The following is a 47,702-nucleotide window of genomic DNA, read 5'->3' as shown; positions in this document are numbered from 1 at the left end:
GAGAGCTACCTCGCTGGCCTCCGCCTTCGCGGCGCGATGATCTGGCTCAAAGACCTCACCAAGCCCGCCCCTTGATCACGACCGAATACGCTCCCTAGTGCCGACGGCGACGTCGCCGGGTGAGGGCGCCGGTCGCCGCGGCGAGCAGCCCGCCCGCCGCCAGGGCGCCGACCGCGACCAGGGCCACCCCGACCACGAACAGCCCGTCGCCCTCCCCGGACCAGTCCGCCCAGGCGGCGCCCGTCAGGCCCGCCGTGCTGCCCGCGACCGCGGCGCGCGCCCGGCCCCGGTGCGCCGACCAGCACACCGCCGCGCCGACCGTCAGCACCAGGCCGAGCACCTGCCACCCCTCGTACGGGCCGGACACCGTGCCGTCCGGGGCGACGTCCCGCTCCCCGTCCCACCCCAGCCAGGCGGCCCAGGCCAGGACGGCGGTCAGCAGGGGCAGCAGCAGGGGTACGCGGTCCGCGGTCGTCGCTCTCACCGGCCGAGCGTCCCGCACCCGGGGCGCGGCCCGACAGCGCGCGGGTACTCAGCCGCCGGCTGAGTACCGGCCGCACCGCCCCGGGGCCTCAGAGGCTGACGCCCACCATCACCGGCTCGTTGACCAGTTCCACCCCGAACGCCGCCCGGACGCCGTCGCGGACCTCGCGGGCCAGGGCGAGCAGGTCCTCGGTGGTCGCCGAGCCCCGGTTGGTCAGGGCGAGGGTGTGCTTGGTGGAGAGCGTCGCCGGACCGCTGCCGTGGCCCTTGCGGAAGCCCGCGTTGTCGATCAGCCAGGCCGCGGAGGTCTTGGTGAGCCCCTCCCCCGCCGGGTAGGCCGGCGCCCGCAGGTCGCCCAACCGGGCGGTGAAAGCGGCGAACTGGGCGTCCGTCAGGACCGGGTTGGTGAAGAACGAGCCGGCCGACCAGGTGTCGTGGTCGGCGGCGTCCAGCACCATGCCCTTGCCCGCGCGCAGCCGCAGCACCTCGGCGTGCGCGTCGCCGAGCTTGACCCGCTGCTCCGGCTCGACGCCCATCGCCCGGGCCACCTCGGCGTACTTCACCGGCGAGGACAGGCCGCCCTCGTCCGCGAGCCGGAACCGCACCCGCAGCACCACGTACCGGTCCGGGTCGGCCTTGAAGCGGCTGTGCCGGTAGGAGAAGGCGCAGTCGGCGTTGGCCAGGGTGACGCTCTCGCCGAGCAGGCGGTCGTACGCGACCACCTCGGTGATGCTCTCGGCGACCTCCTGCCCGTACGCCCCGACGTTCTGCACCGGGGTGGCGCCCGCCGAGCCGGGGATGCCGGCCAGGAACTCGAGGCCGGCCAGTCCGGCGGCGACGGTGCGGGCCACCGCGTCCGACCAGACCTCGCCGGCCGCCAGTTCCAGCAGCGTCCCGTCCAGGGCGAAGCCCTCGGTGGCGATCCGCAGCACCGTGCCGGGGAAGCCGGCGTCCCCGATCACCAGGTTCGACCCGCCGCCGAGCACCAGCAGCGGTTCCCCGGCCGCGTCGGCGGCCCGCACCGCGGCCACCACCTCGGCGTCCGTCCCGGCGGTCACCAGCCGGCGGGCGGGGCCGCCCAGGCGCAGCGTCGTCAACGGGGCCAGCGGCGCATCCATCTGCTCGATCACCGCCCCAGCGTAAGCGAGATCCGGCCCGCCCCCGGCCACCGGGCCGGTGCGCGGGGCCGGATCGCGCGGGCCCCGGAGCGGGCACTACCCGGCTTCGGCGAGCCGGCGGCGGGCCTCGGTCCAGCCGGGTTCGGCCGCGCTCTGCGCCTCCCAAGTGGCGAACGCGGAGCGGGCCATCACGGGGCGGAGCGCGGTCATCGCCTGCCGGTGCGTCCCGGAGCGGACGAACGCGGCGAGCGCCTCCTCGTCGCTCCAACTGGAGAGCACCCAGAAGGTGCGGCGCAGCGGTGCGGCGCGCAGGGTGACGCCGAGCGCGCCGGGGGCGCGGCAGGCCCGGTCGCGGACCTTCAGCGACTGCCGCAGGAAGCCGGGGACGTGGCGCAGTCCGCGGACCTGGAGTTCGGCGGCCATCACCACGGGCCGGGCCGGTGGCCGCTGCGCGGCGGGCCCCGGGGTCCAGGGGAGTGTCATGGCGAGCACGGTCGGTTCCTCCTCGTGCGGTGGCGGGTGCCGGGCCGGTCAGGACCGGCCGGCCAGGACGGGTTCGGGGTCGGCTCCGGCGGCGGTCCGCATGCCGTGCCGCCGGGGGACGAGCGCGGCGGCGACCGCGCCGGCCCCGATCGCGGCGGCGCCGACCAGCAGCGCGGCGGTGAGCCCGTCGGTGAAGGCCGCGGTGCTGCCGTAGCCGCCGCGGGCGGAGAACACGGCGGAGAGCACGGCCACTCCGAGCGCGCCGCCGACCTCGCGCATCGCGTTGTTCGCGCCGGAGGCGATGCCCTGTTCGGCGGGGCGGACGCTGGCCATCACCAGGTTGGCGGTGGGGGCGAAGTAGAGGGACATGCCGATGCCGCAGACCATCAGGACCGGGACCTGCTGCCCGTACCCGGCGGAGTGCTGGGCGAGCAGGGCGATCCCGAGCAGGCCGAGGGCCTGCAGGACCAGTCCGGTGACCACGATGGGGCGGCCGCCGATCCGGTCGGTGAGCAGCCCGGCGACCGGGGCGACCAGCAACGGCATGGCCGTCCAGGGGAGCATCCGGACGCCGGCCTGCTCGGAGCTGTAGCCGTTGACGCCCTGGAAGTACTGGCTGATCAGGAAGATCGAGCCGAACATGCCCAGGTACATCAGCAGGCTGGCGGCGTTGACGGCGCTGAACGCCCGGCTGCGGAACAGCCGCATCGGGAGCATCGGCCGCTGCGCCCCGCGGATCTCGTACCCGACGAAGGCGGCCAGCAGCAGGGCGCCGCCGGTCAGCGAGCCGAGCACCAGCGGGTCGGTCCAGCCGTCGGGGTTGCCGCGGACCAGGCCGAGGACGAGGCCGAACAGTCCGGCGCTGACCAGTGCGGTGCCGGGGAGGTCGAGGCGGGGGTGCTCGCCGCGGCTCTCGCCGAGCACGGCGCGGGACAGCGGCAGCAGCACCAGGCCGACCGGGACGTTCACCCAGAAGATCCACTGCCAGGAGAAGTGCTCGGTGAGGCTGCCGCCGATCAGCGGGCCGGTGGCGACGGCCAGCCCGGCGACGCCGGACCAGATGCCGAAGGCCATGCCGCGCCGGGCGGCGGGGACCGCGACGGTGAGCAGGGTGAGGGTGAGCGGCACCATCACCGCCGCGCCGGCGCCCTGGACGGCGCGGGCGGCGATCAGCGTCCCCATGTCGGGGGCGAGCGCGGCGGAGGCCGAGCCGAGGGTGAAGACGGCGAGTCCGGCGACGAACATCCGGCGGCGGCCGAAGCGGTCGCCGAGGGCCGCGCCGAACATCAGCAGGACGGCGAAGGTCAGGGTGTACGCGCTGACCGTCCACTCCAGGTCGGCGAGCGCCCCGCCGAGGTCGGTGCGGATCGCGGGGAGCGCGGTGGTGACCACCAGGTTGTCGAGTCCGGCCATGAAGCTGGCGACGCTGACGACCACCAGGGTCCAGACGGCTTGCCTGTTCATCTCTCTTTCCCCCAAAGGTTGTGATTGATCAATAACTTTCGTGGGCCGAAAAAAGGGCGCGCCGCCGTCGTCGGCGGAGCGCCTCAGCCTTCCCCGGCCTCCTGCGTGCGGGGCCCCTCGAGCCCGGACCAGATCCGGTGGTCCGCCGGGTACCCGAGCGCCACCAGGGTGTTGATCAGCATGCCGTGCGCCATGAACCCGGTCGCCGCCTCCTGGTCGCCGCCGATCCGCTCCCGGACCCGCTCGAACAGCCGCATCCAGCCCTCCCGGGCCGCCTCCCCGATGCCGTGCTCGCCGGCCGACTCCGCCGCGAACACCGAGACGTAGATCTGCATCTGCATCATGACCTGCTCGCGGTCCGCGATCAGGTCCAGGTACGCGGCGCCCATCGCCTCGCACGCCGCCTCCCCGGTCAGGCCCTCCGACGCCCGGTCGAAGACCCGCCAGGTCTCCTCGATGCAGTGCTCGGCGGCCGCCTCGAAGATCGCCTGCTTGTTGGGGAAGAGCCGGAACAGGTACGGCTGCGAGACGCCCACCCGGCGGGCGATCGCCTCGGTGGACGTCCCCCGGTACCCGCCCCGGGCGAACTCCACCATGGCCGCCCGGACGACGCTCTCGCGCCGCTCCTCGGCGGACATCCGCATGCTGTTCCTGGCCATGCCCCCCAGGTTAGTGATTGGCCAATAACTTTGGCAAGCGGACCGGTGGGGCGCGTTCCGGAGGCCGGGCCCCCGGAAACCGCACCCCGCGGGCGCTCAGCCCAGCCGGACGACCGCCCGGGCCATCCCGAGCACCTTCTGCCCGCCGCTGGTCGCCACCAGGTCGACCCGGACCCGGTTGTCCTCCAGCAGCGCGGCGACCTTCCCGGTCACCTCGACGGTGGCGCCGATGCCGTCGTTGGGGACGACCACCGGCTTGGTGAAGCGGACGCCGTACTCGACCACCGCGCCCGGGTCGCCGACCCAGTCGGTGACCACCCGGGCGGCCTCGGCCATGGTGAACATGCCGTGCGCGATCACGTCCGGGAGGCCGACCTCCAGGGCGAACTTCTCGTTCCAGTGGATCGGGTTGAAGTCCCCGGAGGCACCGGCGTACTGCACCAGCGTCGCCCGGGTGACCGGGAACGACTGCGCCGGCAGCTCGGTGCCGACCTGGACCTCGTCAAAGCGGACCGTCACGGTCACTCCTCCCCGGCTTCGGCGGCGCGCGCCACCAGCGTCATGATCGACGTCACCACGTGCTCGCCGCCGGCGTCGTCGACCTCGCCGCGGACGGTCAGCACGTCGTTGCCCGCCAGCGACTTGATCGCGTCGATGCTGATGGTGACCGAGAGCCGGTCACCGGCCCGCACCGGGCGGGCGTAGACGAACTTCTGGTCGCCGTGCACCACCCGGCTGTAGTCCAGCCCGAGTTCGGGGTCGTTCACGACCTGCGCCGCGGCCCGGAAGCTCAGCATGAAGGGGAAGGTCGGCGGAGCGATGACGTCCGGGTGCCCGAACGCCTTGGCGGCCTCGGTGTCGGTGTACGCCGGGTTCGCGTCACCGATCGCCGCGGCGAACTCGCGGATCTTCTCCCGGCCCACCTCGTACGGTTCGGTGGGCGGGTAGGTCCGCCCGATGAACGAGGGGTCGAGCGGCATGGGGGCAACTCCTCTGGTCGTGCGTCCGGCCCGGCGTCCGGCCCGTCATGCAGAAATGACTCCAGGCCGCTCCCCGTGGTGGGGTGCGGCCTGGAGTCGAGGCAAAGTCAGCGGGTTTCGCGGTGCGCCGTGTGAGAGTTGCAACGCGGGCAGTGCTTCTTCATCTCAAGACGGTCCGGGTCGTTACGCCGGTTCTTCTTGGTGATGTAGTTCCGCTCCTTGCACTCCACGCAGGCCAGCGTGATCTTCGGGCGGACATCGGTGGCAGCCACGGGAGTGCCTTCCTTGGACAACGAATAAGAACACAGACAAGAGTAGCCGATCGGGAGTGATCCCCCGATCGACTACGCGGGGTAGCGGTGACCGGACTTGAACCGGTGACACAGCGATTATGAGCCGCTTGCTCTACCAACTGAGCTACACCGCTTTGATGATCGGAACCCCGCCGAGGCGAGGAACTCTTCACCAGAGCCCCCATGCGGAATCGAACCGCAGACCTTCTCCTTACCATGGAGACGCTCTACCGACTGAGCTATAGGGGCGAACGAGGAAGAGATTACACGGTTCCGGGCCAGAGGTGAAATCCGTATCCGCGCCGGATCTCCGCAGGTCGGCGGGCCCGTACTGACGGGCCGTCACCCGACACCCGTTCGACCCCCGCCGCAACCCGGGCCCGCCCGACACGTCCCGACACGTCCTGGCGGCCCGCATCCACCGGTCCCCGCCGAGCGCGGCCTAGGCTCGACCGTCAGTGATCCCCCGCGCGGCCGCCCACGGCCGCACGGGCGCGCCGCCGGCCGGCCGCCCGCACCGGGCCCCGGAGCCGCCGGGCGGTCAACGGGACTGGAGGAGCGGGCCGATGAGCGAACCCACCGAGGGCGCCCAGCCACCGCCCGCCAACCCGCTCGGGCACGGGCCGGTGCTGCTGCTCACCGGCGCCCGGCTGCTGGACGGCCGGGTGGTGGACGTCCGGATCAGCGGGGACCGGATCCAGGCCGTCGGCACCGTCGGCAGCCTCGGGCCGCTGCCCGCCCTGCCCGGGCAGCCCACCGTCACCACCGGCGCCCGGATCGACCTCTCCGGCTACCTGCTGCTGCCCGCCCCCGCCGAACCGCACGGGCACCACGACAGCGCGTTCGCCGCCGCCCTGCCCGAACCCGCCCCGGACGGCCCGGCCGAACTGGTCCGCCGGGCCACCGAGTCCGCGCTCACCTCGCTCGGCTACGGGGCCACCGCCCAGCGCACCCACGTCCGGATCGGCGACGCGCACGGGCTGCGCCGGCTGGAGGCCGTCCTCACCGCCCGCCAGGCGCTGCGCGGGCTGGCCGAACTGCAGGCGGTGGCGATGCCCCGGCTGCTCACCGGCCGCGCCGGGGCCGACGGCCGGGCCCTGCTGCGGGACGCCCTCAAACTCGGCGCGGACGCGGCGGGCGGCTGCCCCGACCTCGACCCGGACCCGGTCGGCTACGCGCAGGCCGTCCTGGACGCCGCGGCCGAGGCGGACTGCCCGGTCGACCTGCACACCAACGCCGCCGACCAGGCCCAACTCGCCCGACTGGTCGCCGCGCTGGCCCCGCACCGGCCCCGGGTCACGCTCGGCCCGTGCAGCGCGCTGCCGCCCGGCGGCGCGGGCGTGCTGGCCGGCGCCGGCATCCGGGTCGCCTGCCTGCCGCAGAACGGCGGCTGCACCGGCCTCGAAGGCCCCCCGATCGGCCTGCGCCCGTCCCTGGTGCGGGAGTTCGCCCGCGCCCGGGTCGCCCTCACGGCCGGCGCCGGAGCCCTCCGCGACCCCTCCAACCCGGTCGGCCGGGCCGACCCGCTGGACGCCGCCCGCCTGCTCGCCGCGAGCGGCGCCCTCTCCCCCGAAGCCGCCTACGACGCCGTCTCCGCCCAGGCCCGCACCACCCTCGGCCTGCCCCCCGTCCGGGTCGACGCCGGCTTCCCCGCCGAACTCCTCGCCGTCCGCGGCGACACCCTGGACGGCGCCCTCTCCGGCGGCCAGTCCCGCCTGGTCGTCCACTGCGGCCGCATCGTCTCCCGCACCAGCGCCGTCCGCGAATTCGCCGACACCGTCACCCTGGCCCTCCCCCGCCAGAACCACCCGGGCTGAGCCACCCGGCCCGCGGCAACGAAAGAAGCCCCTGAGCTGCGTTTCCGCAGCCCAGGGGCTTCTTCACTATCCGGTGGCTGGTGCAGGGTTCGAACCTGCGTAGCTTGCGCGACAGATTTACAGTCTGCTCCCTTTGGCCGCTCGGGCAACCAGCCAGGGATGGTGTCTCACGGGGTGGTGCCCCGTTCGACGTCGTAAACGATACCTGATGTTGGGGGGTGGTCTGCCACTCGGTTACGTCACGTCGTGATCAAGGTCGGCGCGCGGCTGTTGCGGGCGGGGGCGCGGGGTGCTGGATAGGCTGGGGCGTCGCCCGCCGGTGGCGGGCGGCGCGACCGTGCAGCCTGTAGTGCAAGGAGACCAACACCCATGGCCGACTCCAGTTTCGACATCGTCTCGAAGGTCGAGTGGCAGGAGGTCGACAACGCGATCAACCAGACCTCCCGCGAGATCGCCACCCGCTTCGACTTCAAGAACGTGGGCGCCGAGATCAAGCGGTCCGGCGAGAAGATCGAGATGAAGGCCAACGGCGAGGAGCGGGTCCGGGCGATCCTGGACGTGCTGCAGACCAAGTTCGTGAAGCGCGGGCTGTCGCTGAAGGCGCTGGACGCGGCGGAGCCGCAGCTGTCCGGCAAGGAGTACAAGATCTTCGCCGACATCAAGGAAGGCATCACCACCGAGGATGCCAAGAAGGTCGCGAAGATCATCCGCGACGAGGGCCCGAAGGGCGTCAAGGCGCAGGTCCAGGGCGACGAGCTGCGGGTCAGCTCGAAGTCGCGCGACGACCTGCAGGCCGTGCAGACGCTGCTCAAGGGCAAGGACCTGGACTTCGCCGTCCAGTTCGTCAACTACCGCTGAGCAGCGGCACGAACCGCCCCGGGAGGGCGCACCGGCGACGGTGCGCCCTCCCGGCGTTTCGACGGGGGGTCGGGGGTCGGGGAGCGCTGGGCGGGGTGGTCGGGAGGGCGCCGAGCAGGCCGGCGGTGTCGGGGGCGGCGGCCGGGTCAGTCCTCGGTCGGCCGGCGGCGGTACGCGTCGAGGGCGGTGGCGACGGCGGGGGCGGCGGGGCCGGTGGCGCCGAGGGCGTGCAGGACGCGGTCGAGCGGGGTGCCGTCGGCGGGGGTGAGCGGGCCGAGGGTGATCCGGCCGTCGTACCAGAGCGCGGTGCGGCGTCCGCCGGGGTGGCCCTCGTCGGTCTCGGCGTAGGCGATCGGGGCGGCCTTGGACCAGCCGGCGATCCGCAGGGCGAATCCGGAGGGGAACCGCTTGAAGCCGAAGTCCGGGGTGTTGGAGGGGTGTTGGAGCGCGTCGTGGAGTTCGTCGGTCATCGGCACCAGTGCGAGACCGTGCGGCAGGGGCGCGGGACGGGCGAGCGGGACTTCGGCCGCCACCACCGCGATCAGTTCCGACGCGGCGATCAACGCGTTCAGTTCGTATGACACCGCCCCATTCTCCGTCAGAGAAGTCATCAGGTCAGGAAAACAATCGAACTGACTATCCATCCGATATGCCGGACATCGACCGCACCCGTTCCGACCTGCCGGAACACCCTTCCCGGAAGGCGGTTCCGAAAACTGTTCGCAGGCGCTCGACGGCGTGCGCGCGCCCACTGGTACAGCGCCGGTACGGCGCCGGTACGGCAGAGTGGGCGGGGTGACCCGTACTCCGCCGCAACAGCGCCCGGCCGCCGGTGCCAGGCCCACGCCCGAACAGCTCGCCGCCGCCCAGGACAGCACCATCGAGGACGTGGCCGCGCCCGGCCTGCGGGTGCTGTTCTGCGGGATCAATCCGGGCCTGTGGTCGGGCGCCACCGGGCAGCACTTCGCCCGGCCGGGCAACCGGTTCTGGCCCGCCCTGCACCGCTCCGGCTTCACGCCCCGGCAGCTGCGGCCGGACGAGCAGCGGGAGCTGCTCGGGTTCGGGCTCGGGATCACCAACGTGGTGGCCCGGACCACCGCGAAGGCGTCCGAGCTGACCGCCGAGGAGTACCGGGAGGGCGGCCTGGCGCTGGAGGCCCGGGTGCGGCGGCTGCGGCCGCGCACGCTGGCGGTGCTCGGGATCGGGGCGTACCGGGCGGCGTTCGGCCGGCCGCGGGCGGCGGTCGGGCCGCAGCCGGAGCCGATCGGCGGCACCGAGGTCTGGCTGCTGCCGAACCCGAGCGGCCTGAACGCGCACTACACGCTGGACGGGCTCGCGGCCGAGTTCCGGACCCTGCGCGAGCACCTGGAGCGGTCGGCGGAGTAGCGCCGCGGCCGTACCGGCACGGGAAGGGTCGGCCCCCGTCAGTCCGCCAGGAGGCGGGCCTCGAACCGGTCCCGCTCGCGCACCACGTACGCGGCGTCGGCGAGGTACTGCAGGTGGTGCCCGTCGGCCAGGTGCGAGGCGAACGCGGCGCTGCCGGCGGCGGCTTCGGCCCTCATGTGGGCGACCAGGGCGTGCAGTTGGGCCTCGATCGCGTCCACCAGGCCCGCCCGGTCGGCCCGGCCGAGCCCGTACGCGTCGCAGAACTCCCGCACCCGGGCGGCCTGTTCGTCGGGGGTGCCGAAGCCGTCGGCGTTGCCGGGCGCGGTGGTGGGCGCCCAGCGGTAGACGGCGTGGGCGACGTCCCAGATCCGGGGGCCGGGGTGGGCGGTGTCGAAGTCGATGACGCCGACCACCCGTTCGCCGTCCAGCACGCAGTTGTGCGGGGCGTAGTCGCCGTGGCAGATCACCTCGACGGGCTCCCGGGCGGGCAGCATCCAGCCCTCGGCCGTGCAGCCCGCCGTGGCGTCGTGGTACCGGCGCAGCAACCGGGCGGCGTCGAGCAGGGCGGTGCGGGAGGCGGAGGCCGGGGTGGCCGGGTAGTTCGGGACGTCGCCGGGCAGGAAGTCCAGGACCTCCCGCCCGTCCTCGGCCAGGCCGTGGAACCGCGGGGCGGCCGTGAACCCGGCCGCCCGCAGGTGCGCCAGCAGCCGGTGCACGGCCGGCGACCACGGCCCGGTCGGCCGCAGCACCCGGTCGCCGCGCCGCTCCACCTGGTTGACCCCTCCGGCCATGAGCTCGCCGTCCGCCACCTGACATCCCTTCGACGACCTGCCGCGACCGGACGGTTCTACCCCGGGCGCCGCCGGGGCGCGAACGGTTTTCCGGTCGGCGGGCGCCGGGGCGCCGGTCGTCAGCGGGTGCCGAAGCCCCGGTCGGTGGAGACCACGTCGCGGCCGAGCGGGGTGAGCGAGATCGGGACCATCTTGAGGTTGGCCCAGCCGAACGGGATCCCGATGATCGACAGGAACAGCGGGATGCTGGTGACGATGTGCCCGAGGGCCAGCCACCAGCCGGCCAGCACCAGCCAGATCACGTTGCCCACGCAGGAGGGCGCGCCCGCGTCGTCCCGGACCACGGTGGTGCGCCCGAACGGCCAGAGCATGAAGCCCGCCAGGCGGAAGGCCGCGACGCCGAACGGGATCGTGACGATCAGCAGGAAGCAGACGATCCCGGCGACCGCGTAGCCGATCGCCATCCACAGGCCGCAGAACAGCAGCCAGATCACGTTGAGCAGGAAGTTGACCAGCTTCATGCCTCCAGGCTCGCACACCGGGGCCGGGACGGGCAGTCGGCGGCGCGGCTCCGTGGCGGCGGCGTGGCGGGACGGGAGCTGACGCCCTGTCACCTCCGGCCGTTCACCGGGTGTTCAGCCGGTGCGCGGCGCGCGGGGGGTCGGAGTTCGCCGGGGGCTGCGAGCGTCCCGGGCGGTCCTCGACTGTCTACAACGGAGGCGACAGTGGCTCACCCCCCGGCCCACCCCTCGCGCAGAACGGTGCTCCGCACCACCACCACGGCGGGCCTGCTGGCCGCCGTCCCCGGCTCGGCGGTGCTCTGGTCGCAGCCGGCCGTGGCCGGGGTGCCCGGCCCGGAGCAGGTGCACCTGCAGTGGGGCGAGGAGCCGTCCAGCCAGATGACCGTCTCCTGGGCGACGGCCGGCTCGGTGCGCCGGCCCAGGCTGCGCCTGGGCACCGCCGACGGCGGCTTCGGCCGCACCGAGCAGGCCCGCAGCCGCTCGTACGTGGACGGGCTGAACAAGGTGGAGACGTACACCCACCACGTCCGGCTGGACGGGCTGCGCCCGGACACCGTGTACGTCTACGAGGTGTCGCACGACGGCGCGGCCCCGGTCCGCGGCACCTTCCGGACCGCACCGCGGCCCGGGCGGGCGAAGTTCCGGTTCACCAGCTTCGGCGACCTGGGCGCGGGCGACCCGAAGTGGTCGAAGTCCTCGGTGCACGCGGCGGCGGCGGTCCGCCAGGTCGAGCGCTTCGACCCGCTGTTCCACCTGCTCAACGGGGACCTCGCGTACGCCAACAACAACCCGCAGCTCCAGCCGCAGTGCTGGGACGCGTTCATGAACAACCTCCAGCAGTCCGCGGCCAACCGCCCGTGGATGCCCGCGCCCGGCAACCACGAGGTGGAGGCGGGCGGCGGCGAGCTCGGCTACGCCTCGTACCACGCCCGGTTCGACCTGCCGGACAACCGGACCCGCGACTACTGCGGCAACTGGTACTCCTTCCAGGTCGGTTCGGTGCTGTTCCTGAGCCTGGACGGCAACGACCTCGCGGTCGAGGACGACGCCTCGATCGACCCGGCCACCGGGCAGTCGGTGTACGTGCACGGCTACAGCCAGGGCGCCCAGCTGCGCTGGCTGGAGCGCACCCTGGCGAAGGCCCGCGGCGGCAGCGAGGTGGACTGGGTGGTGGTCTCGATGCACCAGTTCGCCATGTCCTCCTCGGCGGGCAGCCACGGCGGCGACATGGGCCTGCGCGAGGACCTGCTGCCGCTCCTGGACCGCTACTCGGTGGACCTGGTGCTGGCCGGCCACGACCACGACTACGAGCGCACCCACCCGGTCCGCGGCACCGACCCGGGCACCCTGCTGCGCCCGGCCGTGGTGGACGACGAACTGCGGCGGATCGACAGCTCCAAGGGCACCGTGCACCTGATCCTGGGCGGCGGCGGCACCGCCTCGCACGACGACACCTTCCTGACCGACCCGGCCGGCGGCGTCCCCGACGCGTACGTCCGCACCCAGCGGCTGACCTTCAAGGCCGACCCGGACGCCAAGGAGAAGGCCACCTGGTCGGCGGTGCGCGACCCCGACACCGCGTACCCGTACGGCATGGCGGTGTTCGACGTGGACCCGGGCCTGGCGCCGGGCGGGCGGACCAGCATCACCGTCGGCTACTACCACTCGGTGCCGGCCACCGCCGCGAACCCCGACCCGGTGCCGGTGCTGTTCGACCGGTTCACCCTGGTCCGCGACCGCAGCGACGGCCGCCCGCACCGCGGCGGCCGGGACGCGCGGGACGACCGGCCGTAGCCGGGGGCGGGAACGACGGAAGGCCCGCCACCGGGGCGGGCCTTCCGTCGTTGCGCCGGACGGGTGTCAGGCGAGCAGCTTGTCCTTGGCCCGCTGGTACTCCTCCTCGCTCAGCGCGCCGCTGTTCCTGAGCTCGGACAGCTTCGCCAGGTCCTCCACGTGGCCGCCGCCCGCGGGGGCCGGGCCGCCCCCCGTGCCGGCCGCCTTGCGGACGTACTCCTGGAAGGCGGCGTCGGCCTGCTGGGCCTGGGCGACGTCCCGTTCGTGCATGGACCCGCCGCGGACGATCAGGTAGACCAGCACGCCCAGGAAGGGCAGCAGGATCACCAGGATCGTCCAGCCGGCCTTGGCGCCGCCGCCCATGTCGTGGCTGCGGAAGATGTCGGTGATGATCTTGAAGAGCAGGAAGAACCAGAGGATCCAGAGGAACAGCTCCAGCATCGTCCAGAAGATGTTGAGCAGCGGATAGTTGTCCATGACGCTCCGATCCCGCGTGCAGTCGGACGGCACGTCCCCGCATCCGGGACGGCACAGGGACGAAACGATTCGTACCATCACGAAACGGGCACCGCACTCCGGGCGGTGCGGGCGTCGGCGCGGGCGTCAGTGCGGGTCGTTCTGCAGCCGGTCGAACTCGGCGATCTCCGGGTGGTGGAGGTCGAAGGCCGGGGACTCGGAGCGGATCCGCGGCAGGGTGGTGAAGTTGTGCCGCGGCGGCGGGCAGGAGGTCGCCCACTCCAGCGAGCGGCCGTAGCCCCACGGGTCGTCCTCGGCCACCCCGGGGTGAAGCCGTCGCTCGCCAGGTAGTCGGCGTAGCGGCGCGGCATGCCCTCGGCGCCCAGCCAGTGCTGGACCAGGAAGGTGGTGTGGAAGCCGATGAACAGCGTCCAGAAGTGGATCTTCCCGAGCCGCTCGTCCAGCATCCGCCCGGTCATCTTCGGCCACCAGAAGTAGAAGCCGGCGAACATGGCGAAGACCACCGTCCCGAACACCACGTAGTGGAAGTGCGCGACGACGAAGTACGAGTCGGAGACGTGGAAGTCGATCGGCGGCGAGGCGAGCAGGACGCCCGTCAGACCCCCGAACAGGAAGGTCACCAGGAAGCCGACCGACCAGAGCATCGGGGTCTCGAAGGAGAGCGAGCCGCGCCACATGGTGCCGACCCAGTTGAAGAACTTCACGCCCGTCGGCACCGCGATCAGGAAGGTCATGAACGAGAAGAAGGGCAGCAGGACCTGCCCCGTGACGAACATGTGGTGCGCCCAGACGGTGACCGACAGGCCCGCGATGGCGATGGTGGCGCCGATCAGGCCGGTGTAGCCGAACACCGGCTTGCGGGAGAACACCGGGAAGATCTCGGTCACGATGCCGAAGAACGGCAGCGCGATGATGTACACCTCGGGGTGGCCGAAGAACCAGAACAGGTGCTGCCACAGGATCGGGCCGCCGTTGGCCGGGTCGAAGACGTGCGCGCCGAACTTGCGGTCCGCCTCCAGGCAGAGCAGCGCCCCGGCCAGCACCGGGAAGGCCATCAGCACCAGGATCGAGGTCAGCACCACGTTCCAGACGAAGATCGGCATCCGGAACAGCGTCATGCCGGGCGCCCGCAGGCAGACCACGGTGGTGATGAAGTTGACCGAGCCGAGGATGGTGCCGAAGCCGGAGAAGGCCAGGCCCATGATCCACATGTCGGCGCCGACGCCCGGCGAGTGCACCGCGCTGTTCAGCGGCGCGTAGGCGAACCAGCCGAAGTCGGCCGCGCCGTTCGGGGTCAGGAAGCCGCCGACCGCGATCAGCGAGCCGAACAGGTACATCCAGTACGCGAAGGCGTTCAGCCGGGGGAAGGCCACGTCCGGGGCGCCGATCTGGAGCGGCATGAACCAGTTGGTGAAGCCCGCGAACAGCGGGGTGGCGAACATCAGCAGCATGATCGTGCCATGCATGGTGAACGCCTGGTTGAACTGCTCGTTCGACAGGATCTGCGTCCCCGGCCGGGCCAGCTCGGCCCGCATCACCAGCGCCAGCACCCCGCCGAACAGGAAGAAGGCGAACGAGGTGACCAGGTAGAGGGTGCCGATCTGCTTGTGGTCGGTGGTGGTCAGCCACGTCACCAGCGCCCGGCCGCGGCGCGGGCGGGAGGCCCGGCCGAAGCGGCGGCGCGGGGGCGGCTGCGGGACCGGCGGGCCGGTCGGGCCGCCCAGTTCGGCATCGCTCGGCAGCATCGTCACCGCACCGCACCTCCGGCCTCGGACTGGTCAGTGCGTTCAGCCCTACCAGCGGGGCGGGAGCGGGCGGCGGACGCTCGCCGCAGGCTCGCCCGAAGGGGTCAGCGCCCGGCCATCCGCTCCAGCCGGGCGATCCGCTCGCGCATCGGCGGGTGGGTGGAGAACAGCTTCGCGCCGCGCTCGCCGGGCCGGAACGGGTTGGCGATCATCATGTGGCTGGCGGTCTGCAGCTGCGGCTCGGGCGGCAGCGGGAGGCGCTGGGTGCCGGCGTCCAGCTTGCGCAGGGCACTGGCCAGGGCGAGCGGGTCGCCGGTGATCCGGGCGCCGTCGGCGTCCGCCTGGTACTCGCGGGAGCGGCTGACGGCCAGCTGGATCAGACCCGCGGCGATCGGCCCCAGGATCATGATCGCCAGCATGCCGACCAGGCCCGGGCCGTCGTCGTCGTCCGAGCGGCCGACCGGGATCAGCCAGGCGAAGTTGACCAGGAACATCACCACCGAGGCGAGCGCCCCGGCCACCGAGGAGATCAGGATGTCCCGGTTGTAGACGTGGCTCAGCTCGTGGCCCAGGACGCCGCGCAGCTCGCGCTCGTCCAGCAGCTGCAGGATGCCGTCGGTGCAGCAGACCGCCGCGTTGCGCGGGTTGCGGCCGGTGGCGAAGGCGTTCGGCGCGGGGGTGGGCGAGATGTACAGCCGGGGCATCGGCTGGCGGGCCGAGGTGGAGAGCTCGCGGACGATCCGGTACAGCTGCGGGGCCTCGATCTCGCTGACCGGACGGGCCCGCATCGCGCGCAGCGCCAGCTTGTCGCTGTTCCAGTACGTGTAGGCGTTGGTGCCGACCGCGACCAGCAGGGCCACCAGCAGGCCGGTGCGGCCGAAGAAGCCGCCGATCACCAGGATCAGTGCGGACAGACCGCCCAGCAGGACGGCCGTCCGCAATCCGTTGTGGTGGCTGTGCACTGCGGGCCCTCCTGTGGTGCCGGTGGAAGCCGTGGAGCCGCTTCCCTCTGCCGGGATCAACGCGCCGAACTGGCCGGTTCGTTCCCCTCGGCATTCGACCACAGGTCAGAACAGGCTGCCCGACACCACCTGGAGCACCAGCTGGGGAGCCACCGAGAGCACCACCGCGCCGCAGGCCGCCAGGCCCAGGGCGGCGGTCAGGGAGGCCGGGACGCGGCGCGGGCCGGCCGCCTCCGGGGCGGGCGCGGGCTCGGACTTGGACTCGGACTCGGCGGGCGCGAACAGCAGGGCGGTCCACTTCAGGTAGTAGGCGAGCGCGACCACCACGTTCACCGCCATCACCACGGCCAGCCAGCCCAGGCCCGCGTCGACCGCCGCGCGGAACACCACGACCTTGCCGAACAGGCCGACCACGCCCGGCGGCAGGCCGGCCAGGCAGAGCAGGAAGAACGCCAGCGCGAACGCCGCCCACCGGTTGCGCCCGGCCAGGCCGCGGAAGCCGTCCAGCCGGCCGGAGCCGCCGACCAGCGCGACCGCGCCGAACGCGCCCAGGTTCACCAGGCCGTAGATCAGCGCGTACGCCACGGTCGCGCCCAGCGGCCCGTCCGAGCCCGCGTACCCGGCGGCGGCCAGCGGCACCAGCAGGTAGCCGGCCTGGCCGATCGAGGACCAGGCCAGCAGCCGGACCGCCCCGTGCGGGGTGTCGGTGCGCTGGCGCAGCGCGGCCGCGTTGCCGACCGTCATGGTGAGCGCGGCGAGGACCGCCAGCACCAGGCCCCAGGTGTGGCCGTACGGGCGGAAGGCGACGGTGGTGACCAGCGCGAGGCCGGACAGGCCGGCCGCCTTGCCGACCACCGAGAGGTAGCCGGCCACCGGGAGCGGCGCGCCGACGTAGGTGTCGGGGACCCAGAAGTGGAACGGGACGGCGGCGGTCTTGAACGCGAAGCCGACCAGGGTGAGCACCGCGCCCGCCTCGGCGAGCGGCTTCAGCTGGGCCGGGGCGTGGGCCAGTCCGTCGGCGATGCCCTGGAGCTGGATCGTTCCGGCGGCGGCGTAGACGAAGCTGACGCCGAGCAGCATCACGGCGGTCGCGGTGACCGAGGAGAGGAAGAACTTGAGCGCGCTCTCCGCGCCCCGGCCGTCCCGGCGCAGCGCGACCAGGGCGAACGCGGGCAGGGTGGCGACCTCCAGGGCGATCACCAGGGTGGCGAGGTCGCGGGCGGCGGGCAGCAGGGCGGCGCCGCAGGCGGAGGAGAGCAGCAGGAACCAGTACTCGCCGCCGGGGAGCTTCTCGTCCTCGACGGTGTGCAGCGAGAGCAGCACGGTCAGCAGCGCGCCGCCCAGCGCCAGCAGTTGGAAGGCGAGCGCGAAGTGGTCGGCGGTGTAGGAGCAGCCGCCGCTCTTGAAGCAGAAGGTGGAGCGGGTGTCGCCGACCGCCAGCGGGATCAGCACGGCCAGCGCGGCCAGCAGGCCGGCCGCGCTCAGCAGGCCCAGCAGGCGCTTGCGGGCCGGCGGCAGGAACAGGTCGGTGACCAGCACGGCGAGGGCGGCGAGCGCGGCGATCAGCGGCGGGGCGACGGCCACCCAGTCGACGGACTGGATCAGGCCGCCCGGGTCGGCGACGGCGAGCGGCGTCAGCGGAGTCATGAGGGGCTGCCCCAGGTCGTGAGCGGTGGCCATCAGCCGCCTCCGAGGAGGTGCTTGACGGCCGGGTCGGAGAGGCCGAGGAGCAGGGCCGGCCACAGGCCCGCGAGCAGGGTGAGCGCGGCGAGCGGCGTCCAGCTGGCGGCCTCGTAGCCCTTGAGGTCGGGCAGGTCGGCGACCGGGGCGGGCTGCTCCGGGTCGCCCATGCAGACCCGCTTGACCACGACCAGCAGGTAGCCGGCGGTCAGCAGGGTGCCGAGGCCGGCCAGCACCATGTAGGTGACGAACGCGGGCCGGGAGAGCCCGGCGGCCGGGTCGAACGCGCCGTACATGGCGAGCAGTTCGCCCCAGAACCCGGCCAGGCCCGGCAGGCCGAGGCTGGCCACGGCGGCGAACGCGAGCAGGGCGCCGATCCGCGGGGCGCGGCCGTACAGGGCGGCGCCGGTGGCGCCGGAGAGGGTGTCGAGGTCGGCGGTGCCGTAGCGGTCCTTGACGGCGCCGACCACGAAGAACAGCAGGCCGGTGATCAGGCCGTGCGCGATGTTGGCGAACAGCGCGCCGTTCAGGCCGGTCGGGGTGAGCGAGGCGATGCCGAGCAGCACGAAGCCCATGTGGCCGACCGAGGAGTACGCGATCAGCCGCTTCAGGTCGCCCTTCGCGCCCGGCCGGGCCAGGGCCAGGCAGGCGAGCGAGCCGTAGACGATGCCGACGGCGGCGAACGCGCCCAGGTAGGGGGCGAAGGTCGCGGTGCCGTCGGGGACGACCGGCAGCAGGACCCGGACCAGGCCGTAGGTGCCCATCTTGAGCATCACGCCGGCCAGCAGCACCGAGCCCGCGGTGGGGGCGGCGGTGTGCGCGTCGGGCAGCCAGGAGTGCAGCGGCCAGGCGGGGGCCTTCACGGCGAGGCCGACCAGGATCGCCAGCGCGGCGATCAGCTGGGTGGTGTGGGACAGGCCGCTGCCGTGGGCGGCGGCGAGCTTCACCATGTCGAAGGTGCCGGCGTTGACGCCGATCAGCAGGAAGCCGAGCAGCATCACGGCGGAGCCGAGCAGGGTGTACAGGATGAACCGGTTCGCGGCCGCGACCTTCCGCCCGCTGCCCCAGCGCGCGATCAGGAAGTACATCGGGATCAGCACGATCTCGAAGGCCAGGAAGAACAGCACCAGGTCGAGCACCGCGAAGGTGGCCAGCATGCCGGTCTCCAGCAGGAGCAGCAGGCCGGTGAAGGCCCGGCCGCCGGGGCCCGCGGGGAGCTTCTTCACCGAGTACAGCGCGCACAGGAAGGTGAGCAGCGCGGTGAGCACCAGCAGCGGCAGCGAGATGCCGTCGGTGCCCAGGTGCAGGCGGACGTCCAGGGCGGGGATCCAGGACACGTCGGTGACGGCCTGCATCCGGCCCGGGTCGCCGTGGTCGAAGCCCGCGGCGAGGGCGACCGCCAGCAGCAGGGTGCCGCCGGTGACGGTGGTGCCGAGGCGCAGCGCCTGCTTGTCGCCGATCGGGGCGAGCGTCAGGGCGGCGCCGAGCAGCGGCAGGGCCAGGAGGGCGATGAGGACCGCGTTCATCGGGGGCTCCAAGGTCGTGCCGGGACGGGGAGGTGAGGACGGGTCATGAGCCGACCGCCACCAGGACGGCGAGCAGCACGGCCCCGGCCAGCAGCGCGTTCAGGTAGCCCTGGGCGTTGCCGGTCTGGGCGAAGCGGACGGCGCGGCCGAGCCAGCCGGGGGCGGCGCCCGCCCCGCGCACGTACGTCTCCACCACGGCGCGGTCCAGGAAGCGGACCAGCCGGGCGGCGGCCCGGGTGGGCCGGACGAACAGCGCGCTGTACAGGCGGTCGACGCCGAAGCCGTGCTGGGCGGGCCCGTACAGCGGGCCGAGCAGCAGGCGGCCGGGGTCGGCGGCGGCCGGGGCGGCGGCGGGGGCGGTGAGCGTCTCGGCGGCGGGCGGGCCGGCCTGCGGGGGCACCCGGACGGGCTGGGCGGCGGCCCGGGCGTTGACGGTGCGCCAGGCCGCCCAGCCGATCAGCAGGCCGGCCAGCGCGGTGCCGGTGCCGAGCACCATGGTCTCGGAGCCGGGGCGCAGCGGTTCGCCGTCGAGCAGTGCGGGCAGCCAGTCGGAGCGCAGCCCGAGCAGGCCGAAGCCCATGGTGGGCACGGCCAGCACCCACAGCGGCCAGCGCATCGCGGCGGGTTCGGCGTGCGCCGGGTCGGCCTCGTCGATCTCCGGGGAGTACGGGGCGTCGGCGGGGGCGGCCACCGGTGTCACCGGCTTGGCGTGGAAGGCGACCAGCCAGAGCCGGGCTGCGTAGGCGGCGGTGAGCAGCGCGGTGAGCAGTCCGGCGACCAGCACCGTCCAGCCCGCGGCGGCGGGGACGGCCGAGGCGGGGCCGAGGTGGCCGGTGAGGGCCTCGCCGTGGGCGGCGTGCTCGGCGGCGGTGAGCACCGACTCCTTGGAGAAGAAGCCGGCGAACGGCGGCAGGCCGACCAGGGCGACCAGGGCGATGCCCATCGTCCAGTAGGCGTCGGGGACGCGGTGGCGCAGGCCGTCGATCCGGGACATGGCGCTGATCGAGTTGGTGTGCGCGGCGTGGATGACCACGCCGGCGGTGAGGAACAGCAGGGCCTTGAACGCGCCGTGGCCGACCAGGTGGAACACCGCGGCCTGCCGGTCGCCGGAGGCCAGCGCCCCGGCCATGTAGCCGAGTTGGCCGACCGTGGAGTAGGCGAGGACGCGCTTGAGGTCGTCCTGGGCGAGCGCGCACAGCGCGGAGCCGACCATGGTGACGGCGGCCATCACGGCCAGCACCAGCAGCGCGGCGGAGGACAGCAGGAAGACCGGCAGCAGCCGGGCGACCAGGTAGATGCCGGCGGCGACCATGGTGGCGGCGTGGATCAGCGCGGAGACCGGCGTGGGGCCGGCCATCGCGTCCGGCAGCCAGGTGTGCAGCGGGAACTGGGCGCTCTTGCCCGCGACGCCCGCGAGCAGCAGCAGCGCGATCAGGGTCGGGTGGTCGAGGCCGCCGCCGGTGGCGGTGCGCAGCACCTCGGCGATCCGGAAGGTCCCGGCGTCGGCGCCGAGCAGGAACAGGCCGAACAGGAACGGGACGTCGCCGAGCTTGGTGACCAGGAACGCCTTGAGCGAGGCGCTGCGGGCGTCGGCGGTCTCCCAGTGGTGGCCGATCAGGAAGTACGAGCAGATGCCCATCACCTCCCAGCCGACCAGCAGCACGATCAGGTCGCCGGAGTAGACGACCAGGAACATCGCGGCGGTGAACAGCGAGACCAGGGCCGCGTACGAGGGGTAGCGCGGGTCGTCCTTGAGGTACGCGGTCGAGTAGACCTGCACGCAGGTGGCGACCAGGCCGACCAGCACCGAGATCAGCGAGGAGAAGCCGTCCAGGTGCAGGGCGAGCGAGATCTCGGGGCCGCCGGTGGGGGCGAGCCGGGTGGCGGCGTCCAGGGTGGCGCCGGTGCCCAGCTGCAGGGCGGTGACCAGGGCGAGCACGGCGGAGACCGCGACCGGCAGCACCGCCAGCGGGCGGGCCAGGCCGGGGTGGCGGCGGCCGGTGGCGAGGCCGGCGGCAGCGCCGAGCGCGGGCAGCACGGGGACGAGGATCGGCAGCGCGAGGTTCATCGGGCGAGCTCCTCGGGGTCCGCCTCGTGGCGGTCGCCGAGCGCGGTGACCTCGTCGACGGCAGCGGTGCGGCGGGTGCGGTAGACCAGCAGCACGATGGCCAGGCCGAGGCCGATCTCGGCGGCGGCGATGGTGATGGTGAACAGGGTGAGCGCCTGGCCGGCGTGCAGGGTGTCGCGCAGCCAGACGTCGAAGGCGACCAGGTTGAGGTTGACGGCGTTGAGCATCAGCTCGACCGACATCAGCACCAGGACGACGTTGCGCCGGGCGAGCACGCCGTACACGCCGACGCTGAACAGCAGCACGGCGAGGACGGCGGGGTAGGCGAGGTGCACGTCAGCGCTCCTTCGGCTTCGTCGGGGCGGCGGCGGACGGCTTCCCGGCCCGCAGCCTGCCCGCCCGCGGCTTGGCGCGGCCGCCCTCGGTGCGGGACAGCACGATCGCGCCGACCAGGGCCGCCAGCAGCAGTACCGAGAGCGCCTCGAACGGCAGCACCCAGTGCGAGAACAGGTACTCGCCGGTCAGCCGGGTGGTGCCGGCCGCGCCGGACAGGTCGATCCAGGACGAGCGGAACGCGTCGACCACCAGGGTGACCAGGGTCGCGGCGGAGGCGGCGCCGACCGCGAGGGCGGCCGGGCGGTTGCCGGAGTCGGCGTCCGGGGAGCGGCCGATCGGGGCGCGGGTCAGCATCAGGCCGAACAGCACCAGCACGATCACCGAGCCCAGGTACACCAGCACCTGCACCCAGGCCACGAACTCGGCCGTCAGCAGCAGGAACTCGACCGCCAGCCCGCCCAGCGCGACCACCAGCCAGAGCGCGGCGTGCACCAGTTGGCGGGTGGTCACCGAGACCACGGCGGCGCCGAGCACGAGCACACCGACCAGCAGGAAGACGATCTCCTGCCCGGTCGGCGAGAGGTACGAGCGCGCGGCGGGCTCCAGCGAGCCCGCCGCGGCCAGCAGGGTGCTCAACTCTCCCCACCCTCCTCGGCGGCGGCTGCCGCCGCGGCTGCGGCGGCCAGCTTGTCGGCGGCCTTGCGGGCCATGGCGATCTCCTTGGGCTCCTCCGCCGCGGCGTCGTGCGCGGGCGGCGGCGGGACGGTCCACATCCACTCGCGCAGCCGCTCGCGCTCGTGGGTGAGCTCGCGGATGTCGGTCTCCGCGTACTCGAACTCCGGGGACCAGAACAGCGCGTCGAACGGGCACACCTCGACGCAGATCCCGCAGTACATGCAGAGCGAGAAGTCGATGGCGAAGCGGTCCAGCACGTTGCGGGTGCGGGCGCGGGCGTTCGGGTCGGCGGCGGGCAGCGTCTCCTTGTGGGAGTCGATGTAGATGCACCAGTCCGGGCACTCGCGGGCGCACAGCATGCAGACCGTGCAGTTCTCCTCGAGCAGCGCGATCACGCCGCGCGAGCGCGGCGGCAGGTCGGGCTGCACGTCCGGGTACTGCGCGGTGACGGTCCTGCGCATCATCGTGCGCAGGGTGACGGCCAGGCCCTTGGCCAGGCCGGAGCCGGGAATTCCCATTAGGAGATCGCCACCTTGATGATGCCGGTCAGGGCGAGCTGGGCCAGCGCCAGCGGGATCAGCACCGTCCACGCGAAGCGCATCAGCTGGTCCTCGCGCAGGCGCGGGTAGGTGACGCGCAGCCAGAGCACCACGAAGGCCAGCGCGAAGGTCTTCGCCAGCGTCCACAGCCAGCCGAGCTGATCGGAGAACGGGCCGTGCCAGCCGCCCAGGAACAGCACCGAGGTCAGCGCGCAGAGCACCACGATGCCCGCGTACTCGGCGAGCAGGAACAGTGCGAAGCGCAGGCCGGTGTACTCGGTGTACGCGCCGAAGATGATCTCCGAGTCGGCCACCGGCATGTCGAACGGCGGGCGCTGCAACTCGGCCAGGCCGGCCGTGAAGAACACGAACGCGCCGATCGCCTGCCACGGCACCCACCACCAGTGGTAGGCGTCCACGATGCCGGGCAGCGAGACGGTCCCCGCCGCCATCGCCACCGAGGCGGCGGCCAGCAGCATCGGCAGCTCGTACGACATCAGCTGCGCGGCCGTGCGCAGCGCGCCCAGCAGCGAGAACTTGTTGGCCGACGCCCAGCCCGCCATCAGCGAGCCCAGCACGCCGACGCCCATCACGGCCAGCACGAAGAAGATGCCCGCGTCGACCACCTGGCCGACCATCCCGCCGGGCCCGACCGGGATCACCAGCAGCACCAGCAGGTACGGCAGCAGCGCGACGGCCGGGGCCAGTTGGAAGACCTTCCGGTCCGCCCCGGACGGGACGACGTTCTCCTTCTGGACGAACTTCACGCCGTCGGCGACCAGTTGCGCCCAGCCGTGGAAGCCGCCCGCGTACATCGGGCCGAGCCGGCCCTGCATGTGCGCCATCACCTTGTGCTCGGCCTGGCCGACCACCAGCGGCAGCACCAGGAACGCCACCAGCGTGCCGACGCAGCGCAGCAGCGTGTCGAGGAGGTTCACGCGCTGTCTCCGTCCTGCTTCTCGGTCTGCTGTTCGGGCTGCTGGGGTTGGTCCGACTGATCCGGCTGTTCCGGTTGTTCCGGTTGCTCGTCGTGGGCCGGGACGGGCGCGTGCCACGGGGCGTCGGACGACTGGGTGCGGGCGGTGCGGCGCGGCGCCTCGGGCTGCTCGGCCGGTTCGGCGGCCTGGCTGACCGAGCCCTCGCCGACGCTGCGGGTGCGGCGCGGCCGGTCCGCGCGCACCGGCGGGGCGTCGGCGGCGGCCTGGCTCGCGGAGCCGGCCTCCGTGCTGCGGGTGCGGCGCGGGCGGTCGGCGCCCGCGGCGGCGGCCCGGGCCCCGCGGGCGGGGCGTTCGGCGACCGGCGGCAGGGTGCCCTTGAGCGGGCCCCACTCGTTCGGGTCGGGGACGCCGGCGGGCTGCATCTTGCGCCGGGCCGGGCCGCCGTGGTCGGCGGACTCGCCGGGCTCCTTGGCGCCGGGCCAGTCCTTGGCGACCCGGGCGGCCAGCACGAAGTCCTTGCGCAGCGGGTGGCCCTCGAAGCCGTCCGGCAGCAGCAGGGTGACGGGGTGCGGGTGGCCGGTGAACCCGATGCCGAACATCTCCAGGGTCTCCCGCTCGTGCCAGGCGGCACCGGCGTACACCCCGACGGCGGTGGGCAGTTCGGCCCTCTCGCGCGGCACCCGGGTGCGCAGCAGCAGCCGGCGCACGCCGCCGGGCCCGCCGACGGCGGCCAGGTGCGCGCAGACGGCGAAGCCCCGGTCGAGGTCGTCGACGGCGCTCAGCCAGTCCAGGAAGGCCAGGCCGAGGACGTCGCGGGCGGCGGTGAGCGCCTCGATCCAGTGCTCGGCGGGCACGTCGACGGTCAGCAGGTCGTACGCCTCGGTGGCGCTCGCCCACGGGCCGACGGACGCGGCGGTCCGCTCGGCGGGGGTGGGCTCGGCGGCGGGCACCGGCTCGGCGGGCGTCTCGGGGACCTCGGGGGTCTCCGGGGTGTCGGTCACTGCTGCCCCTCCCCCGGCGCGGTGCCCGGCGCGGTCCGCAGCGGGCGGCCCAGCGCGGCGGCGGGCGCGGCGTAGCGCTGCGGGACGTCCTCGGCAGCGATCTTCTCCTGCAGCTTGAGGATGCCCTGGAGCAGCGCCTCGGGCCGCGGCGGGCAGCCGGGCACGTAGACGTCGACCGGGATGATCTGGTCGACGCCCTTGGTGACGGAGTACGAGTCCCAGTACGGGCCGCCGGAGTTGGCGCAGGCGCCGAAGGAGATGACGTACTTCGGTTCGGGCATCTGCTCGTACAGGCGCTTGACGGCTGGGGCCATCTTGTCGGTGACGGTGCCCGAGACGATCATCAGGTCGGCCTGCCGGGGGCCGGGCGCGAACGGGATGACACCCATCCGGATGAAGTCGTGCTTGGCCATCGACGCGGCGATGAACTCGATCGCGCAGCAGGCCAGTCCGAAGTTGAAGCACCAGAGGCTGTAGCGGCGGCCCCAGTTGAGCACCACCTTGACCGGGTCCGGGGCGAGCCGGGCCAGCGGGCCGAGGCGGCGCTGCTCGACGGCGGCGCCGGGGCGGGCCGGGTCGGGGATGCCGAGCGGGACGGGGCCGGAGCCGGGCGTCCCGTGCGAGTGCGTCACGTCCATTCCAGAACGCCCTTCTTCCAGGCGTAGAGCAGTCCGACCGCGAGGAAGCCGATGAAGACGAACATCTCCACCAGCGTGACCGCCCCGAAGCCGGCGGCGGAGAACACCGTGGCCCACGGGAACAGGTAGATCGCGTCGACCGCGAAGATCACGTACAGGAAGGCGTAGACGTAGTACCGGATCTGCGTGTGCGCCCAGCCCTCGCCGACCGGGTCCACCCCGCACTCGTAGGCGAGCAGCTTCTCGGGGGTGTCGACCACCGGTCGCATCAGGCGGTTCGCGGTGAAGGCCACCGCGACGAAGAGGACGCCGATGACCGCCAGCAGACCGATCGCCGCGTAGGCGTCGAAGTAGCCGCTGCCGGCGGCGGGGTCGGCAGCGAGCGGCTGCCACTCCATGGGTCACGCCCTTCTTCTTTGCCCGTCCATAACCATCGCTATCGCGGGAGTCTATGTGCACCGCTCGTTTACTCCGCCACCCGCCCGTTCTGCAAGACGGACGGTGGACGTCCGCTGGACGCCGGCGGAATTCCGCTTGCGGACGGTCCGGGCCCGGGCTGCAGGACGGAGGGTGGGGATAACCCCCGGAAGAAGACGGTGTGCAGCACCATGGCGGGGGGAGGTCGCCGGCCGGGATGCTGGTGATCGACGAAGCACCGGCGAGAGCACCAGGAAAGGGCGCCGACCATGGAGGACGAGGCGAAGCGCCCGTCGTTGTACGGGGCACCGCTGTGGCGGGAGGTGCGCAACGCGCTGCTGAACCTGCCGATCGGAGTGGCCGGGTTCGCCGTGACGGCGGTGCTGCTGACGGCCGGGCTGGGCCTGGCGGTGACGGTGATCGGGCTGCCGCTGCTGGCCTTCGGGCTGGGCTGCTGCCGCCAGTTCGGCCGGCTGGCCCGGGCCCGGGCGCGGGCCGACCTGGGCAGCACCGTCCCCGAGCCGGAGCCGCTGCGCCCGTCCCGGGCCGGGGTGGCCGGCCGGGTGATGGCCGCCCTGGGGGACGGGCTGAGCTGGCGCTCCGCGCTGTACTGCGTGGTGCTGCTGATCTGGGGCATCCTCGGCTTCGTGCTGACGCTGCTGCTGCTGGTGGTCGGCTGGCCGGTGCTGCCGTGGGCGATGCGGATGCTGAGCGGCGTCTCCCGGTGGCTGGTGGAGGTGCTGCTGGCGCCGGGCGCGCTGGCCGAGCGGGTCCGCGAGCTGGAGGACGACCGGGGCGTGGTGGTCGACACCGCCGCGGCCGACCTGCGCCGGATCGAACGGGACCTGCACGACGGCGCGCAGGCCCGGCTGGTGGCGCTGGCGATGGACCTGGGCCTGGCGAAGGAGAAGCTGACGGAGGATCCGGCGGCGGCCCAGCAGATGGTCGACGCGGCGCACGGCGAGGTCAAGCTGGCCCTGCAGGAGCTGCGCGACCTGGCCCGCGGCATCCACCCCGCGGTGCTCACCGACCGCGGGCTGGACGCGGCGCTCTCCTCGGTCGCGGCCCGCTGCACGCTGCCCGGCGGCGTCCGGGTGCACGTCGAGCTGGGCGGCGAGCGGCCGGACTCCGCGGTCGAGGGCATCGCCTACTTCACCGTCAGCGAGCTGCTGACGAACGCCTCCAAGCACTCCGGCGCCCGCACCGCCTCGGTGGACGTCTGGCGCCAGGAGGACCGGCTGATGCTGACGGTGCGGGACGACGGCCGGGGCGGGGCCCGGGTGCACCCGGGCGGCGGGCTGGCCGGCCTGGCCGAGCGGGCCGAGTCGGTGGACGGCGTGTTCGTGGTGGACAGCCCGGCCGAGGGGCCGACCTCGGTGACGGTCGAGCTGCCCTGGCGCACCCGGGCCGGCCACAAGGGCTGAGCCCCCGCGGATGCGGACGTGGACGGGCCCGGAGTGCCGCCTCCCTTGCGCGGTACGGCACTCCGGGCCCGGGCCTGTCGGGCGCTACAGCGTCCCGAGGGTGACCTCCGCGGTCTTGGGCTGCCCGTCCCGCAGGTAGCCGACGGTGACCTTGTCACCGGGGCTCAGCGAGGCCAGCGCGCTGGTCAGCGCCGAGGGGCTGGTGATCGTGGTGTCGTTGACCTTGTTGATCACGTCGCCCGCTTGCAGCCCGGCCGAGGCGGCCGGCCCGCCGCCGACCACCGAGACCACGGCCGCGCCGGCCGGCTGGAAGTTGGTGTCGAAGTACGGGCGGACGGTCACCCCGAGCCCGGCCCGGCCGGAGTTGGTGACCTTGCCGTCCTTGATCAGCTGGTTGGCGATGCTGGTCACGGTGGCCGCGGGGATGGCGAAGCCGATGCCGGGCGCGGCCGAGCCGTTCAGCTCGGGGTCGACGGCGGTCAGCGTGTTGATCCCGACCACCTGGCTGGAGAGGTTGACCAGCGCTCCGCCGCTGTTGCCGGGGTTGATCGCGGCCGAGGTCTGCACCATGTTGCCGATGGTGGCGCCGGGCGAGTCGGTGGTCTTCGGTTCGCTGACGGTCCGCCCGACCGCCGAGACGATGCCCTGGGTGACGCTGCTGGACAGGCCGAGCGGGCTGCCCATCGCCAGCGTGATCTGCCCGACCGCGACCTTGGCGCTGTCCGCGAAGGCGGCGGGCTTGAGGCCGCTGGGCGGGCTGCCCAGCTTGATCACCGCGAGGTCGGAGTCCGGGTAGCTGCCGACCAGCGTGGCGTCCAGCGGCTTGGTGCTGTTGGCCAGCGTCACGGTGAAGGTGGTGGCGGTGCCGACCACGTGCGCGTTGGTGACGATGTCGCCCTTGTCGTCGAAGACGATCCCGGAGCCGAGGCTGTCCCCCGCGGTGATCTGCACCACCGAGGGCAGCACCTGGGAGATCACGTGCTGGTAGTCCTGCTCCAGCTGGTTGCTGCTGGACGGGGCGGGCGCGGACGAGGAGCTGCTGGCCGCCGCGGTGGAGCTGGTCCCGGAGCCGGAGCTGGAGCAGCCGGTGGCCAGCAGCGCCGCCGCGGCGAGCACCGCCGCGGGCCCGAGCCACAGCTTGGGCCCGGTGGGCCGGGGGCCCGCCGGGATCGGGCGGGTCGGTTCCTTCTTCGGGCGCACCACGGCCACCTCCGGTCGCAGGACAGAACTTTGTCACTGTTTCACCGAAATGTCCGAATGTCCGTGCGGACACACCACAACACCGGGAAAAGGCCGCGTCTAGGATCGGGCCATGACCTGGTTGATCACCGGCGGTGCCGGTTACATCGGTGGACACGTCGTCAAGGAACTGACCGGTGCGGGCGAGCCGGTGGTCGTCCTGGACGACCTGAGCAGCGGTTCGGCCGACCGCCTGCCCGCCGGGGTCCCGCTGGTGGAGGGCTCCACCCTGGACCGGCCGCTGCTGGACAAGGTGATCGCCGAGCACGGGGTGACCGGCATCCTGCACATCGCCGCCAAGAAGCAGGTCGGCGAGTCGGTCGACGAGCCGCTGCGCTACTACCGGGAGAACGTCGAGGGCCTGCGCCTGGTCCTGGAGGCCGCGGTGGCCGGCGGCGTGCGCCGGATCCTGCTCTCCTCCTCCGCCGCCGTCTACGGCATGCCGGACGTCGACCTGGTCACCGAGTCCACCCCGTGCGCGCCGATCAACCCGTACGGCGAGACCAAGCTGGTCGGCGAGTGGCTGCTGAACGCCTGCGCCACCGCCTACGGGACGTCCACGGTGGCGCTGCGCTACTTCAACGTGGCGGGCGCGGCCACCCCGGAGCTGTCCGACGAGGGCGTCACCAACCTGGTCCCGATGGTGTTCGAGCGGCTGGCGGCCGGGCAGCCGCCGCGGGTCTTCGGCGCCGACTACCCGACCCCGGACGGCACCTGCGTCCGCGACTTCATCCACGTCTCGGACATCGCCTCCGCCCACCTGGCGGCGGTCCGCCGGCTGAACGCGGCCGGGCCGGACGAGCGGGTCAACCTGACCCTGAACATCGGCCGCGGCGAGGGCGTCTCGGTGCAGGAGATGCTCACCGTGATCGGCGAGGTCACCGGCCTCGACACCACCCCCGAGATCACCCCGCGCCGCCCCGGCGACCCGGCCCGGGTGGTGGCCGCCGCCGACCTGATCCGGCAGGAGCTCGGCTGGAGCGCCCGGTACGACGTGCGCGAGACGGTCGCCTCGGCCTGGGCCGGCTGGCAGCACCGCCACCCGTAGCGCCCGCCCGCGCGGCGGCCCCGGACCTCACCGCGAGGTCCGGGGCCGTACCGTTTCGCCGCGGCTACTGCGGGACGGCGGTGCCGTAGAAGGAGTCCAGCGCGTACACGCAGCGGTCCTTGGAGCCGACGAACACCCGGCCGCCGACCGCCACCGGGGAGCCGGTCAGCTCGCCCTTGGTGCCCAGCTCCCAGCGCAGCCGGCCGGTGGCCAGCTCCAGGGTGTGCAGCGAGTGGTCGCGGCTGCCCAGGTGCACCAGGCCCTCGGCGACCGCCGGGGAGCCGACCAGGTCGCCCCGGGTGGTGTAGCGCCAGCGCTCCCGGCCGCCGGCCGCCTCGAACGCGAACAGGGTGTCGCCGGAGCCCAGCAGCACCGCCCCGTCGGCGACCACGGCCGGCTCGGCGCCCTGCCGGGAGGCGGTGGCGGCCCGCCACAGGCCGTGCCCGGTGGCGGCGTCCAGCGCGTACAGGGTGCCGAGGTAGTCGGCGACGTACACCGCGCGGCCGTCCACCGCGGGCGGGGTGAACAGCACCACCGGCGCGTCGAACCGCCAGCGCTCGGCGCCGGTGGCCGCGTCCAGCGCGTGCACCCGCTGACCGGACGTCACGTACAGCACCCCGCCGCGCTCGACCGGGCGGGAGGGCACCTCGCCGCCCAGCGGCACCGCCCAGCGCACCCCGCCGCCGAGCGGGTCCACGCAGTGCAGCCGGCCGCCGCCCTGGTAGTAGGCGGAGCCGGCGATCAGCGCCGGGCCGGACTGCGGGTTCTCGTACTCCTGCTGGGCGTCGTCGGCCCGCCACAGCTCGGCGCCGGTGGCCGCCGCGCGCAGCTGCACGCCGCCGCCGCGCACCCCGCAGCACAGCACGCCGTCGGCGGCGTCCAGCGAGTACACCCAGCCGTCCAGCGAATGCCGCCAGCGCTCGGTGCCGTCGGCGGCGTCCACCGTGTACAGGTGCGGGCCGTCGGCGGCGTGCACCCGGCCGGCGTCGACGGCCAGCGCCCAGGCCACGTCGCGGGTCTTCCAGCGGCGCTCGCCGGAGCCGATGTCCAGCGCGTGCACCTCGAAGCTGGAGGCGAACAGCGTGCCGTCGGCGACCACCGGGGTGCCCCACACGTCGTTCGACATCCGGAACCGCCAGGGCCGCCAGCGGGTGGCGGGCTGCGGCGGGGCGGCGGACGGGGCGGAGCTGCGGCGCACCCAGTCGGTGCCGGCCGGGGCGGCCGAGGGGGCGGCCGGTTCGGCCCGCGGCCCGGGCCCTATCGGCACGTGCGCGCCGGCCAGCCGGATCTCGCCGTCGCCGCCCGGGGCGCCGGGCACCGGCCGCCGGTGCGGGCGCACCCGCTCGGTGACCACCTCGGCCTCGGAGACCGGCCCGGCCGACCCGACCGGCCCGAGCGCCCCGATCGGCGCCGGGGACGGGGACAGGGCCGGGGACTGCGGGACGGGCGGCGGCGAGAGCGGCGGCCCGACCGGCTGGGCCGGCAGCAGCACCGGCGGCTGCGGCCGGGCCGGCGGCTGGCTGACGGGCCGTCTGCTGCTGCGCTTGGCCTCGATCAGGTCGAGCGCGGCGGGCGGCAGCCAGTCGCCGGCCTCGCCGGAGGCGTCCTCCCGGGAGAACAGGTGCGGGGCCAGCTCGGCCTGGATCTGGGCGGGCGTCGGCCGGTGCTCGGGCGTGGGCCGCATGCAGGCCCGGACCAGGTCGACCAGTTCGACCGGCAGCCCGGACAGGTCGGGCTGGTCGCGCAGCAGCTGGAACACCGTCTCGACCGGGTTGGAGCCGCGGTAGGGCGGGTGCCCGGTGGCGCAGAACACCACCAGCGAGCCGAGCGAGAACACGTCGCTGGCGCCGGTGACGCTACGGCTGTCCCGGGCCTGCTCGGGCGACATGTAGGCGGGGGTGCCGACCGCGACGTTGGTCATGGTGAGCCGGGTGCTGGAGACCCCGGCGGCGATGCCGAAGTCGATCACCCGCGGCCCGTCCTCGACCACCAGCACGTTGGACGGCTTGAGGTCCCGGTGCACCAGGCCCGCGGCGTGGATGGACTGCAGCGCCTCGGCGATGCCCGCGGTCAGCCAGCGCACCGCGTCGGCGGGCAGCGGCCCGCAGTCGGTGACCAGGTCCTCCAGCGAGGGCGCGGGCACGTACGCGGTGGCCAGCCACGGGACGGCCGCGTCGGCGTCGGCGTCCACCACGGCGGCGGTGTAGAAGCCGCCGACCGTCTTGGCCGCGGCGATCTCCCGCGCGAAGCGGACCCGGAACAGGTTGTCCTCGGCCAGCTCGCTGCGGACGGTCTTGATGGCCACCCGGCGCCCCGAGGCCGACCGGGCCAGGTACACCAGGCCCATGCCGCCCGCGCCGAGCCGGGCCAGCACTTCGAAGGGCCCGATCCGCCTCGGATCGTGCGCCGTCAGCTGGTCCACTCCGCAGCCACCTCCCCTTCCGCCAACGCCCCCCGGCGGTGGCGCCCCCCGATTCTCCAATGCCCGCCGCCCGGGAGCCAATCTCCCCCGCCCGTGACACGCCCCCCGGTACCGGAGCCGCCCGCTCCGGCTCCGCCCCCGGCACCCTCCGACCCCTCCGCAGCTGACTTGTCGTCACGCTGTGGGGTCATCAGCACACGGGGGGGCAACAACTCAAGCAGAAATGGCACTGTTTCCCCCCTCACCCGGACTAATAGTCGCACTACCGATTAGCGCCAAGATCTCGCCGCTGTAAGCTGACGGCATGACAGGACAAGTTCGCACCGTCGACGGTCGCGTCGCCGGGCGGCGCGGACAGGAGACGCGGCAGAAGCTGCTCGACTGCCTCCGCGAGATGCTCAGCACGTCGCCGTACCGGGACGTCAAGGTCATCGACGTCGCCCGTATGGCGGGAACCTCCCCCGCGACCTTCTACCAGTACTTCCCGGATGTCGAGGGCGCAGTCCTTGAGATCGCCGAGGAAATGGCCGAGGACAGCGGCGGGCTCAAAGAGCTCGTCGATGGAAAGTCCTGGGCGGGAAAGACCGGCTTCACCACTTCCGAAGAACTGGTGGACGGATTCCTCGCCTTCTGGCGCAAGAATGACGCCATTCTCCGAGTGGTCACACTCGGTGCCGCCGAAGGGGACAAGCGGTTCTTCAAGATCCGCATGAAGGTCCTCAACTCGGTGGCGGCCCCGCTCACCGAAGCGGTGCGCAACAACCAGGGCAAGACCGACAAGACGGTCGAACCGTCGGCGGTCGCCGGCGCCCTGGTGTCGTTGCTGGCCGCGGCGGCCGAGCACGGCAAGGCGTTCACCTCGTGGGGCGTGAAGGTCAAGGACCTCAAGCCCAACCTGGCGCTCCAGGTCTACCTGGGAGTCACCGGAAAGAAGCCGCCGAAGTAAAACCGGCCCGAATTGGCGCTCGGCCCCGGTTCCTGTCCGGGTGTGTCGGATGCGGCCGTGCCTCGGGGGAGGTTCGCCGACGTACCGCGGAGCGCCGTCCTACAACGGACGAAGGGGCGGCCGGGAGAGATTCCTCTCCCGGCCGCCCCTTCGTGCTGCCGGGGCGCCGCTCAGGGGCAGCGCACGACCTGGCCGGCGTAGGCCAGGCCGCCGCCGAAGCCGAAGAGCAGCACCGGGTCGCCGCTGTGCAGCTCGCCGCGCTCGACCAGCTTGGAGAGCGCGAGCGGGATGGAGGCGGCGGAGGTGTTGCCGGAGTCGACCACGTCGCGGGCGACGACCGCGTCCTCGGCCAGGCCGAGCTTGCCGGCGATCGCGTCGATGATCCGCAGGTTGGCCTGGTGGGCGACGAAGCCGCGCAGCTCGGACGGGTCGATGCCGGCCTTCTCGCACGCCCTGCGGGCCAGCGGGGCGACCTGGGTGGTGGCCCAGCGGAAGACGGTCTGGCCCTGCTGGCTGATGACCGGCTTCCAGTCGCCGCCGATCACCACCGCGTCGCCCTTCTCCGGCTCGGAGCCCCAGACCACCGGGCCGACGCCGGCCCGCTCGTCCGGCACCGCCTCCAGCACGGCCGCGCCGGCGCCGTCGCCGAAGATCACGCAGGTGGTGCGGTCGGTCCAGTCCAGGATGTCGGACATCCGCTCCACGCCGATCACCAGCGCCCGGGTGGCGGCGCCGGCCCGGATCGCGTGGTCGGCGGTGGCCAGCGCGTAGGAGAAGCCCGAGCAGGCGGTGTTCAGCTCGTACGCGGCGGGGGTGGGGATGCCGAGGCGGGCGGCGACGGCGGCGGCGGTGTTGGGGCTGCGCTCGACGGCGGTGCAGGTGGCGACGGCGACCAGGTCGACCTGGTCGGCCGTCACCCCCGCGTTGGCCAGCGCCTTCTCGGCGGCGCCCACCGCGAGGTCGACCAGGGTCTCCTCCTCCGCGATGTGCCGGGTGCGGATGCCGACCCGGGAGCGGATCCACTCGTCGTCGGTGTCGACCATCGCCGAGAGGTCGTCGTTGGTCAGGACCTTCGGCGGCTGGTGGTGGCCCAGCGCCACGATGCGGGAGGCGGTCATACAGCCACTCAACCGGGTTACCGGCGAGTCGGGCGGTGACGCCCTGACACAGGATCGAGTGTCGGAAGCTGTAGGGCCTTCACAACCGGAACGCGGTCAGGTGGCCAGCGACTGGGCGTCGCCCATCATGATCATCGGGTGCAGCGCCGGGTCCAGGGTCTTGATCAGCTCGACCATGTGGTCCTCGGTCAGCGAGACGCAGCCGTGGGTGGGGCCGCCGTGGTCGAGGTGCAGCCAGATGCCGCCGCCCTTGGCCGCGCCCTCCGGGTAGGTGGTGTCGAGCGGGGACTTGCCCTCGGCCCGGTTGTAGTTGATCGCCACCACGTAGTCGAAGGAGCCGGCCAGCGGTTCGTTGTTGAAGCCGCGTCCGGACATCACGAAGTTCTTGTTGTGGTCGTACGGCAGCTTGGAGCCGGGGTCGGCCTCGCGGCCGCCGGCGTCGGTGAGCGAGAACAGGCCGATCGGGCTGCGCAGGTCGCCGGAGCGGTGGTCGGCGGTCCAGCCCTTGTAGGCGTTGTGGGCGGGCCAGGCCTGGCCGGCCTGCCAGCTGCCGTCGTCGCCGCGGGTCCAGAGCGTGACGGTGTTGTCCGAGGAGTCCTTGCCCTGGCCGCTGGCGACCAGCAGCTGGCGGGTGTCGGCGGGGACCTTGGCCATCCAGCCGGCGCCGATGCCCGGGATGGTGGTGATCCGGTCCCGGTCGGAGCGGTCCGCGGCGGGGGCCTCGGTGTGCTGGCCGGCGTCGGCGGCCTGCATCGGGACGACCTCGGGCTCGCGGTCGGGGGCGGCGCTGGCGGTCTGGCCCTGGAAGCTGCGGCCGGGGCCGACGGTGAACCAGCCGGCCGCGAGGGCCAGCAGGGTCGCGGTGCCGACGGTGAGCTTGCGGGCGCGGCGCGGCGGCTTGGGCTTGCGGCGGCTGCGACGGGTGGCGGCTCGGCCCTGGGGCTGCTCGGCCTCGCTCCGGTCGGTCGGCGCGGCGGCCGGACGGCGGTGCGAGGCGGTGCGATGGGAACCGGACATGCGAACGATCCTCCCAGACCGCGGGGACGGGGTGGAACCCGGGCCGTGTGATGAGCCTGTGAGCATACGCGCCCGGGAAACGTTTCTTCGCGCTCCCGACCGCCCCGGTAGTGCGTCTTCGTCCCCCGCGCCCCCGGGGAACGCCGCGCGCCCGGTGGCCGGAAACCGGTCACCGGGCGCGGGCCGCGCGTGGCGGGGAGTCAGAGGCGCATCGCCTGCGGGGTCTCCCGGCGCAGCAGGTCCGGGCCGTCGTACTCGCGGATGATCTCGTAGCGGGTGTTGCGCTCGACCGGGCGGAAGCCGGCGTCCCGGATCAGCTGGAGCAGGTCGTCGCGGCCCAGCTTGTTGGGGGTGCCGAAGTTGTCCGCGTCGTGGGTGATCTTGTACTCGACCACCGAGCCGTCCATGTCGTCCGCGCCGTGGCTGAGCGCCAGTTGGGCGGTGGTGACGCCGTGCATCACCCAGAAGACCTTGACGTGCGGGACGTTGTCGAACAGCAGGCGGGACACCGCGAAGGTCTTCAGCGCCTCGGCGCCGGTGGCCATCTCGGTGCGCTCCATCAGGCGGTTGCGGACCTTGCCGTCCTTGGAGTCGTGGAAGTCGTGCTGGTAGCGCAGCGGGATGAAGACCTGGAAGCCGCCGGTCTCGTCCTGCAGTTCGCGCAGCCGCAGCACGTGGTCGACCCGGTGGCGGGGCTCCTCGATGTGGCCGTAGAGCATGGTGGCCGGGGTCTTGAGGCCCTTCTCGTGCGCCAGGCGGTGGATCCTCGACCAGTCCTCCCAGTGGGTCTCGTGGTCGACGATGTGCTGGCGGACCTCCCAGTCGAAGATCTCCGCGCCGCCGCCGGTCAGCGACTCCAGGCCGGCCTCGATCAGCTCGTCCAGGATCTCGCTCGCGCTCAGGCCGCTGATCCGCTCGAACCAGTGGATCTCGGTGGCGGTGAACGCCTTCAGCGAGACGTTCGGCAGCGCGGCCTTCAACTCCTTGAGGGAGCGCGGGTAGTAGCGCCACGGCAGGGTCGGGTGCAGGCCGTTGACGATGTGCAGCTCGGTCAGCGACTCCGACTCCATCGCCTTGGCGAGCCGGACGGCCTCCTCGATCCGCATCGTGTACGCGTCCTTCTCGCCCGGCTTGCGCTGGAACGAGCAGTACGCGCAGGAGGCGCTGCAGACGTTGGTCATGTTCAGGTGGCGGTTGACGTTGAAGTGGACGACGTCGCCGTTCTTCCGCGTCCGCACGTGGTGCGCCAGCCCGCCCAGCCAGGCCAGGTCGTCGCTCGCGTAGAGCGCGATCCCGTCCTCGCGGGTCAGCCGCTCACCGGCGTAGACCTTCGCCTCCAGCTCGCGCTTGAGCCCTGCGTCCATGCGGTGCTCCGCCTCCTCGGGACTTCGATTCGTTGCCGGACCCGAGACTACGCCTACGCAGCGAGCAGTTCGGCCAGCAGGGCGGGGTCGAGGTTGCCGCCGCTGACGACCGCCGCGAACACCCGTCCGCCCAGCTCGTCGGCGTGGTGGAAGTAGGCGGCCGGGGCGACCGCGCCGGAGGGTTCGGCGACCAGGCGGCCGCGGCGGGCCAGCCGGGCGACGGTGGCGCGGATCTCGTCCTCGGTGACGGTGACGATGTCGTCCACGTAGGCGGTGATGTGCTCGAACGGGAGGACGCCCACCGACGGGGTGCGCAGGCCGTCGGCGATGGTGCGGTAGGTGTCGGCGACCGGCCAGGCGGTGCGGACGCCCTCGCGCAGGCTCTGCTGCGCGTCCGCCGCCAGCTCCGGCTCCACGCCGACGACCCGGACGCCCGGGCAGGCCAGCTTGAGCGCGGCGGCCGTCCCGGAGATCAGCCCGCCGCCGGAGACCGGCACCAGCACGGTGTCCAGCTCGTCCGGGGCGTCCTCGGCGATCTCCAGGCCGACCGTGCCCTGGCCCGCCACGATGTACGGGTCGTCGTACGGCGGCACCCAGACGTAGCCGTGCGCGGCGGCCAGCTCGGCCGGGACGGTGTCGCGCTGCTCGGCCGGGACGATCACCACCTCGGCGCCGAACGAGCGGGTGTTCTCGATCTTCACGGCGGGCGAGGTGTCGGGCATCACGATCACCGCCTTGATGCCGAGCCGCTGCGCCGCGTACGCCACCGCCTGGGCGTGGTTGCCGCTGGACTGGGCGACCACTCCCCTGGCCCGCTCCTCGTCGGTGAGCGCGGCCAGCCGGTTCGTCGCCCCGCGGATCTTGAACGCCCCGGTCGGCTGGAGGCTCTCCGGCTTCAGCCAGAGCCGCCGCCCGCCGTCCTCGGCCCACGGGCAGGGCAGCAGCGGGGTGCGCACCGCCGTGCCGGCGATCCGGCGTTGGGCGGCGCGCAGGTCTTCCAGGTCGACCAGGGTCATGGCGGGGCCTCCTCCGGGCTGGGGCTTATTCGGCGAGGTGCAGCGGGAGTTCGCTGACCCGGTTCTCCCACTTGGTGGAGAGCACCACCGTGGTGCGGGTGCGGGCCACCCCCTTGGTGCCGGACAGCCGCTTGACCACCGACTCCAGGCCCTCCACGTCCGGCACCCGGACCTTCAGCATGTAGGAGTCGTCGCCCGCGATGAACCAGCAGTCCTCCACCTCCGGGAGGTCCTTCAGCCGGTGCGAGACGTCGTCGTGGTCGGCCGCGTCGGTGAGCTGGAGGCCGATCAGGGCCGTCACGCCGTAGCCGAGCGTCGCCGGGTTGACCGTCGCCCGGTAGCCGGTGATCACGCCCGCCTGCTCCAGCCGGTTGATCCGGTCCGTCACGCTCGGCCCGGACAGGCCCACCAGGCGGCCCAGCTCGGCGTACGAGGCGCGGCCGTTCTCCCGGAGTGCCTGGATGAGCTGTCTGTCCACAGAGTCCATTGCCTGCCGCGTCCTTCCGAACCTCACCAGAACCACAGATCATTATCCGGAATCCAAGGCGCTGCGCGCCGATCAACCCGGGTATCCCAGAGAACATACTCTCCCGTAACGTGCCCGCTCACTCGCCCCGGCGCGGCCCGGTTTCTCCGTCCCGCGAAGGGGTGCTCGCGGCCTCGCCGAGGGTGCCCGACCAGCGGCGGTACAGCGCGTGCGGGACGCCGACGGCGTCCAGCACCCGGCCGGCCACGAAGTCCACCAGTTCGCGGGCGGTCGAGCCGCCCGCGTAGAAGCCCGGGGACGCCGGGAGGACCACCGCGCCCTGCTCGTCGAGCGCCACCAGGTGGCGCAGCGTGGTGCCGGTCAGCGGGGTCTCGCGCAGGCACAGGACCAGCGGGCGGCGCTCCTTGAGGGTGACCGAGGCGGTGCGCTGGAGCAGGTCCTTGGACAGGCCCAACGCGATGCCGGCCGCGGCACCGGTGGTCGCCGGGACGACCAGCATGCCCTTCGCCGGGTACGAGCCGGAGGACGGGCCCGCGGCGAAGTCCCCGGCGGGCCAGTGGCGGACGTCGTGCAGGTCCGCCTCCGGGGTGTCCAGCCAGGCGGCGAGGTCGGTGCGCCAGTGCGCGTCGCGGAAGGAGATGCCGGTCTCGTCCAGGATGGTCAGGCGGGCCGCCCGGCTGACGATCAGGTCGACGGGCTCGCCGGCGGCCAGCAGCGCGCGGATCACCGCGGCGGCGTAGGGGGTGCCGCTGGCGCCGGAGACGCCGACGATCCAGGGCTTGCGGGTGGGGCTCATGGGTCCATTGTCGGGGCTCGGCCGAGGCTACCTGAGGTTGCCGGAGGTGGAAGGGCGGGCAGGGCGAGGACGGACAGGGACGGTTGGTTGGGGTGCTGTTTTTACAGGCCCCCAGCCGTACGGGCTTTTCGGTGGGCTCCGACCGGCAGCAGCATCGACCCGCCGTTCCCCGGGCCCCTGAAGGGGCCCTCTGTCGGGGCTCTCTGTCGGGCCCCCGGCGGGGCCACAATGGGGGCATGGCAGCGGAGTTGGTGGATCTGACGCATCCGGTGGTGTCCGGGATGCCGGTGTATCCGGGGGATCCGGGGGTCGAGTTGCGGGCGGCGTTGACGGTGGAGGGGGAGGGGGTGAACGTGCTGGCGGTGCACCTGGGGTCGCAGACGGGGACGCACGTGGATGCGCCGTACCACCTGGACGTGCGGTGGCCGACCCTGGACGGGCTGCCGTTGGAGCTGTTCACCGGGCCCGCGGTGGTGGTGGACCTGCGGAGCCTGCCGGCCCGGGGGGTGGTGACGGCGGAGCACCTGGCGCCGGCGCTGGCGGTCTCGGGGCCGGGGACGGTGCTGCTGCTGGCGACGGGGTGGCCGCGGTACTGGGGGACGGACCGGTACTTCGCGCACCCGTACCTGGCGCGGGAGGCGGCGGAGGCCGTGGTGGCGGCGGGGGTGCGGACGGTGGGGATCGACGCGCTGTCGGTGGACCCGACGCCGGATCCGGGGCCGTCGGATCCGGAAGTGGCCAGTCTGCTGGCCGAGTTGGCGGACGAGCACGACCCGGAGCCGGAGCAGGCGACGCTGGCGGCGCACCGGGTGCTGCTGGGGCCGGAGGGCGGCGGGGTGATCGCGGAGAACCTGACCGACCTGTCGGCGCTGCTGGAGGCGCAGGCGGCGGGGCGGCCGGTGGAGGTGTCGCTGTTCCCGTTGCGGTTGACGGCGGCGGACGGGGCGCCGGTGCGGGCGGTGGCGCGGATCGGGTGAGCGGCGGGGGGAGCGGGGGCGGCGGGGGCGGCCAACGGAGCGCCCGCTTCCGGGACTTGGTCTAGACCATCCCGGGGCGCCCCGCTAGGCTCCCGCCATGCCTGAGATCGTCGGTGTGGTCGAGCGCTTGTGGCGCTATCCCGTGAAGTCCGCGGGCGGCGAGCTGCTCGACTCCGTCGAGGTGGAGGGGCGCGGCCTGGTCGGCGACCGGCTGTACGCGGTGCGCGACGGCGCCGGGAAGCTCGGGTCGGGGAAGAGCACCCGGCGGTTCCGGCGGATGGACGGGCTGCTGCGGCTCAGCGCCCGGCTGGGGCCGCGGATCGACGTCCCGGAACTGTTCGACCCTCTGGGGATGCCGGTGCCGGACCCGGACCCCTTCCTGCGCGCCTACCTGGAGCAGGAGGACGTGGCGCTGGCCCGCGAGGACGCGGTGTCGCACTTCGACGAGCTGCCGGTGAGCGTGCTGACCACCGCCACCCTGGACTGGGTCGCGCAGGCGGTGCCGTCGGCGGTGGTCGACGAGCGCCGGTTCCGGCCGAACGTGCTGCTGCGGACCCCGCCGGGGACGCCGCCGTTCGGCGAGGACGGGTGGTTCGGCCGGGAGGGCCGGGTGAAGGGCGGGGTGCGGCTGGCGTTCGTCCGGGCCAGCGTGCGGTGCGCGATGGTCGGGGCGGCGCAGCCGGGGCTGCCGCACGCGCCGGAGATCCTGAAGGCCGTCGCGCACGAGCGGGACGGCGAGCTGGGCGCGCTGGCGACGGTGGCGCGGCCGGGGCTGCTGCGGGTCGGGGACGTGCTCTCGCTGGCCTGACGCCCGTCGGCCCGCAGCGGTCGGCCCGGTCAGTCGGCCAGGTCAGCCGGCCCGGCGCGGGACCAGGCAGAACGGGTGGCCGGCCGGGTCGGTGAGGACCGTCCAGCGCTCGTGCCGGGCCTTGACCTCGGCGCCGAGGGCGACCGCCCCGCGCTCGGCCTCGGCGAGGTCGGCGACGTCGATGTCGAGGTGGAGCTGCTGGGGGTGGGCCGGGTCGGGCCAGATCGGCTGGCGGTAGTCCTCGACCCGCTGGAAGCCGAGCACCCGGCCGTCGGGCAGGTGGACGGTGGACCAGGCCTCGTCGAGCGACCAGCGCGGGTCGGGCCGGTCCGCTTCGCCGCCGAGCAGGGCGGCGTAGAACTGGGCCAGGCCCGCCGGGTAGTGGCAGTCCAGCACCACGCACTGCAGTGTGCCGATCATCGTGCTCCCCGTTCCGTTTGCGGTGACCCCCCGTCCTCCAGCATGGCGCATCGGCGCGGCGGGTGGCGGTTCGTCCGGCGGAAACGGTGTTTTCGCAGGTGGGGGCCGGTTCCGACGGGGCGTCAGGTGGCGTAATGGTGCGGCAACGAAAACCGGGGCGCCGCGGCCCTAGGGTTGCCGCCGACAGCGCAGCCGAGGGCCGGAGCAGACCCGATGACCAGCGAGAACACCGTTCGCAGCCAGAACAGTGGCGCGGCCAGGCGGCCGCGGGCCGACCGGGCCCGGCAGGTCGCGGACGTGCTGCGGCAGCAGGTGCTGAGCGAGGCGTTCGGGGCCGGTCCGCTGCCGCACGAGGACGTGCTGGCGCAGGAGTTCGGGGCGTCCCGGAACACCGTGCGGCAGGCGCTGGACCTGCTGCGCGGGGAGGGCCTGGTGCGCCGGGTGCCCGGGTCGGGGACGCTGGTGGCGGCGGAGAAGGTGCCGCACGGGCTGAACCGGCTGGAGGGCCTGGCCGAGACCCTGCACGAGCACGGCGAGGTGGTGAACGAGGTCCGCTCGTTCGGGCCGGTCCGGGCGCCGGGGGCGGTGGCCCGCCGGTTCGGGCTGCCGGACGGCGCGGACGTGGTGTACGTGGAGCGGCTGCGCCGGTTGAACGGGCTGCCACTGTCGCTGGACCTGACCTACCTGGCGCCGGACATCGGCGCGCTGCTGGAGCCGGCCGACCTCGCGCACCGGGACGTGTTCCGGTTGATCGAGGAGGCCGCCGGGCAGCCGCTGGGCGCCGCCGACATCACCCTGGAGGCCGTCAACGCCGACGCGCACTCCGCCGCGGTGCTCGAAGTCCCGCGCGGGTCCGCCCTGTTGATGCTGGAGCGGCTCAGCACGCTGGCCGACGGACGGCCGGTGGACCTGGAGTACGTGCGCTTCCGCGGCGACCGGCTGGCCATGCGCGGCCGGCTGCTCCGCGACCTCGCCTGACCCCGCGAAACTCGAACTGACCTTCCTCACCTTGGAGTTGGACCGATGGCGCTCGCCGAGCACCGCACCGACGTGCCCGTGACCATCGACGCCTCGCTGTGCATCGCCGGCTGCACCCTGTGCGTCGACATGTGCCCGCTGGACTCGCTGGCGATCGACGACCAGAGCGGCACCGCGTACATGCACGTGGACGAGTGCTGGTACTGCGGCCCGTGCGCCGCCCGCTGCCCCACCGGGGCGGTCACCGTCAACATGCCCTACCTGATTCGCTGAGGATGCGTCACATGTCTGGTGCAGTAAGGAAGTTGGGCGTGCTGGCGGCGGCCGTGGCGCTGGTCGCGGGGGCCGCCGGGTGCTCCTCCGGGGGCGACTCGAAGACGGTCGAGGTGGTGGTCGGCTACCAGTCGAAGACCATCAACACCGTCACCGCCGGGACGCTGCTGCGGGCCCGCGGCTACTTCGAGCAGCAGCTCGCCGAACTGGGGAAGCAGGACGGCCGGCGCTACAAGGTGGTCTGGCAGGACTACGACGCGGGCGCGCCGATCACCGCGCAGATGCTCGCCGACAAGATCGACATCGGTTCGATGGGCGACTACCCGCTGCTGATCAACGGCTCCCGGGCCCAGGCGGCCGGCGGGCCCGGCACCCGGCTGGTCTCGGTGACCGGCTACAACCTGCTCGGCGCGCTCAACTCCGTCGTGGTGCCGAAGGACTCGCCCGCGCACACGCTGGCCGACCTGAAGGGCAAGAAGGTCTCCAGCTCGGTCGGCTCGGCCTCCGACGGCACCCTGGTGCAGGCCCTCGCCAAGGCCGGGGTCGCCGAGTCCGACATCCAGAAGCAGAACCAGCAGCCCGCCGTCGGAGCCTCCGCGCTGAAGGCGCACGGCGTGGACGCGCTGGCCCAGTTCGTGGCCTGGCCGGCCGCCGTGGTGTTCGCCGGGGACGGGCGGCTGCTGTACGACGGCGCGGCGCTCGGCCGGCCCACCCTGCACGGCGTGGTGGTGCGGCAGAAGTTCGGCGCCGCGCACGCCGACGTGGTCCGGGCCTTCCTGCGCGCCCAGGACGCCGCCACCCGCGACCTCAACCAGCACCCGCTGGCCGCCGCGCAGAGCGTCGCCGAGGCCACCGGCCTGCCGCCCGAGGTGGTGTACCTCTACAACGGCCCGAACGGCATCGCCACCTTCGCCACCGCGCTCGACCCGCGGCTGCTGGCCGCGCTGCGCACCGACGTGCCGTTCCTCGCCTCGGTCGGCGTCCTCAAGGCGCTCGACCTGGACCGGTTCACCGACCCGTCCTACCTGAAGGACTCCGGCGTCACCGACGGCGAGCCCGCCCGGATCACCGGCACCGACCCGGTCTGCGGCAAGCCCGTCACCGACCCGGCGCTGGCCGGCGAGCTCTGGTACCAGGGCGAGCAGGCCACCCGGCCGGCCGCCGACCCGACCTGCCTGCTCAAGGCCGTGAAGGCGGGCGCGGCTTCGGGCGGGAAGCTGCGGGCCGCGTACGTGCCCGACGCCGCCACCGGCACCCGCTGGTTCGCCGACCAGGACTGGTGGGTGCGCGACGGCGACGCGTTCAAGCCCTTCACCACCGAGGACGGCGCGAAGACCTACCTGGCCGCCCACCCGACCGCGACCGGGCTGACCTACCAGCAAGCGCTGGACGCCTCGTGACCGCGCGGCGCAGGCTGCTGCGGGCGGCGGCGCTGCTCGGCTTCCTCGGGCTGTGGCAGCTGCTCACCGCGCTGAAGGTGGTGGCCTGGGTGCGCTTCGACCACCTACCGACGGTGCTGCAGGTCGCCGACGCGCTGCGGGTGCAGCTCGGCACCGCCGTGTACTGGCAGGACCTGGCCGAGAGCCTGCGGCGGATCTGCACCGGCTTCGCGCTGGCCGCCGTGCTCGGCGTCACCGCCGGGGTGCTGACCGCCCGCTCGCGCACCGCCGCCGACCTGCTCGGCCCGGTGCTGGAGCTGATCCGGCCGATCCCGGCGATCGCGCTCGTCCCGGTGGCGATCATGCTGTTCCCGGAGAACGAGCAGGGCATCGTGTTCATCACCTGCGCCGCCGCGTTCTTCCCGGTCACGGTGGCCACCCGGCACGCGGTGCGGGCGGTGCCGCCGCGCTGGGAGGAGGCGGTGCGCACGATGGGCGGCGGGACGGGGCGGGTGCTGTTCGGCGTGGTGCTGCCGGGCGCGCTGCCCGGGGTGGTCGGCGGGCTGTCGGTCGGCCTGGGCGTCTCGTGGATCTGCGTGATCTCCGCCGAGATGGTCTCCGGCCAGTACGGCGTCGGCTACCGGACCTGGTCCGCGTACACCGTGCTGGACTACCCGGGGGTGTTCGTCGGGATGGCCACCATCGGGCTGCTCGGCTGGGCCACCTCCGGCGCGGTCGAGCTGCTCGGGCGGCGGCTGACCCGCTGGCTGCCCGCCCCCGTCCCGGCGGGGGTGGCGGCATGAGCCTGCGACTGACCGCGCGCGGCCTGAGCGTCGGCCACCCGGGTCAACCGGTGCTGCACGGCGTCGAGTTGGACGTCGCGCCGGGCGAGGTGCTGACCGTGCTCGGGCCGTCCGGCTGCGGCAAGTCCACCCTGCTGCGGGCGCTGGCCGGGCTGCTGCGGCCGACCGGCGGCGAACTGCTGGCCGACGGACGGCCGTTGGCCGGGCCCGGCGCGGACCGGGCGCTGGTCTTCCAGGAGGACGGGCTGCTGCCCTGGCGCACCGTCCGCCGCAACCTCGAACTCCCGCTCGCCATCGCCGGGTTGAAGCGCGCCGAGCGGCGTGCCCCGGTCGCCGACTGGCTGGGCCGGGTCGGCCTGGACGGCCACGGCGAGCGGCTGCCACGGGAGTTGTCCGGCGGGCAGCGCCAACGCGTCCAGCTGGCCCGGGCGTTGGTCGGCGCGCCGAAGGCCGTGCTGATGGACGAGCCGTTCGGCGCGCTCGACCCGCAGACCCGCGCCGCGATGCAGCAACTGCTGCTCGCCGTCTGGGAGAAGGAGCGCTGCACGGTCGTCTTCGTCACCCACGACGTGGACGAGGCGCTGCTGCTCGGCGACCGAGTCGCCGTGCTGTCCGGCGGCACCCTGGCCGCCCTGCACGAGGTGCCCGCGCCGCGCGACCCGGCGGCCGACCGGAGCGCGCTGCGGGCGCTGCTCCTCACCCAGTACGCCTGAACCCCGTACACCTGAACACACTTGAGAGGCACGGCAGATGCGCACACCCGAGATCAGCGAGGCGCGCCGGTTGGAGTGCGACGTCCTGGTGATCGGCGGCGGCACCGCCGGGTCGATGGCCGCGATCGCCGCCGCCGAGGCCGGCGCCCGCGTCCTGCTGCTGGAGAAGGCGCACGTGCGCCACTCCGGGGCGCTCGCCATGGGCATGGACGGCGTCAACAACGCGATCGTCCCCGGCCGGGCCGATCCGGACGCGTACGTCGCCGAGATCACCCGCGCCAACGACGGCATCGTCAACCAGGCCACCGTCCGGCAGACCGCCCGGCGCGGCTTCGCCATGGTGCAGCGGCTGGAGCGCTACGGCGTGAAGTTCGAGAAGGACGAGCACGGCGAGTACGCGGTGCGGCAGGTGCACCGCTCCGGGTCGTACGTGCTGCCGATGCCCGAGGGCAAGGACGTCAAGAAGGTGCTGTACCGCGTCCTGCGCGAGCGCCGGATGCGCGAGAAGGTCACCATCGAGAACCGGGTGATGCCGGTGCGGGTGCTCACCTCCGGGGGCCGGGCGGTCGGCGCGGCCGGGTTCGACACCCGCAGCGGCGAGTTCGTGCTGGTCTCGGCCGGGGCGGTGGTGCTGGCCACCGGGCCGTGCGGGCGGCTCGGGCTGCCCGCCAGCGGCTACCTGTACGGCACCTACGAGAACCCGACCAACGCGGGCGACGGCTACGCGATGGCGTACCACGCGGGCGCGGAGCTGTCCGGCATCGAGTGCTACCAGGTCAACCCGCTGATCAAGGACTACAACGGCCCGGCCTGCGCGTACGTCGCCAACCCGTTCGGCGGCTACCAGGTGAACCGGCACGGCGAGCGGTTCGTCGACTCCGACTACTGGTCCGGGCAGATGATGGCCGAGTTCGCGGTCGAACTCGCCTCCGACCGGGGCCCGGTGTACCTGCGGACCACCCACCTGCCGGAGGAGACCGTGCAGGCGCTGGAGTCCATCCTGCACACCACCGAGCGCCCCAGCCGGGGCACCTTCCACGCCGGGCGCGGCCACGACTACCGCACCCACGACGTCGAGATGCACATCTCCGAGATCGGCCTGTGCGGCGGCCACAGCGCCAGCGGCGTCTGGGTCGACGAGAACGCCGCGACCACCGTGCCCGGGCTGTACGCGGCCGGGGACCTGGCCTGCGTGCCGCACAACTACATGATCGGGGCGTTCGTCTTCGGCGAGCTGGCGGGCACCCACGCGGCCGGCCAACTACCCTCCGTGCGGCCGGAGTTGCCCCAGGACCAGATCGCCGACGCGCACCGGCTGGTCTACCGGGCGCTGGAGCACCCCGACGGGCCGCCGCAGCAGCAGGTCGAGTACAAGCTGCGGCGCTTCGTCAACGACTACATCGCCCCGCCGAAGACCGGCGCCCGGCTCTCCGTCGCGCTCGACCACTTCGAGCGGATGCGCGGCGAGGTCGCCTCGATCGGCGCCCGCACCCCGCACGAGCTGATGCGGGCGGTCGAGGTCGACTTCATCCGGGACTGCGCCGAGATGGCCGCCCGCGCCTCGCTGGCCCGCGACGAGTCCCGCTGGGGCCTCTACCACCAGCGCCTGGACCGGCCCGAGCGGGACGACACCGGCTGGTTCCGGCACCTCAACCTGCGCAAGCGGGCCGGGGACGGCGCGATGGAGTTCCTGACCCGGCCGGTCGCGCCCTACCTGGTGCCGGTCGACGGGCTGGAGCCGCCCGGCGGGGAGGTCGAACTGCTCGGCACCGTCGAGGCGATGGTGGTCGGCCGCACCGGGGTGAGCGCGGTCGCGGCGGGCGGGACGGGAACCACCGGCGCCTCGAAGCCGCAGGGGCGCGTCCTGGAGGTGCTGCAAGCCGAGGGCGCCGCGGTCGTCGACTACCTGACCGACCCCGACCCGGACGTCCGGCTGGCCGCCGTCGCCGCGCTCACCGAGCACACCCCGGACGGCACCGGCCGCGCGCTGGTCGCCGCGCTCGGCGACCCGGACGGGCGGGTCCGCGGCGCGGCCGTCGCGGGCCTGCGGGAGCTGGTGGAGGTCCTCGACCCCGCGCTGGGGACCGCGCTGGCCACCGCGGCCGGATCCGCCGACCCGGTGGTGCGGGCGGGCGTCCAGGAACTCGCCCGCGTCCTGCGCGGCGGATCGGTGGAGCTGTTCGCGGCCGGACTGCGCGACGCCGAGACGGCGGTGCGGCTGCAGGCCGTCCGGGGGCTGGTCTCGCTGGACGCGGCGGACGCGCTGGCCGCCGGGGCGACGGACCCCGCCCGGGAGGTCCGGGTCGCCGTCGGCGAGGGGCTGGGCGTGATCGGCGACCCCGCCTCGGCGGCAGTGCTGGTGGTACTGGCCGAGGACCCCGACCCGCTGGTGCGGGCCGGCGCCTTCACCGGTGCGGCGGGCCTGGGCGGGGCGCTGGCGGAACTGGCACAGCGCCCGGACCCGGCCTGGCAGGTCCGCAAGGCTGCGGCGGGCGTGCTGGGCGCGGCCGGACGCTGGGAGGCGCTGACGGTGCTGGCGACGGACGGGAACGGAGACGTCCGCAAGGCCGCCGTCCGGGCGATGGCCGCGGGCGCCGCGGAGGCGGACGTCGCCGCGGCGCTGCGGGAACGGCTGACGGACGGCGACGCGGACGTCCGGGCGTACGCGCGGCTGGCGTTGGAGGGGGCGTAGGGACGCGCATTCAGGGGCTCGGGGAACGGCGAGTCGATGCTGCTGGCGGTCGGAGCCCATCGGAGGTCCGTGCTGCTGCGTGTAGTGACAGAACCGGAAGCCGATGCGCGCAACGGCAGTGCACCGCCAGCAG

General features: G+C 73.6%; 47 protein-coding genes, 3 tRNA genes and 1 pseudogene. 15 read left to right on the top strand and 36 right to left on the bottom strand.

The window, feature by feature from the left end:
• Positions 1-94: 94 nt before the first annotated feature.
• From IH44_RS0126025 to IH44_RS0125985, 10 genes are all read right to left on the bottom strand, one after another.
• Positions 95-484, bottom strand: coding sequence for a hypothetical protein (locus IH44_RS0126025; protein WP_030462154.1), 390 nt, complete (start codon positions 482-484; stop codon positions 95-97).
• Positions 485-572: 88 nt separating this feature from the next.
• On the bottom strand, positions 573-1,613 hold the full coding sequence (locus tag IH44_RS0126020) for a UDP-N-acetylmuramate dehydrogenase (protein ID WP_030462153.1): 1,041 nt from the start codon (positions 1,611-1,613) through the stop codon (positions 573-575).
• An 84-nt stretch (positions 1,614-1,697) separates the two neighbouring features.
• Positions 1,698-2,084, bottom strand: a complete 387-nt coding sequence (locus IH44_RS0126015) for an antibiotic biosynthesis monooxygenase (protein ID WP_030462152.1) — start codon at positions 2,082-2,084, stop codon at positions 1,698-1,700.
• Between the two features lie 48 nt (positions 2,085-2,132).
• Positions 2,133-3,548, bottom strand: coding sequence for a DHA2 family efflux MFS transporter permease subunit (locus IH44_RS0126010; RefSeq protein WP_107066626.1), 1,416 nt, complete (start codon positions 3,546-3,548; stop codon positions 2,133-2,135).
• Between the two features lie 83 nt (positions 3,549-3,631).
• Positions 3,632-4,207 carry a TetR/AcrR family transcriptional regulator gene (locus IH44_RS0126005; protein ID WP_232795088.1) on the bottom strand — a complete coding sequence of 192 codons (576 nt, stop codon included), beginning with the start codon at positions 4,205-4,207 and terminating at the stop codon, positions 3,632-3,634.
• Between the two features lie 96 nt (positions 4,208-4,303).
• The gene (locus tag IH44_RS0126000) at positions 4,304-4,732 is read right to left on the bottom strand and encodes a MaoC family dehydratase (protein WP_030462149.1); all 429 of its coding nucleotides are present in this window, start codon (positions 4,730-4,732) and stop codon (positions 4,304-4,306) included.
• Entirely contained in the window at positions 4,729-5,187 is a 459-nt protein-coding gene (locus IH44_RS0125995) for a MaoC family dehydratase N-terminal domain-containing protein (protein ID WP_030462148.1), read from the bottom strand. Before IH44_RS0125995 ends, IH44_RS0126000 begins: the two co-directional genes overlap by 4 nt.
• A 107-nt stretch (positions 5,188-5,294) precedes the next feature.
• Positions 5,295-5,459, bottom strand: a complete 165-nt coding sequence (gene rpmG / locus IH44_RS44550; RefSeq protein WP_006604855.1) for a 50S ribosomal protein L33 — start codon at positions 5,457-5,459, stop codon at positions 5,295-5,297.
• A gap of 82 nt (positions 5,460-5,541) precedes the next feature.
• Positions 5,542-5,614 (bottom strand) — tRNA-Met (locus tag IH44_RS0125990).
• 42 nt (positions 5,615-5,656) lie between these two features.
• Positions 5,657-5,729, bottom strand: a tRNA-Thr gene (locus IH44_RS0125985).
• Between the two features lie 317 nt (positions 5,730-6,046).
• Here IH44_RS0125985 and IH44_RS0125980 point away from each other — a divergent pair.
• Positions 6,047-7,297 (top strand): hydrolase, encoded by a 1,251-nt coding sequence (locus tag IH44_RS0125980; RefSeq protein WP_030462147.1) that lies wholly within the window; start codon positions 6,047-6,049, stop codon positions 7,295-7,297.
• A 74-nt stretch (positions 7,298-7,371) separates the two neighbouring features.
• Here IH44_RS0125980 and IH44_RS0125975 read toward each other — a convergent pair.
• Positions 7,372-7,452 (bottom strand) — tRNA-Tyr (locus IH44_RS0125975).
• Between the two features lie 214 nt (positions 7,453-7,666).
• On the opposite strand from IH44_RS0125975, the gene IH44_RS0125970 reads away from it, so the two are divergent.
• The gene (locus IH44_RS0125970; protein ID WP_030462146.1) at positions 7,667-8,155 is read left to right on the top strand and encodes a YajQ family cyclic di-GMP-binding protein; all 489 of its coding nucleotides are present in this window, start codon (positions 7,667-7,669) and stop codon (positions 8,153-8,155) included.
• A 146-nt stretch (positions 8,156-8,301) separates the two neighbouring features.
• Here the strand turns inward: IH44_RS0125970 and IH44_RS0125965 are convergent, their stop codons facing one another.
• On the bottom strand, positions 8,302-8,739 hold the full coding sequence (locus tag IH44_RS0125965) for a hypothetical protein (RefSeq protein ID WP_030462145.1): 438 nt from the start codon (positions 8,737-8,739) through the stop codon (positions 8,302-8,304).
• A 211-nt stretch (positions 8,740-8,950) separates the two neighbouring features.
• Here IH44_RS0125965 and mug point away from each other — a divergent pair, with 211 nt between their 5' ends.
• Complete coding sequence (gene mug, locus IH44_RS0125960; protein ID WP_035956414.1) at positions 8,951-9,541, top strand: G/U mismatch-specific DNA glycosylase; 591 nt, start codon at positions 8,951-8,953, stop codon at positions 9,539-9,541.
• A gap of 38 nt (positions 9,542-9,579) precedes the next feature.
• Here the strand turns inward: mug and IH44_RS0125955 are convergent, their stop codons facing one another.
• Both IH44_RS0125955 and IH44_RS0125950 read right to left on the bottom strand, forming a co-directional pair.
• Entirely contained in the window at positions 9,580-10,350 is a 771-nt protein-coding gene (locus IH44_RS0125955; protein WP_232795087.1) for an aminoglycoside phosphotransferase family protein, read from the bottom strand.
• Positions 10,351-10,451: 101 nt separating this feature from the next.
• Positions 10,452-10,853 (bottom strand): YccF domain-containing protein, encoded by a 402-nt coding sequence (locus IH44_RS0125950; RefSeq protein WP_030462142.1) that lies wholly within the window; start codon positions 10,851-10,853, stop codon positions 10,452-10,454.
• A 204-nt stretch (positions 10,854-11,057) separates the two neighbouring features.
• Between IH44_RS0125950 and IH44_RS0125945 the strand changes: the two genes are divergently transcribed.
• The gene (locus tag IH44_RS0125945; RefSeq protein ID WP_157852463.1) at positions 11,058-12,647 is read left to right on the top strand and encodes a metallophosphoesterase family protein; all 1,590 of its coding nucleotides are present in this window, start codon (positions 11,058-11,060) and stop codon (positions 12,645-12,647) included.
• A gap of 66 nt (positions 12,648-12,713) precedes the next feature.
• Here IH44_RS0125945 and IH44_RS0125940 read toward each other — a convergent pair whose 3' ends face one another.
• The 13 genes and pseudogenes from IH44_RS0125940 to IH44_RS0125880 all read right to left on the bottom strand — a co-directional run bounded on the left by IH44_RS0125940 (position 12,714) and on the right by IH44_RS0125880 (position 25,630).
• Complete coding sequence (locus tag IH44_RS0125940) at positions 12,714-13,124, bottom strand: SHOCT domain-containing protein (RefSeq protein WP_030462140.1); 411 nt, start codon at positions 13,122-13,124, stop codon at positions 12,714-12,716.
• A 126-nt stretch (positions 13,125-13,250) separates the two neighbouring features.
• A pseudogene (locus tag IH44_RS41430) lies at positions 13,251-14,869 on the bottom strand (cbb3-type cytochrome c oxidase subunit I).
• A gap of 104 nt (positions 14,870-14,973) precedes the next feature.
• Positions 14,974-15,831, bottom strand: coding sequence for a zinc metalloprotease HtpX (gene htpX, locus IH44_RS0125930; protein WP_030462139.1), 858 nt, complete (start codon positions 15,829-15,831; stop codon positions 14,974-14,976).
• A gap of 105 nt (positions 15,832-15,936) precedes the next feature.
• Positions 15,937-17,511: an NADH-quinone oxidoreductase subunit N gene (locus IH44_RS0125925; protein ID WP_369794997.1), complete on the bottom strand. Its 1,575-nt coding sequence runs from the start codon at positions 17,509-17,511 to the stop codon at positions 15,937-15,939.
• Positions 17,511-19,037, bottom strand: coding sequence for a NuoM family protein (locus IH44_RS0125920; protein WP_030462137.1), 1,527 nt, complete (start codon positions 19,035-19,037; stop codon positions 17,511-17,513). The genes IH44_RS0125925 and IH44_RS0125920 overlap by 1 nt, the downstream gene beginning before the upstream one ends.
• Positions 19,038-19,080: 43 nt before the next feature.
• The gene (locus IH44_RS0125915; protein ID WP_030462136.1) at positions 19,081-21,105 is read right to left on the bottom strand and encodes an NADH-quinone oxidoreductase subunit L; all 2,025 of its coding nucleotides are present in this window, start codon (positions 21,103-21,105) and stop codon (positions 19,081-19,083) included.
• Positions 21,102-21,440 (bottom strand): NADH-quinone oxidoreductase subunit NuoK, encoded by a 339-nt coding sequence (nuoK, locus tag IH44_RS0125910; RefSeq protein ID WP_035956402.1) that lies wholly within the window; start codon positions 21,438-21,440, stop codon positions 21,102-21,104. The genes IH44_RS0125915 and nuoK overlap by 4 nt, the downstream gene beginning before the upstream one ends.
• Before the next feature lies 1 nt (position 21,441).
• Positions 21,442-22,077: an NADH-quinone oxidoreductase subunit J gene (locus tag IH44_RS0125905; RefSeq protein ID WP_063759685.1), complete on the bottom strand. Its 636-nt coding sequence runs from the start codon at positions 22,075-22,077 to the stop codon at positions 21,442-21,444.
• Positions 22,074-22,634, bottom strand: a complete 561-nt coding sequence (locus tag IH44_RS0125900; RefSeq protein WP_030462133.1) for an NADH-quinone oxidoreductase subunit I — start codon at positions 22,632-22,634, stop codon at positions 22,074-22,076. The genes IH44_RS0125905 and IH44_RS0125900 overlap by 4 nt, the downstream gene beginning before the upstream one ends.
• Entirely contained in the window at positions 22,634-23,593 is a 960-nt protein-coding gene (gene nuoH / locus IH44_RS0125895; RefSeq protein ID WP_030462132.1) for an NADH-quinone oxidoreductase subunit NuoH, read from the bottom strand. Before nuoH ends, IH44_RS0125900 begins: the two co-directional genes overlap by 1 nt.
• Entirely contained in the window at positions 23,590-24,594 is a 1,005-nt protein-coding gene (locus IH44_RS41425; protein ID WP_035956400.1) for an NADH-quinone oxidoreductase subunit C, read from the bottom strand. The genes nuoH and IH44_RS41425 overlap by 4 nt, the downstream gene beginning before the upstream one ends.
• A complete protein-coding gene (locus tag IH44_RS0125885) occupies positions 24,591-25,232 on the bottom strand; it encodes an NADH-quinone oxidoreductase subunit B (protein WP_035956398.1) in 642 nt (213 codons plus the stop codon). The genes IH44_RS41425 and IH44_RS0125885 overlap by 4 nt, the downstream gene beginning before the upstream one ends.
• Entirely contained in the window at positions 25,223-25,630 is a 408-nt protein-coding gene (locus IH44_RS0125880) for an NADH-quinone oxidoreductase subunit A (RefSeq protein WP_030462130.1), read from the bottom strand. The genes IH44_RS0125885 and IH44_RS0125880 overlap by 10 nt, the downstream gene beginning before the upstream one ends.
• Before the next feature lie 288 nt (positions 25,631-25,918).
• On the opposite strand from IH44_RS0125880, the gene IH44_RS0125875 reads away from it, so the two are divergent.
• Positions 25,919-27,073: a sensor histidine kinase gene (locus IH44_RS0125875; RefSeq protein WP_030462129.1), complete on the top strand. Its 1,155-nt coding sequence runs from the start codon at positions 25,919-25,921 to the stop codon at positions 27,071-27,073.
• Between the two features lie 84 nt (positions 27,074-27,157).
• Here the strand turns inward: IH44_RS0125875 and IH44_RS0125870 are convergent, their stop codons facing one another.
• Positions 27,158-28,243, bottom strand: coding sequence for a trypsin-like peptidase domain-containing protein (locus tag IH44_RS0125870; protein WP_051817318.1), 1,086 nt, complete (start codon positions 28,241-28,243; stop codon positions 27,158-27,160).
• A gap of 142 nt (positions 28,244-28,385) precedes the next feature.
• Between IH44_RS0125870 and galE the strand changes: the two genes are divergently transcribed.
• The gene (gene galE / locus IH44_RS0125865) at positions 28,386-29,360 is read left to right on the top strand and encodes a UDP-glucose 4-epimerase GalE (protein WP_030462127.1); all 975 of its coding nucleotides are present in this window, start codon (positions 28,386-28,388) and stop codon (positions 29,358-29,360) included.
• Positions 29,361-29,424: 64 nt separating this feature from the next.
• On the opposite strand, the gene IH44_RS0125860 is transcribed toward galE, so the two are convergent.
• Positions 29,425-31,782, bottom strand: a complete 2,358-nt coding sequence (locus IH44_RS0125860) for a serine/threonine-protein kinase (protein ID WP_030462126.1) — start codon at positions 31,780-31,782, stop codon at positions 29,425-29,427.
• Between the two features lie 304 nt (positions 31,783-32,086).
• Between IH44_RS0125860 and IH44_RS0125855 the strand changes: the two genes are divergently transcribed.
• Positions 32,087-32,728 carry a TetR family transcriptional regulator gene (locus IH44_RS0125855; protein WP_030462125.1) on the top strand — a complete coding sequence of 214 codons (642 nt, stop codon included), beginning with the start codon at positions 32,087-32,089 and terminating at the stop codon, positions 32,726-32,728.
• A gap of 170 nt (positions 32,729-32,898) precedes the next feature.
• On the opposite strand, the gene IH44_RS0125850 is transcribed toward IH44_RS0125855, so the two are convergent.
• From IH44_RS0125850 to IH44_RS0125825, 6 genes are all read right to left on the bottom strand, one after another.
• Complete coding sequence (locus tag IH44_RS0125850) at positions 32,899-33,846, bottom strand: beta-ketoacyl-ACP synthase III (RefSeq protein ID WP_030462124.1); 948 nt, start codon at positions 33,844-33,846, stop codon at positions 32,899-32,901.
• A gap of 96 nt (positions 33,847-33,942) precedes the next feature.
• Complete coding sequence (locus IH44_RS0125845) at positions 33,943-34,863, bottom strand: L,D-transpeptidase family protein (RefSeq protein ID WP_030462123.1); 921 nt, start codon at positions 34,861-34,863, stop codon at positions 33,943-33,945.
• A gap of 200 nt (positions 34,864-35,063) precedes the next feature.
• Positions 35,064-36,227 carry an aminofutalosine synthase MqnE gene (gene mqnE / locus IH44_RS0125840; RefSeq protein ID WP_030462122.1) on the bottom strand — a complete coding sequence of 388 codons (1,164 nt, stop codon included), beginning with the start codon at positions 36,225-36,227 and terminating at the stop codon, positions 35,064-35,066.
• A gap of 53 nt (positions 36,228-36,280) precedes the next feature.
• Positions 36,281-37,243: a threonine/serine dehydratase gene (locus IH44_RS0125835; RefSeq protein WP_030462121.1), complete on the bottom strand. Its 963-nt coding sequence runs from the start codon at positions 37,241-37,243 to the stop codon at positions 36,281-36,283.
• A gap of 25 nt (positions 37,244-37,268) precedes the next feature.
• Complete coding sequence (locus IH44_RS0125830) at positions 37,269-37,730, bottom strand: Lrp/AsnC family transcriptional regulator (RefSeq protein WP_030462120.1); 462 nt, start codon at positions 37,728-37,730, stop codon at positions 37,269-37,271.
• Between the two features lie 118 nt (positions 37,731-37,848).
• On the bottom strand, positions 37,849-38,526 hold the full coding sequence (locus IH44_RS0125825) for a UbiX family flavin prenyltransferase (RefSeq protein WP_035956395.1): 678 nt from the start codon (positions 38,524-38,526) through the stop codon (positions 37,849-37,851).
• Between the two features lie 236 nt (positions 38,527-38,762).
• Here IH44_RS0125825 and IH44_RS0125820 point away from each other — a divergent pair, with 236 nt between their 5' ends.
• Positions 38,763-39,503: a cyclase family protein gene (locus IH44_RS0125820; protein ID WP_030462118.1), complete on the top strand. Its 741-nt coding sequence runs from the start codon at positions 38,763-38,765 to the stop codon at positions 39,501-39,503.
• A gap of 97 nt (positions 39,504-39,600) precedes the next feature.
• Positions 39,601-40,311, top strand: a complete 711-nt coding sequence (locus IH44_RS0125815) for an MOSC domain-containing protein (protein WP_030462117.1) — start codon at positions 39,601-39,603, stop codon at positions 40,309-40,311.
• Positions 40,312-40,353: 42 nt separating this feature from the next.
• On the opposite strand, the gene IH44_RS0125810 is transcribed toward IH44_RS0125815, so the two are convergent.
• Entirely contained in the window at positions 40,354-40,731 is a 378-nt protein-coding gene (locus tag IH44_RS0125810) for a VOC family protein (RefSeq protein WP_030462116.1), read from the bottom strand.
• Positions 40,732-40,944: 213 nt separating this feature from the next.
• Between IH44_RS0125810 and IH44_RS0125805 the strand changes: the two genes are divergently transcribed.
• The 6 genes from IH44_RS0125805 to IH44_RS0125780 are packed head-to-tail and all read left to right on the top strand — an operon-like array spanning position 40,945 to position 47,569.
• Complete coding sequence (locus IH44_RS0125805) at positions 40,945-41,709, top strand: GntR family transcriptional regulator (RefSeq protein ID WP_030462115.1); 765 nt, start codon at positions 40,945-40,947, stop codon at positions 41,707-41,709.
• 45 nt (positions 41,710-41,754) lie between these two features.
• Positions 41,755-41,982 (top strand): ferredoxin family protein, encoded by a 228-nt coding sequence (locus IH44_RS0125800; RefSeq protein ID WP_030462114.1) that lies wholly within the window; start codon positions 41,755-41,757, stop codon positions 41,980-41,982.
• 11 nt (positions 41,983-41,993) lie between these two features.
• The gene (locus IH44_RS0125795; protein ID WP_107066624.1) at positions 41,994-43,382 is read left to right on the top strand and encodes an ABC transporter substrate-binding protein; all 1,389 of its coding nucleotides are present in this window, start codon (positions 41,994-41,996) and stop codon (positions 43,380-43,382) included.
• Positions 43,379-44,164, top strand: coding sequence for an ABC transporter permease (locus IH44_RS0125790; protein WP_030462112.1), 786 nt, complete (start codon positions 43,379-43,381; stop codon positions 44,162-44,164). Before IH44_RS0125795 ends, IH44_RS0125790 begins: the two co-directional genes overlap by 4 nt.
• Complete coding sequence (locus IH44_RS0125785) at positions 44,161-44,877, top strand: ABC transporter ATP-binding protein (protein WP_030462111.1); 717 nt, start codon at positions 44,161-44,163, stop codon at positions 44,875-44,877. Before IH44_RS0125790 ends, IH44_RS0125785 begins: the two co-directional genes overlap by 4 nt.
• Before the next feature lie 37 nt (positions 44,878-44,914).
• Complete coding sequence (locus IH44_RS0125780) at positions 44,915-47,569, top strand: fumarate reductase/succinate dehydrogenase flavoprotein subunit (RefSeq protein ID WP_030462110.1); 2,655 nt, start codon at positions 44,915-44,917, stop codon at positions 47,567-47,569.
• Positions 47,570-47,702: the final 133 nt, after the last annotated feature.

Origin of the sequence: Kitasatospora sp. NRRL B-11411, assembly GCF_000721345.1 — a bacterium.
In the GTDB taxonomy this organism is placed as follows: domain Bacteria; phylum Actinomycetota; class Actinomycetes; order Streptomycetales; family Streptomycetaceae; genus Kitasatospora; species Kitasatospora cineracea.
This window is presented reverse-complemented; position numbering and strand designations above follow the sequence as displayed.

Coding starts and splice junctions, on each gene's coding strand:
- IH44_RS0126015 (WP_030462152.1), bottom strand. CDS start 2,084: ATGACACTCCCCTGGACCCCGGGGCCCGCCGCGCAGCGGCCACCGGCC.
- IH44_RS0126010 (WP_107066626.1), bottom strand. CDS start 3,548: ATGAACAGGCAAGCCGTCTGGACCCTGGTGGTCGTCAGCGTCGCCAGC.
- IH44_RS0126005 (WP_232795088.1), bottom strand. CDS start 4,207: ATGGCCAGGAACAGCATGCGGATGTCCGCCGAGGAGCGGCGCGAGAGC.
- IH44_RS0125995 (WP_030462148.1), bottom strand. CDS start 5,187: ATGCCGCTCGACCCCTCGTTCATCGGGCGGACCTACCCGCCCACCGAA.
- IH44_RS0125980 (WP_030462147.1), top strand. CDS start 6,047: ATGAGCGAACCCACCGAGGGCGCCCAGCCACCGCCCGCCAACCCGCTC.
- IH44_RS0125970 (WP_030462146.1), top strand. CDS start 7,667: ATGGCCGACTCCAGTTTCGACATCGTCTCGAAGGTCGAGTGGCAGGAG.
- IH44_RS0125950 (WP_030462142.1), bottom strand. CDS start 10,853: ATGAAGCTGGTCAACTTCCTGCTCAACGTGATCTGGCTGCTGTTCTGC.
- IH44_RS0125940 (WP_030462140.1), bottom strand. CDS start 13,124: ATGGACAACTATCCGCTGCTCAACATCTTCTGGACGATGCTGGAGCTG.
- IH44_RS0125925 (WP_369794997.1), bottom strand. CDS start 17,511: ATGGCCACCGCTCACGACCTGGGGCAGCCCCTCATGACTCCGCTGACG.
- IH44_RS0125920 (WP_030462137.1), bottom strand. CDS start 19,037: ATGAACGCGGTCCTCATCGCCCTCCTGGCCCTGCCGCTGCTCGGCGCC.
- IH44_RS0125915 (WP_030462136.1), bottom strand. CDS start 21,105: ATGAACCTCGCGCTGCCGATCCTCGTCCCCGTGCTGCCCGCGCTCGGC.
- IH44_RS0125900 (WP_030462133.1), bottom strand. CDS start 22,634: ATGGGAATTCCCGGCTCCGGCCTGGCCAAGGGCCTGGCCGTCACCCTG.
- IH44_RS0125885 (WP_035956398.1), bottom strand. CDS start 25,232: ATGGACGTGACGCACTCGCACGGGACGCCCGGCTCCGGCCCCGTCCCG.
- IH44_RS0125880 (WP_030462130.1), bottom strand. CDS start 25,630: ATGGAGTGGCAGCCGCTCGCTGCCGACCCCGCCGCCGGCAGCGGCTAC.
- IH44_RS0125875 (WP_030462129.1), top strand. CDS start 25,919: ATGGAGGACGAGGCGAAGCGCCCGTCGTTGTACGGGGCACCGCTGTGG.
- galE (WP_030462127.1), top strand. CDS start 28,386: ATGACCTGGTTGATCACCGGCGGTGCCGGTTACATCGGTGGACACGTC.
- IH44_RS0125855 (WP_030462125.1), top strand. CDS start 32,087: ATGACAGGACAAGTTCGCACCGTCGACGGTCGCGTCGCCGGGCGGCGC.
- IH44_RS0125850 (WP_030462124.1), bottom strand. CDS start 33,846: ATGACCGCCTCCCGCATCGTGGCGCTGGGCCACCACCAGCCGCCGAAG.
- IH44_RS0125845 (WP_030462123.1), bottom strand. CDS start 34,863: ATGTCCGGTTCCCATCGCACCGCCTCGCACCGCCGTCCGGCCGCCGCG.
- mqnE (WP_030462122.1), bottom strand. CDS start 36,227: ATGGACGCAGGGCTCAAGCGCGAGCTGGAGGCGAAGGTCTACGCCGGT.
- IH44_RS0125835 (WP_030462121.1), bottom strand. CDS start 37,243: ATGACCCTGGTCGACCTGGAAGACCTGCGCGCCGCCCAACGCCGGATC.
- IH44_RS0125830 (WP_030462120.1), bottom strand. CDS start 37,730: ATGGACTCTGTGGACAGACAGCTCATCCAGGCACTCCGGGAGAACGGC.
- IH44_RS0125825 (WP_035956395.1), bottom strand. CDS start 38,526: ATGAGCCCCACCCGCAAGCCCTGGATCGTCGGCGTCTCCGGCGCCAGC.
- IH44_RS0125820 (WP_030462118.1), top strand. CDS start 38,763: ATGGCAGCGGAGTTGGTGGATCTGACGCATCCGGTGGTGTCCGGGATG.
- IH44_RS0125815 (WP_030462117.1), top strand. CDS start 39,601: ATGCCTGAGATCGTCGGTGTGGTCGAGCGCTTGTGGCGCTATCCCGTG.
- IH44_RS0125810 (WP_030462116.1), bottom strand. CDS start 40,731: ATGATCGGCACACTGCAGTGCGTGGTGCTGGACTGCCACTACCCGGCG.
- IH44_RS0125805 (WP_030462115.1), top strand. CDS start 40,945: ATGACCAGCGAGAACACCGTTCGCAGCCAGAACAGTGGCGCGGCCAGG.
- IH44_RS0125800 (WP_030462114.1), top strand. CDS start 41,755: ATGGCGCTCGCCGAGCACCGCACCGACGTGCCCGTGACCATCGACGCC.
- IH44_RS0125795 (WP_107066624.1), top strand. CDS start 41,994: ATGTCTGGTGCAGTAAGGAAGTTGGGCGTGCTGGCGGCGGCCGTGGCG.
- IH44_RS0125785 (WP_030462111.1), top strand. CDS start 44,161: ATGAGCCTGCGACTGACCGCGCGCGGCCTGAGCGTCGGCCACCCGGGT.
- IH44_RS0125780 (WP_030462110.1), top strand. CDS start 44,915: ATGCGCACACCCGAGATCAGCGAGGCGCGCCGGTTGGAGTGCGACGTC.